Annotated in this window: 58 protein-coding genes; 16 read left to right on the top strand and 42 right to left on the bottom strand. The window is 65.1% G+C overall.

The window, feature by feature from the left end; translation table 11 throughout:
- Positions 1–127 precede the first annotated feature (127 nt).
- Positions 128–1,279 carry an RNA-guided endonuclease InsQ/TnpB family protein gene (locus RM2_RS08440; RefSeq protein ID WP_072688386.1) on the bottom strand — a complete coding sequence of 384 codons (1,152 nt, stop codon included), beginning with the start codon at positions 1,277–1,279 and terminating at the stop codon, positions 128–130.
- A 251-nt stretch (positions 1,280–1,530) separates the two neighbouring features.
- Here RM2_RS08440 and RM2_RS08435 point away from each other — a divergent pair, with 251 nt between their 5' ends.
- Positions 1,531–1,863, top strand: a complete 333-nt coding sequence (locus tag RM2_RS08435; protein WP_139277697.1) for a hypothetical protein — start codon at positions 1,531–1,533, stop codon at positions 1,861–1,863.
- A 269-nt stretch (positions 1,864–2,132) separates the two neighbouring features.
- Here the strand turns inward: RM2_RS08435 and RM2_RS08430 are convergent, their stop codons facing one another.
- Entirely contained in the window at positions 2,133–2,792 is a 660-nt protein-coding gene (locus tag RM2_RS08430) for a pyridoxamine 5'-phosphate oxidase family protein (RefSeq protein ID WP_072688384.1), read from the bottom strand.
- Between the two features lie 78 nt (positions 2,793–2,870).
- Between RM2_RS08430 and pdxR the strand changes: the two genes are divergently transcribed.
- From pdxR to RM2_RS08415, 3 genes are read left to right on the top strand one after another with little or no spacing between them, the layout of a single operon-like run.
- Positions 2,871–4,319: a MocR-like pyridoxine biosynthesis transcription factor PdxR gene (pdxR, locus tag RM2_RS08425; RefSeq protein WP_072688493.1), complete on the top strand. Its 1,449-nt coding sequence runs from the start codon at positions 2,871–2,873 to the stop codon at positions 4,317–4,319.
- Between the two features lie 39 nt (positions 4,320–4,358).
- A complete protein-coding gene (locus RM2_RS08420; RefSeq protein ID WP_072688383.1) occupies positions 4,359–5,804 on the top strand; it encodes an amidase in 1,446 nt (481 codons plus the stop codon).
- Positions 5,805–5,806: 2 nt separating this feature from the next.
- Positions 5,807–6,373 carry a TetR/AcrR family transcriptional regulator gene (locus RM2_RS08415; protein WP_072688492.1) on the top strand — a complete coding sequence of 189 codons (567 nt, stop codon included), beginning with the start codon at positions 5,807–5,809 and terminating at the stop codon, positions 6,371–6,373.
- 5 nt (positions 6,374–6,378) lie between these two features.
- On the opposite strand, the gene era is transcribed toward RM2_RS08415, so the two are convergent.
- The 9 genes from era to hrcA all read right to left on the bottom strand — a co-directional run bounded on the left by era (position 6,379) and on the right by hrcA (position 14,750).
- Entirely contained in the window at positions 6,379–7,296 is a 918-nt protein-coding gene (gene era / locus RM2_RS08410; protein ID WP_072688382.1) for a GTPase Era, read from the bottom strand.
- A 1-nt stretch (position 7,297) separates the two neighbouring features.
- Complete coding sequence (locus RM2_RS08405; RefSeq protein WP_072688381.1) at positions 7,298–7,621, bottom strand: cytidine deaminase-like protein; 324 nt, start codon at positions 7,619–7,621, stop codon at positions 7,298–7,300.
- Positions 7,614–8,927, bottom strand: coding sequence for a hemolysin family protein (locus tag RM2_RS08400; RefSeq protein WP_072688380.1), 1,314 nt, complete (start codon positions 8,925–8,927; stop codon positions 7,614–7,616). The genes RM2_RS08405 and RM2_RS08400 overlap by 8 nt, the downstream gene beginning before the upstream one ends.
- 20 nt (positions 8,928–8,947) lie before the next feature.
- Complete coding sequence (gene ybeY, locus RM2_RS08395) at positions 8,948–9,490, bottom strand: rRNA maturation RNase YbeY (protein ID WP_072688379.1); 543 nt, start codon at positions 9,488–9,490, stop codon at positions 8,948–8,950.
- Positions 9,491–9,526: 36 nt separating this feature from the next.
- Positions 9,527–10,600, bottom strand: a complete 1,074-nt coding sequence (locus RM2_RS08390; RefSeq protein WP_072688378.1) for a PhoH family protein — start codon at positions 10,598–10,600, stop codon at positions 9,527–9,529.
- A gap of 277 nt (positions 10,601–10,877) precedes the next feature.
- On the bottom strand, positions 10,878–11,639 hold the full coding sequence (locus RM2_RS08385; RefSeq protein WP_072688377.1) for an alpha/beta hydrolase family protein: 762 nt from the start codon (positions 11,637–11,639) through the stop codon (positions 10,878–10,880).
- 49 nt (positions 11,640–11,688) lie between these two features.
- Positions 11,689–12,450: a 16S rRNA (uracil(1498)-N(3))-methyltransferase gene (locus RM2_RS08380; protein WP_072688376.1), complete on the bottom strand. Its 762-nt coding sequence runs from the start codon at positions 12,448–12,450 to the stop codon at positions 11,689–11,691.
- Positions 12,451–12,452: 2 nt separating this feature from the next.
- Entirely contained in the window at positions 12,453–13,610 is a 1,158-nt protein-coding gene (gene dnaJ, locus RM2_RS08375) for a molecular chaperone DnaJ (protein ID WP_072688375.1), read from the bottom strand.
- Between the two features lie 96 nt (positions 13,611–13,706).
- A complete protein-coding gene (hrcA, locus tag RM2_RS08370) occupies positions 13,707–14,750 on the bottom strand; it encodes a heat-inducible transcriptional repressor HrcA (RefSeq protein ID WP_072688491.1) in 1,044 nt (347 codons plus the stop codon).
- Between the two features lie 207 nt (positions 14,751–14,957).
- Between hrcA and RM2_RS08365 the strand changes: the two genes are divergently transcribed.
- On the top strand, positions 14,958–15,275 hold the full coding sequence (locus RM2_RS08365) for a type II toxin-antitoxin system VapB family antitoxin (RefSeq protein ID WP_072688374.1): 318 nt from the start codon (positions 14,958–14,960) through the stop codon (positions 15,273–15,275).
- Positions 15,276–15,280: 5 nt separating this feature from the next.
- Here the strand turns inward: RM2_RS08365 and RM2_RS08360 are convergent, their stop codons facing one another.
- A complete protein-coding gene (locus RM2_RS08360; protein ID WP_218017216.1) occupies positions 15,281–16,558 on the bottom strand; it encodes a coproporphyrinogen-III oxidase family protein in 1,278 nt (425 codons plus the stop codon).
- Positions 16,559–16,955: 397 nt separating this feature from the next.
- Here RM2_RS08360 and RM2_RS08350 point away from each other — a divergent pair, with 397 nt between their 5' ends.
- Genes RM2_RS08350 through RM2_RS08330 form a run of 5 tightly spaced genes read left to right on the top strand, consistent with a single transcriptional unit; the run spans position 16,956 to position 22,418 of the window.
- Positions 16,956–18,677, top strand: a complete 1,722-nt coding sequence (locus tag RM2_RS08350) for a nitrite/sulfite reductase (protein WP_072688372.1) — start codon at positions 16,956–16,958, stop codon at positions 18,675–18,677.
- Positions 18,678–18,682: 5 nt separating this feature from the next.
- Positions 18,683–19,390 carry a phosphoadenylyl-sulfate reductase gene (locus RM2_RS08345; protein WP_072688489.1) on the top strand — a complete coding sequence of 236 codons (708 nt, stop codon included), beginning with the start codon at positions 18,683–18,685 and terminating at the stop codon, positions 19,388–19,390.
- Positions 19,387–20,334 carry a sulfate adenylyltransferase subunit CysD gene (gene cysD / locus RM2_RS08340; RefSeq protein WP_072688490.1) on the top strand — a complete coding sequence of 316 codons (948 nt, stop codon included), beginning with the start codon at positions 19,387–19,389 and terminating at the stop codon, positions 20,332–20,334. The genes RM2_RS08345 and cysD overlap by 4 nt, the downstream gene beginning before the upstream one ends.
- A 2-nt stretch (positions 20,335–20,336) precedes the next feature.
- Positions 20,337–21,656 carry a sulfate adenylyltransferase subunit 1 gene (locus RM2_RS08335; RefSeq protein ID WP_072688371.1) on the top strand — a complete coding sequence of 440 codons (1,320 nt, stop codon included), beginning with the start codon at positions 20,337–20,339 and terminating at the stop codon, positions 21,654–21,656.
- Between the two features lie 3 nt (positions 21,657–21,659).
- Complete coding sequence (locus RM2_RS08330) at positions 21,660–22,418, top strand: sirohydrochlorin chelatase (protein WP_072688370.1); 759 nt, start codon at positions 21,660–21,662, stop codon at positions 22,416–22,418.
- On the opposite strand, the gene RM2_RS08325 is transcribed toward RM2_RS08330, so the two are convergent.
- From RM2_RS08325 to RM2_RS08300, 6 genes are all read right to left on the bottom strand, one after another.
- Entirely contained in the window at positions 22,354–23,403 is a 1,050-nt protein-coding gene (locus RM2_RS08325) for an aminotransferase class I/II-fold pyridoxal phosphate-dependent enzyme (protein WP_072688369.1), read from the bottom strand. The genes RM2_RS08330 and RM2_RS08325 overlap by 65 nt on opposite strands.
- Position 23,404: 1 nt before the next feature.
- Positions 23,405–24,427: a 3-oxoacyl-ACP synthase III family protein gene (locus RM2_RS08320; protein ID WP_072688368.1), complete on the bottom strand. Its 1,023-nt coding sequence runs from the start codon at positions 24,425–24,427 to the stop codon at positions 23,405–23,407.
- Between the two features lie 4 nt (positions 24,428–24,431).
- Positions 24,432–25,085, bottom strand: a complete 654-nt coding sequence (locus RM2_RS08315) for an SRPBCC family protein (RefSeq protein ID WP_072688367.1) — start codon at positions 25,083–25,085, stop codon at positions 24,432–24,434.
- Entirely contained in the window at positions 25,082–26,800 is a 1,719-nt protein-coding gene (locus tag RM2_RS08310) for a thiamine pyrophosphate-binding protein (RefSeq protein ID WP_072688366.1), read from the bottom strand. The genes RM2_RS08315 and RM2_RS08310 overlap by 4 nt, the downstream gene beginning before the upstream one ends.
- Before the next feature lie 156 nt (positions 26,801–26,956).
- Positions 26,957–27,742, bottom strand: coding sequence for a zf-HC2 domain-containing protein (locus tag RM2_RS08305; protein ID WP_072688365.1), 786 nt, complete (start codon positions 27,740–27,742; stop codon positions 26,957–26,959).
- Positions 27,739–28,245, bottom strand: coding sequence for a sigma-70 family RNA polymerase sigma factor (locus RM2_RS08300; RefSeq protein ID WP_072688364.1), 507 nt, complete (start codon positions 28,243–28,245; stop codon positions 27,739–27,741). The genes RM2_RS08305 and RM2_RS08300 overlap by 4 nt, the downstream gene beginning before the upstream one ends.
- Positions 28,246–28,402: 157 nt before the next feature.
- Between RM2_RS08300 and RM2_RS08295 the strand changes: the two genes are divergently transcribed.
- Positions 28,403–29,278 carry a universal stress protein gene (locus RM2_RS08295; protein WP_072688488.1) on the top strand — a complete coding sequence of 292 codons (876 nt, stop codon included), beginning with the start codon at positions 28,403–28,405 and terminating at the stop codon, positions 29,276–29,278.
- Positions 29,279–29,321: 43 nt separating this feature from the next.
- Here RM2_RS08295 and RM2_RS08290 read toward each other — a convergent pair whose 3' ends face one another.
- The 6 genes from RM2_RS08290 to RM2_RS08265 all read right to left on the bottom strand — a co-directional run bounded on the left by RM2_RS08290 (position 29,322) and on the right by RM2_RS08265 (position 33,633).
- Positions 29,322–30,335: a sulfate/molybdate ABC transporter ATP-binding protein gene (locus RM2_RS08290; RefSeq protein WP_072688363.1), complete on the bottom strand. Its 1,014-nt coding sequence runs from the start codon at positions 30,333–30,335 to the stop codon at positions 29,322–29,324.
- The gene (locus tag RM2_RS08285) at positions 30,332–31,138 is read right to left on the bottom strand and encodes a sulfate ABC transporter permease (RefSeq protein WP_072688362.1); all 807 of its coding nucleotides are present in this window, start codon (positions 31,136–31,138) and stop codon (positions 30,332–30,334) included. Before RM2_RS08285 ends, RM2_RS08290 begins: the two co-directional genes overlap by 4 nt.
- A complete protein-coding gene (gene cysT / locus RM2_RS08280; RefSeq protein WP_084721699.1) occupies positions 31,135–32,016 on the bottom strand; it encodes a sulfate ABC transporter permease subunit CysT in 882 nt (293 codons plus the stop codon). Before cysT ends, RM2_RS08285 begins: the two co-directional genes overlap by 4 nt.
- Positions 32,017–32,023: 7 nt before the next feature.
- Positions 32,024–33,055 (bottom strand): sulfate ABC transporter substrate-binding protein, encoded by a 1,032-nt coding sequence (locus RM2_RS08275; RefSeq protein ID WP_072688361.1) that lies wholly within the window; start codon positions 33,053–33,055, stop codon positions 32,024–32,026.
- Positions 33,056–33,227: 172 nt separating this feature from the next.
- The gene (locus RM2_RS25850; protein ID WP_332309173.1) at positions 33,228–33,317 is read right to left on the bottom strand and encodes an Ms4533A family Cys-rich leader peptide; all 90 of its coding nucleotides are present in this window, start codon (positions 33,315–33,317) and stop codon (positions 33,228–33,230) included.
- Positions 33,318–33,441: 124 nt separating this feature from the next.
- A complete protein-coding gene (locus RM2_RS08265; RefSeq protein ID WP_072688359.1) occupies positions 33,442–33,633 on the bottom strand; it encodes a hypothetical protein in 192 nt (63 codons plus the stop codon).
- Between the two features lie 78 nt (positions 33,634–33,711).
- Between RM2_RS08265 and RM2_RS08260 the strand changes: the two genes are divergently transcribed.
- The gene (locus RM2_RS08260; protein WP_072688486.1) at positions 33,712–35,664 is read left to right on the top strand and encodes a glycoside hydrolase family 15 protein; all 1,953 of its coding nucleotides are present in this window, start codon (positions 33,712–33,714) and stop codon (positions 35,662–35,664) included.
- Positions 35,665–35,707: 43 nt separating this feature from the next.
- Here RM2_RS08260 and RM2_RS08255 read toward each other — a convergent pair whose 3' ends face one another.
- The 3 genes from RM2_RS08255 to RM2_RS08245 form a co-directional block, all read right to left on the bottom strand.
- Positions 35,708–36,646, bottom strand: coding sequence for an NAD(P)H-dependent flavin oxidoreductase (locus tag RM2_RS08255; protein WP_072688485.1), 939 nt, complete (start codon positions 36,644–36,646; stop codon positions 35,708–35,710).
- Positions 36,647–36,717: 71 nt separating this feature from the next.
- The gene (gene lepA / locus RM2_RS08250; RefSeq protein WP_072688358.1) at positions 36,718–38,559 is read right to left on the bottom strand and encodes a translation elongation factor 4; all 1,842 of its coding nucleotides are present in this window, start codon (positions 38,557–38,559) and stop codon (positions 36,718–36,720) included.
- Between the two features lie 98 nt (positions 38,560–38,657).
- Positions 38,658–39,503 carry an SGNH/GDSL hydrolase family protein gene (locus RM2_RS08245; RefSeq protein WP_245813782.1) on the bottom strand — a complete coding sequence of 282 codons (846 nt, stop codon included), beginning with the start codon at positions 39,501–39,503 and terminating at the stop codon, positions 38,658–38,660.
- A 130-nt stretch (positions 39,504–39,633) separates the two neighbouring features.
- Here RM2_RS08245 and RM2_RS08240 point away from each other — a divergent pair, with 130 nt between their 5' ends.
- Positions 39,634–40,212, top strand: a complete 579-nt coding sequence (locus RM2_RS08240) for a type II toxin-antitoxin system PemK/MazF family toxin (protein ID WP_072688357.1) — start codon at positions 39,634–39,636, stop codon at positions 40,210–40,212.
- Between the two features lie 36 nt (positions 40,213–40,248).
- Here the strand turns inward: RM2_RS08240 and RM2_RS08235 are convergent, their stop codons facing one another.
- Positions 40,249–41,010 (bottom strand): SGNH/GDSL hydrolase family protein, encoded by a 762-nt coding sequence (locus RM2_RS08235; protein WP_072688483.1) that lies wholly within the window; start codon positions 41,008–41,010, stop codon positions 40,249–40,251.
- A gap of 182 nt (positions 41,011–41,192) precedes the next feature.
- Complete coding sequence (locus RM2_RS08230) at positions 41,193–41,966, bottom strand: aquaporin (RefSeq protein ID WP_072688482.1); 774 nt, start codon at positions 41,964–41,966, stop codon at positions 41,193–41,195.
- A gap of 1,415 nt (positions 41,967–43,381) precedes the next feature.
- Here RM2_RS08230 and rpsT point away from each other — a divergent pair.
- On the top strand, positions 43,382–43,642 hold the full coding sequence (gene rpsT, locus RM2_RS08220; RefSeq protein ID WP_072688355.1) for a 30S ribosomal protein S20: 261 nt from the start codon (positions 43,382–43,384) through the stop codon (positions 43,640–43,642).
- Between the two features lie 70 nt (positions 43,643–43,712).
- Here rpsT and holA read toward each other — a convergent pair whose 3' ends face one another.
- The 13 genes from holA to RM2_RS08160 all read right to left on the bottom strand — a co-directional run bounded on the left by holA (position 43,713) and on the right by RM2_RS08160 (position 56,009).
- The gene (gene holA, locus RM2_RS08215) at positions 43,713–44,690 is read right to left on the bottom strand and encodes a DNA polymerase III subunit delta (RefSeq protein WP_072688354.1); all 978 of its coding nucleotides are present in this window, start codon (positions 44,688–44,690) and stop codon (positions 43,713–43,715) included.
- Positions 44,691–44,846: 156 nt separating this feature from the next.
- The gene (locus RM2_RS24420; RefSeq protein WP_169846690.1) at positions 44,847–45,020 is read right to left on the bottom strand and encodes a hypothetical protein; all 174 of its coding nucleotides are present in this window, start codon (positions 45,018–45,020) and stop codon (positions 44,847–44,849) included.
- Positions 45,021–45,245: 225 nt separating this feature from the next.
- The gene (locus RM2_RS08210) at positions 45,246–46,211 is read right to left on the bottom strand and encodes a TIGR03557 family F420-dependent LLM class oxidoreductase (RefSeq protein WP_072688481.1); all 966 of its coding nucleotides are present in this window, start codon (positions 46,209–46,211) and stop codon (positions 45,246–45,248) included.
- A gap of 52 nt (positions 46,212–46,263) precedes the next feature.
- Positions 46,264–47,769 (bottom strand): ComEC/Rec2 family competence protein, encoded by a 1,506-nt coding sequence (locus tag RM2_RS08205; protein WP_373863308.1) that lies wholly within the window; start codon positions 47,767–47,769, stop codon positions 46,264–46,266.
- Positions 47,770–47,822: 53 nt separating this feature from the next.
- Positions 47,823–48,746 carry a ComEA family DNA-binding protein gene (locus RM2_RS08200; RefSeq protein ID WP_072688352.1) on the bottom strand — a complete coding sequence of 308 codons (924 nt, stop codon included), beginning with the start codon at positions 48,744–48,746 and terminating at the stop codon, positions 47,823–47,825.
- A 69-nt stretch (positions 48,747–48,815) separates the two neighbouring features.
- Positions 48,816–49,682 carry a DegV family protein gene (locus RM2_RS08195; RefSeq protein ID WP_072688351.1) on the bottom strand — a complete coding sequence of 289 codons (867 nt, stop codon included), beginning with the start codon at positions 49,680–49,682 and terminating at the stop codon, positions 48,816–48,818.
- Positions 49,683–49,686: 4 nt separating this feature from the next.
- Positions 49,687–50,484 carry a diglucosylglycerate octanoyltransferase gene (gene octT / locus RM2_RS08190; RefSeq protein WP_072688350.1) on the bottom strand — a complete coding sequence of 266 codons (798 nt, stop codon included), beginning with the start codon at positions 50,482–50,484 and terminating at the stop codon, positions 49,687–49,689.
- Positions 50,471–51,130, bottom strand: a complete 660-nt coding sequence (locus tag RM2_RS08185) for a histidine phosphatase family protein (RefSeq protein ID WP_072688349.1) — start codon at positions 51,128–51,130, stop codon at positions 50,471–50,473. The genes octT and RM2_RS08185 overlap by 14 nt, the downstream gene beginning before the upstream one ends.
- Positions 51,127–51,543, bottom strand: coding sequence for a ribosome silencing factor (rsfS, locus tag RM2_RS08180; RefSeq protein ID WP_072688348.1), 417 nt, complete (start codon positions 51,541–51,543; stop codon positions 51,127–51,129). Before rsfS ends, RM2_RS08185 begins: the two co-directional genes overlap by 4 nt.
- Positions 51,544–51,577: 34 nt before the next feature.
- A complete protein-coding gene (gene nadD, locus RM2_RS08175; protein ID WP_072688347.1) occupies positions 51,578–52,273 on the bottom strand; it encodes a nicotinate-nucleotide adenylyltransferase in 696 nt (231 codons plus the stop codon).
- Between the two features lie 19 nt (positions 52,274–52,292).
- The gene (locus RM2_RS08170; RefSeq protein WP_072688346.1) at positions 52,293–53,750 is read right to left on the bottom strand and encodes a vWA domain-containing protein; all 1,458 of its coding nucleotides are present in this window, start codon (positions 53,748–53,750) and stop codon (positions 52,293–52,295) included.
- A gap of 11 nt (positions 53,751–53,761) precedes the next feature.
- Entirely contained in the window at positions 53,762–54,652 is an 891-nt protein-coding gene (locus RM2_RS08165; protein WP_072688345.1) for an AAA family ATPase, read from the bottom strand.
- Between the two features lie 76 nt (positions 54,653–54,728).
- Positions 54,729–56,009 carry a glutamate-5-semialdehyde dehydrogenase gene (locus RM2_RS08160; protein WP_072688480.1) on the bottom strand — a complete coding sequence of 427 codons (1,281 nt, stop codon included), beginning with the start codon at positions 56,007–56,009 and terminating at the stop codon, positions 54,729–54,731.
- Positions 56,010–56,131: 122 nt separating this feature from the next.
- On the opposite strand from RM2_RS08160, the gene RM2_RS08155 reads away from it, so the two are divergent.
- Together RM2_RS08155 and RM2_RS08150 are read left to right on the top strand one after the other, a co-directional pair.
- Positions 56,132–56,671: an LLM class oxidoreductase gene (locus RM2_RS08155; protein ID WP_072688344.1), complete on the top strand. Its 540-nt coding sequence runs from the start codon at positions 56,132–56,134 to the stop codon at positions 56,669–56,671.
- The coding region (locus tag RM2_RS08150; protein WP_169846689.1) for an LLM class flavin-dependent oxidoreductase at positions 56,668–57,671 on the top strand (1,004 nt) is incomplete at its 3' end. The genes RM2_RS08155 and RM2_RS08150, both read left to right, overlap by 4 nt.

Raw genomic sequence — 57,671 nt, 5'->3', positions numbered from 1 at the left:
GATACACAGAAAAGGTCCTGTCCTTCGGGTGAGACGGCGATACCGGTCACTGATGGATCGCACGAGTCACCATCCGACGCCGTTCCTTTAACGGTTCCCCACGGCATGGAGCCGGGGGATTTCCAACTCAGACCGCACATACACCCGACCCGGAGGAGGGATGCACATGTCTTACATCGTCAACGCTGGTGTGACCTCGTTCTGCCACAGCCAAGATCGTCTTGGCGGCGTTCCTGTCCCGACTGTCGGTGTATCCGCAGCAGTGGCACAGGAAGGTTCGTTCGTCGAGTTCGAGTTGCTGCTTGGCTCTCGCGAAGCAACTCGAACACGTCATCGTCGTGTACGCGGGCTTGACCAACACCACCTTCCGGCCAGCCCGCAGACCACGGTCGATCAGTTCTCGTTTCGCTGCACCGATCGCGGAATCAGCGGCTTTGCGTGCCATGGTGGACTTCGCCAGGAACTTCGGTTTGAAGTCTTCGACCGCGAGCAACTGGTGGCCATCGACCATCTGTTTCGCCCACACGCGGGAGTCGTGCTGGGTTTGGCGTGCGGCTTTTTTGTGCAGCCTCGCGGCGTCCCGTTTCGCCCGCTGATATCCGTTGGATTGGGGTCCGCGCTTGCCGCTGCGGCGTCGGGACATGCGGCGTTGCGCTTTGGCGAGTTCGGCGGCGCACCGTTGCCGGTGCCCCAAATAGGGCAGGTCGTGGGCTTCGTCGGTGGCGGTGGCGGTGGTGGTGACACCCCAGTCGACACCGACCACACCATCAGTGTCGGGGGCGGGTTCGGTGTCACGCTGCACCACGAACGAGGCGTACCAATGCCCGAGCAAATCTTGGAATACCCGGACGGAGGCTGGTTCGGATGGCAGGCTACGGGACCACACGACGGGGATGGTGACACCTTTCGGCAGCACCAACCGGCTGTCACGAATGGAGAAGCCTCGGGTGGTGTACTCGAGCGACGGCAACGTCTTCTTCCGGGCCTTGACCTTCGGTCGCCCGCGGCCTTTCACCTTGAAGGAGTGCGCGAGGGCTTGCATGTAGGTACGCAGCATCTGTTGCTGGACGTTCTGAGACCCGTTTCGCAACCATTGACTACTCCTGCGGGCCTCGGTGAGGAGCTTTCCCAGCTTCTTGAGGTCCGGGCGGCTCCCGGACTTCTGCTGGTGGACGGCCTCATTCCACAGGAACCGGCAGCGATGCCACTCGGTGAGCAGTGCGCGCCCGGCTTGCGCGCCGGGGCGCAGCCGGTAGTTGTAGCGCACTGTTTCAATCACTCAAAACGTATATACCACAACATGATTGAGGATTGCCGTTATATCGAGAACGAACGCAATGCCCCGCCGCCCTTTCCTCCCCACGGATAAATCCGGGGGTTTCTCGGGCGGTATTCGATGATCGAACCCAGTGAGCCCGGGAGGATCCAGCGAATGTGCACTTGAGGAACGTCCCGTCCTGAGCAGTCGCATGGTTGTTGACTGAGGGATCACAGTTCCCGTTGACCGCCGGCGCAGGTTCTGGGACCTCTGTGACTTCGGACTCGTCGAGGGTGGTGATCTCGTCAACGGTAGTGGTCGGTGCCGCGGTTGTTGGTGGGGGCGAGATGATGGTGGGCACGTCTGCCGGCATCGAAAAGTTCTTCGATGCCGTGGCAGTCCCGGAGACGGTGAACTCGGTGCTCGCTGAATACACGATCGCAGCGGTGGCGAGCGCTTCGACTATCCCGAGGACCAACCCAGCGATTGCGATGCCTCGGCCACCAGGGCGCGCGAACGCGAGGGCGGCGAACACGATCGCCACAGGAAACAGGCCCAGAAGGGCCGCGGCAAGCGAGATCACTGCGTACGGGTTGCTCGGATGAAGCGGTGGCCGTGTGACGTCTTTCGACAGGTCGGCTGTGGTCATCAGCTACCCCGCCCTCACCGTGAACAACACGACACCGACATCAACCACGTGATATGCCCCAGCATTGACAACCCGCTCTCCCTCGCGAAGCCAACGTCGCTGATCTTAGATCAGCACCTCATCAGGCCCTCCCTCCAAGCGAGAAGCGTTCGCACTCATTGCGTGAATCACACCCAGTTTCACGGCACGGTGCACGATATCCGGGATACCTTTGGCTGGAACAGCTTACGGGTCTGCGATTACCTTTGACGTTCGATGCGCGGTCTCCACCAGTCGTGACACGGACGTGGGCACCGGTGTGCCGCTCGCCACCCACGGTGCGGGGACGGGCGCACCGGCGACCGACCGCATGGGAACAACTCCGGCCCAGGCGTTGCCGGGTTCGGTGGGTTCGCCCGGTGGCGCGTCGCGCACCTTGACCGTCCACTGACCCGGCGAGATCGGAAGGGCGAGGGTCAGCGTCGCGGCGAGTTCCTTGCGCCTGTGCCCCCGGACCTCCACGCTGCGGCCGGGGATCAGAACGTCCGACAGCGCGCTCAACGCGTCGGCAGAGTCGTCCTCTTCCAGCGTGACGAGGTTACCCTGCACCACGGCGGATCGATAGTTGGCGGACGAGTCGAACAGGGTGTCCGCGACGACGATTCCGTCGAGCATCGCGACGCACAGCACCGCCGGCGCGCCCGCTGCCACCTGCCGCAGCGCACCGGCCCCGGTAGACCCGTGTAGCAGAATTCTGTCGCCGTCACGGGCGTAGAGCATAGGCACGGCCCACGGCATGCCGTCGACGACGGTGGCGAGAGTGCCCATCGGTGCGGCATCCAGGACTGCATCGAGCTGCGCTCGTTCGGTTCGGGCACGGTCCGGATATCTCATGATCTTGTCCACCAGATGATCCTCGCCCCAGTGTGGATCAGGTTCCAGATCCACAATCGCGATTATCTGCAGACCAGTATTGTCGGGTCCATGCCCCGGATCAGCCCTGAACTGCACCTGACATTGCGGCTGCCGGACACCGGCGCACCGCTTCGGCACCGCATCGCGGAGTCGATCGTCGACGAGATCCGCATGGGTCGCCTCCAGCCCGGCGATCCCCTTCCGTCCACGCGCGCACTGGCCGAACACCTGGCGGTCGCCCGTGCCTCGGTGGTCGACGCGTACGACGAACTGTGCTCATCCGGATACGCCAATGCCCGCGCCGGCTCCGGCACACGGATCGCACCGGGTGCTGACGTCGCAGCCCGTGCCCACGTCTCCTCGCACGCGATCACCCCGTCGTCGCAGCCGGCGTCACCTGCCGCCTCCGAGAAGCCTGATGCGTCGTGGGATCTCACCCCAGGCCACCCCGATCCCTCCCTTATCTCCACCACCGACTGGCGCAGGGCGTGGCGGCTCGCCGCCACCGCCGCCGTGACCTCCGACGTCCCCGGCCCCGACGCGCACCCGGAGTTGCGGCGTTCCCTCGCGGAGCATCTGCGCCGCACCCGGGGTATCTCGGCGCACGCCGACGAACTGGTGATCGTCCCCGGGGTCGACTCCGCGCTCCGCACCCTCGTCGCCGCGGCGGGATTCGGCGGCCGGGACGTCGCGTTCGAAGAACCCGGCTACAGCCGCGCGCGTAGGGTCCTCGAAGATTCGGGCGTGCGAGCTCGCTGCGTTTCCGTGGACGGGGACGGCTTCGATCGCGGACTGCTGTGCGCCACAGACGTCGCGGCCTACTGCACCCCGGCCCATCAGTATCCGATGGGTGCACGGATGCCGGTAAGCCGCAGAGCCCAACTCGTCGCCCACGCAACCACTTCCGGGACACTCCTCATCGAGGACGACTACGACGGCGAGTTCCGCTACGACGTGTCGGCGTTGCCGGCCCTGCGCAGCATCGACCGCGGGCGTGAATGCGTGGCATACGTCGGAACCGCGTCGAAGATCCTCACCCCCTCGATCCGGGTGGCGTGGGTGATCGCACCTCCCGCGCTCCACCCCCGCCTCGTCCAGGCTCTGCGCGCAACCGGTGAAGCCTGCTGCTCCGTCACCACCCTCGCGCTGTCGCACTTCATCGACTCGGGTGCGCTCTCACAGCACATCGCCCGCGCCTCCCGCACCTACTCTGCGCGTAGGACAGCCTTCGTCACCGCGCTGCAGCAGCAACTGCCCACGATCGACACGGACGTCATCGGGCTCGCCGGTATCGAGGCCGGTCTACACGTCGCCCTCACACTGCCCGGTTCGGTCGACGATGCCACTCTCGCTCTCGAACTGCAGGCACGCGGCGTGCGCGTCCCCAGCCTCGCCAATTACCGCACCACCGAGAAGGGGCCAAGAGGTCTGGTCTGCGGATACGCGCGGTTGCCCGAGTCTCGAGCTCGCGGCGCCGCAGAAGTGATCGGAAACACAGTCCAACGGCATCTGACCTGATACTGTTCGTTCGAACGAACAGTGACGCGGGAGGGCGAAATGAGCACGGAACAACTGGGTAGTGAACAGCAGCGCGGCGAAGGCCGGGAATTGGCGCCGGGACTCGCCGAGCAGGTGAAGGCGCTCGCATCCGGCGCCGCCACCTCCGTCGAGGCCACTCGCGCCGCCCTCGACCGCATCGAGGCGAGCCAGCCGACGCTCAACGCGTTCAAACTGGTCCGCCGGGGCAAGGCATTGGCCGAGGCCGCCGAGGCGGACCGTCGCCTCGCGGCCGGTGAACGTCTGCCGTTGCTCGGTGTACCTATCGCCGTGAAGGACGACGTCGACGTGGCGGGCGAACCGACCGCGTTCGGATGCCCCGGAGACTTCCCGCCCGCAGCGCGAGACGCCGAGGTCGTGCGCCGACTGCGCGCCGCCGGCGCCGTGATCGTGGGTAAGACCAACAGCCCCGAACTGGGGCAGTGGCCGTTCACCGGCGGAGCCGCCTTCGGCTGGACCCGCAACCCCTGGAACGGCGACCACACACCGGGGGGATCCTCCGGTGGCGCCGCAGCGGCCGTCTCCGCCGGTGTGGTGTCTGCTGCGATCGGATCCGACGGCGCCGGTTCCGTCCGGATTCCCGCCGCGTGGACCAACCTGGTCGGGATCAAACCCCAGCGGGGACGCATTTCCACCTGGCCCGCCGCCGAAGCCTTCCACGGCCTCACTGTCAACGGACCGCTTGCACGGACGGTCGCGGACGCGGCACTGCTTCTCGACGTCGCATCGGGACCACACCAGGGTGACCTGCACACACCCGCCCCGGTCTCCGTCAGCGACGCGGTGGGCCGCGACCCCGGCTCGCTGCGCATCGCACTGTCCCTGCGCAGTCCGTTCACCCCGGTTCCCACGAGCCTGCACCCGGAGGTTCGCCGAGGCGTCTACCGGATCGCCGACGCCCTGCGGGGGCTCGGGCACCGCGTCGTGGTGGACGACCCGGACTACGGAATCGCTTTCGGCCTGGGCTTCTTGCCGAGATCGCTGGCGGGCGTCGATGACTGGATGCGGAAACTCCCGGATCCTTCTCTCGTCGACTCCCGCACGAAGTCCAACGCGCGCACCGGTCGGAAGCTGCACGGGCTGCCCCTCCGCGGGGCTCGTGCGGCCGAGCGTCGGATGCATCGGCGCGTGGGCGCGATCTTCGACAAGTACGACGTGGTCCTGGCCCCGACGACCGCGACTCCCCCGCCTCGCGTCGATGCAATGGACGGCATCAGTGCGTGGGACACGGACAAGCTCATCACCGCGACCTGCCCCTACGCGTGGCCGTGGAACGTCCTGGGCTGGCCGAGCGTGAATGTGCCGGCCGGGTTCACGTCCGACAACCTTCCGATCGGCGCCCAGCTGATGGGCCACGAGGGCGCCGAACCACTGCTGGTTTCGGTCGCCGCACAACTCGAGTCGGTGCTCCGGTGGGATCAGGTACGCCCCGAGCAGTGGTGGTGACGGTGGCGTCGACAGACGTTCGTGACCGCGTCCTCGCAGCGGCGCTCCACATCGTCGGCACAGAGGGCATTCCAGGCGTCACCAATCGTCGGATCGCTGCGACGGCCGGGGTCTCACTCGGATCGATCACCTACCACTTCCCCACCCAGACGGACCTGCTTCGCGCCGCTCTGTCGGGGTTCGTGGTCGAAGAGACACAACGCCTCTCAGACCTGGCGGATGGGTACCGAGACAAGGGCCTGAGCCTCGAAGACGCCGCCGCGCTGACAGAGAAAGTTGCGAAGGATCTGACGTTCTCCGCCGAACGGATCGCGCCGTTCGAGCTGTATATCCAGGCCGGACGCGACCACGAACTGCGGGAGGCCGCGGCCGAGTGTTTCACCGCATACGACGAGCTGGCGGTGACAATACTCAACACCCTGGGTGTCCCCGATGCCGCCGCGATCGCTCCGACGATCGTCGCCACCATCACCGGCCTGCAACTGAGGAGACTCGCTACCGGAAGCGGCGGCGATCACGACATCTCGGCGTCGGTGCTACTACTGCTCAGTGCCTCCATCCGGGCGTGAACCCACTAAAAACCCAGGCGACCAAGCTGTTTCGGGTCTCGCTGCCAGTCCTTGGCAACCTTGACGTGTAGTTCGAGAAAGATCTTGGCGCCGAGCAGTTTCTCGATCTGCAGGCGTGCCTTCGTTCCGACCTCACGCAGGCGGGCACCACCCTTGCCGATCACGATGCCCTTCTGCGACGGGCGCTCGACATAGAGCAGGGCGTGGACGTCGAGCAGCTCGCCCTGCTTCTCGGTGCGGCCTTCGCGAGGGATGATCTCCTCTATGACCACCGCGAGGGAGTGCGGCAACTCGTCGCCGAGACCTTCGAGTGCGGCCTCACGAATGAGTTCGGCCATCAGCGTTTCCTCGGGTTCGTCGGTGAGTTCGCCGTCAGGGTAGAACGCCGGGCCCTCCTCCATCTTCGACGCGAGAACGTCGACCAGGACCTCCACCTGTTCACCCGACGTGGCGGACACCGGCACGACGTCGGCCTCGGGCCCGAGAAGCTGGGACACGGCCAGCAGTTGCTGCCCTACCGCGTCCTTGCTGACCTTGTCGATCTTCGTCACGATGCCGATGATCGTCGTTTTCGGCGCGATCTGACGCACCTGCCGCACGATCCACCGGTCGCCGGGGCCGATCTTCTCGTCCGCCGGAATGCACAGGCAGATCACGTCGACCTCGGAGTAGGTGTCTTGCACGAGGTCATTGAGTCGCTGCCCCAGGAGCGTTCGAGGGCGGTGCAGGCCAGGGGTGTCGACGAGGATCAGCTGCGCGTGGTCGCGGTGCACGATGCCGCGGATGGTGTGCCGCGTGGTCTGCGGACGCGAAGACGTGATCGCGATCTTGCTGCCCACCAGCGCATTGGTCAGCGTGGATTTGCCCGTGTTCGGCCGTCCGACGAAACAGACGAATCCTGAACGGAATTCGGATCTACTCATGTCACTCCTCGATCACGGATCCATCGGCTTGCGCGAAGACGACGACTGCCTGCGCACTGACTTCGTGTAATGCGGCGATACCCGGGTCGTCCGTGCTCGCTCCGATCACGACGGCCGCCTCGAAGCCCTCGGCACCACTCGAAACCGCCGCCGAAATGGTGGCCTGCAGTGCGGTCAGCGACAGCAACTTCAGCGCGACCGCGCCCGCGGAGTAGGTGCGCCCGTCGAGATCTCGGATGGCAGCCCCTTGACCACTTCCGGTGCGGCCGAATGCTCCTCGTGCAAGTACGACCAGCTTGGCATCCTCGGCGCTCAGTTCAGTCATCGTCACTCTCCCGAACGGCGTCGTCTTCGTCCTCGTCTACCGGGATGCGTTGCACGAAGACCGTGGTGACCCGAACTCGCCCGCGCACATCGGGTGAACCCTCGCCGCGCAGGATCAATCCCTGCGACACAACCTCGGATCCCGGGAGCGGAACCCTGCCGAGTTGGTATCCGATCAGCCCGCCGACGGTTTCGACTTCGTCGTTCAGGAGTTCGATGCCGAACAGTTCGCCGAGGTCCTCGATGGGCAGTCGCGCAGACACCCGGAACATGCCGTCTCCGAGGTCCTCGATCGGCGGTGTCTCGTCCTGGTCGTACTCGTCCGCTATCTCACCGACGATTTCCTCGATGACATCCTCGATCGTGACCAATCCGGCGACTCCGCCGTACTCGTCCACAAGAACGGCCATGTGGTTGCGGTCGCGTTGCATCTCGGCGAGCAAGCTGTCGAGGGGCTTGAAGTCCGGCACGAAGACGGCGGGGCGCATCACGTCGTGGACGCGGACACCGCGTCCCCCGTCGCGTGAATGATAGGTCTGCTGCACGAGGTCCTTGAGATACACGACCCCGAGGACGTCGTCGACATTCTCACCGATCACCGGAATCCGCGAGTGCCCGCTGCGGACGGCCAGCGACGTCGCCTGTCCGGCGCTCTTGTCGCTCTCGATCCACACCATCTCGGTGCGGGGCACCATCACCTCGCGGGCCGGCGTATCGCCCAGTTCGAACACCGACTGGATCATCCGTCGTTCCTCGGCGGCTACCACACCGCGCTCCTGCGCCATGTCGACGAGTTCGCGCAGTTCGATCTCGGATGCGAAGGGTCCGTTGCGAAATCCCTTACCCGGTGTGATCGCGTTACCGATCAGGATGAGGAGGCGACTGATCGGACCCAGCAGGGTCCCGATGAACTGGAGGGGAACCGACGCGATCAGCGAGATCGAGTAGGCGTGCTGACGTCCGAGTGTGCGGGGGCCGACCCCGATCACCACGTAGTCGACGAGCACCATGATGATCGCGGTGATCGTGAGCGCCCAGGCAGGTTCGAGGAGATCGATCAGTCCACCGACGAGCACCACCGTCGCCGTGATCTCACACAGGATGCGCAGCAGCACCATGAGATTCACGTAGCGGGGACGATCCGACAGGATACGGAGCACCCGGGTCGCGCCCGGTCGGTCTTCCTTCACCATCTCTTCGATGCGCGCGGACGAGATCGTGTTGAGAGCGGAATCGGCGGCGGCGAAGATACCGCCGAGAGGGACTAAGACGATCGCGAGAACGATCAGCGCGATGGCGCTACTCACAAAAAACCCTTCACGTGGAGTTACCGATCCGGTGAATCGAAGAATCCGGCCTTGCCGAGCAACTTCTGATCCCGGGCAGCAAGTTCGGCGTCGATCTCGGCTCTGCGTAAATCCTCGTACCAGTCGTCGAGCAACTGGTTCTGCAGCCCGAACATCTCCTTCTCCTCTGCCGGTTCGGCATGGTCGTAGCCGAGGAGATGGAGCACGCCGTGCACGGTGAGCAGAGCGAGTTCACGCGCCAGCGGGTGACCGGCCTGGTCGGCCTGATCCGACGCGAAGGACGGGCACAGCACGATGTCGCCCAGCATCAACGGTCCCGGCTCCGGCGAGTCCGGGCGACCGCCAGGCTCGAGTTCGTCCATCGGGAACGACATCACGTCAGTGGGGCCAGGTAGATCCATCCACCGCATATGGAGGTCAGCCATGGTGGCTGAGTCCACCAGGACCATCGACAACTCGGCCGCGGGGTGCAAGTCCATCCTCGCAATCACGAAGCGGGCAACGCTGATCAGCTCCTCTTCGGAGACGTCCATGCCCGATTCGTTCGAGACTTCGATGCTCATGTGTGTCGCTTCCTCCTGGTTCCGGCGGCACTCACCCTACCGTCGTGGAGAACGCGCGTGCGCAGCTCTACGTTGCGCGCGGTTTCCGAACTCGACCTTCTCATCCCGGTCCGCTTCGAAACGCTCGTACGCGTCGACGATGTCGGACACCAAGCGGTGCCGGATCACGTCGCTGCTGTTGAGTTCGGTGAAGTAGATGTCGTCGACGTCCCCGAGGATCTCGGTGGCAGCGCGGAGCCCCGACCGGGAGCCGCCGGGAAGGTCCACCTGGGTGACATCGCCGGTGACGACGACCTTCGACCCGAATCCCAGGCGGGTGAGGAACATCTTCATCTGCTCCGCGGTGGTGTTCTGCGCCTCGTCGAGGATGATGAACGCGTCGTTGAGCGTGCGACCACGCATGTAGGCAAGCGGCGCCACCTCGATGACTCCCGACTGCATCAGCTTCGGAATGGCCTCGGGGTCCATCATGTCGTGGAGCGCGTCGTGCAGCGGCCGCAGATACGGATCGATCTTCTCGTGCAGCGTGCCGGGCAGGAATCCGAGCCGCTCACCCGCCTCGACCGCCGGGCGGGTGAGGATGATCCGCGACACCTGTTTGGTCTGCAGCGCCTGCACCGCTTTCGCCATGGCCAAGTAGGTCTTGCCCGTGCCCGCGGGCCCGATGCCGAACACGATCGTGTGCGCGTCGATCGCGTCGACGTACCTCTTCTGGTTGAGAGTCTTCGGCCGGATCGTCTTGCCACGCCTCGACAGGATGTCGAGGGTCAAGATCTCGGCGGGCGATTCGCTCGAGCCCTGCGTGAGCATGCCTACCGTGCGACGGACAGCGTCGGAACCCAGCGGCTGACCGCGACCAACGATGGCGCCGAGTTCGGCGATGACACGCTCGGCGAGCGCCACGTCACCCGGTTTCCCCGTCAGCGTGACCGTGTTGCCTCGAACGTGGATGTCGGCGTCCAGGACCCGTTCCAAGGTGCGCAAATTCCCGTCGGAGGAACCCAGCAGAGGCGGGACGGTGTCGGGAGGAAGGTCGATACTCGAACGCACTGTGCGTTCCGCCGGGCGCGTTGCGCCGAACGCCTCGCCGGCCTGGTGTTGTTCGCTCACGTGTGGAATATGGCCTACTTTCCGGTTCCCGAGGATTCGCGACGGATGTCGTGATGTTCAAAGTCTAGCGCCGGGACACCCGTGGTCCCACCCGATTGGTCGCTGGCTTAAAACCCGGTCAACGGCCCGATGCGGCGGGAACCCCGGGCATCGCGAAACGCGGGAGCGCACACCCCCGACCCGAATCCCAGACCGCGCCGGCGCTTGTCTGATCGAGCAGCGTGAGCTTGCCCCACGCAGCGGCATCGCGCTGACTATCAATACCGTCGAGTATCGGTCAGAACTGGTCGGCGCCGGACAACAGCGCCGTCCGCGAGATCGTCCAGCACTCCGTGCCGGGATTGAGGAAGGCGTAGTGGTCCTCGCCCTCGACGATGTGCAGATCGACCGGGTCTCCGGCTTCGGCCGCAGCCTTGCTGTACCGGACACTGACCTTCGCCGGAACCTGGACATCCTCGGCGCCGTGTACACATACCACCGGAACTCCCACCGGTATCCGGTGGTGCGGCGACGCCGACCGGTACACGTCGGGATTCTCCTGGTAAGGCATGCCGAGGAGGTCCTCGATGTATCTGATCCGGCGGCCCCGCTCCGCCGCTGACGCGAGATCCAGCGCGCCGGCCTGAGACACCACCAGTTCTGGCCGGACCCGCAAGTCCGGCTCGCCCGCAAGCCACACCGCGAGCTGCCCGCCTGCCGAGTGGCCCACAACTCGGATCCGGTTGAGGTCGAACGGAATCGGGGACCGCTCGGCCACCGGTCCCGCGATCGCCTCGAGCGCGCTGACGACGTCCGCCGACATCTCCGGCCACGCCCCGCCCGCGCCGAGCCGGCGGTATTCGATGTTCCACACCGCGAGTCCGTGTCGCGCCAGATCGACCGCGAAGCTCGTGCCGAGGTTGAGGTGGTAGTCGCCGCTCCAGAACCCGCCGTGCACGACCATCACCACCGGTACCGGAGCAGACACCGGCTGGTCCGGCACGTAGAGGTGCCCGAACTGCTGCGGTTCGGGTCCGTAAGCGATTTGAATGCGGTCCACGAAGGACCAGGCTATCGGGGTAGATCAGCTCCGCGCAGCACCGGTGTGGTCAGGCGAGCGGCGCCGCGCCCCAACGGTCGGTAAGCACACCGAGCGCACCCAACGCCACCGCTGCTGCGGTGGATGTTCGCAGGACGTGCGGTCCGAGCAACACCGACACCGCGCCCGCCTCCGTCAATGAGTCGATCTCCTCGTCGGAGACGCCGCCTTCGGGGCCGACGACCAACACGATTTCAGCCGCCGAGCGTAACGAGAGTTCGGCCAGGCCCAGCGCCGCAGACTCGTGCAGCACAGCGACGACTCCGCCGCGGCCGATCACCTCACGCACGAGGGCCAACACCCCAGCGGTCCGCAGCGGTTCCGACACGTCGGGCACGATCGCACGCCTGGACTGCTTGGCGGCCGCCAGGGCGGCGCCACGCCACCGCGCGACCCCCTTGGCGACCTTCGGGCCGTCCCATCGCGCCACACACCGAGACGACTGCCACGGCACGATCGCGTCGGCACCCGCCTCGGTGGCCAGTTCGACTGCGAGTTCGGATCGGTCTGCCTTCGGAAGTGCTTGCACCACAGTAACGATCGGCGACGGCAGAGAGATCTGACGTCGTACGTGAACGGACAACTCCAACCGATCCTTCGCCGCAGCCGTCACCTCCGTGTCCGCGAGACCTCCGCGGCCGTCGGCCAGCACGATCCGCTCCCCGACACCGATCCGGCGCACGGTCGCCGCGTGCCTGCCCTCGGAACCGTCCAGGACGGCGGTGTGCCCGACTTCAGGTAACGGGTCCAGGAAGAAGACCGTCGCCGCCACGGTCAGCGACCGCTGAAGGCTTCACGCAGACGCGAAAACAGTCCACCGCTGTGCTGTGACTGGGTCGACACAACCTCAGCAAACTCGCGGTCACGCAGGTCCTTGAATTCGCTCAGGAGCTTCGTCTCCCGGTGGTCGAGCCGCGAAGGAACCACGACCTCCAGATGTGCGTGCACATCGCCGCGTATTCCGGTCCGCAACTTCGGCATGCCGTGCCCGCGCAAGATTGTGACCGCTCCCGGCTGAGTCCCGGGCTCGATGTTGATCTCCTTGGGGCCGTCGATGACCGTCTCGATCGTGACCGTAGTGCCGAGTGCGGCGTCGATCATCGGGACCCGGATCGTGCAGTGCAGGTCTTCGCCGTCGCGGACGAATACCTCATGCGCCTGCTCGATCACCTCGACGTACAGGTCTCCGGCGGGGCCGCCACCGGGACCCACCTCACCTTGCGCGGCAAGCCGGATCCGCATCCCACCAGCGACACCGGCGGGCACCTTCACTGTGATGTCCCGGCGGGCGCGCACCCGTCCGTCACCGTTGCATTTGTGGCACGGGTCCGGGATGGTCTCGCCCGCACCGCGGCAGGTCGGGCAGGGCCGCGAAGTCATGACCTGACCGAGGAACGACCGCTGCACCGACTGGACCTCGCCCGCGCCACCACACGTCTCACACCGCACCGGCTTCGAATCGTCGTTGGTACCCGAACCCGTGCAGGTGTCACACAGGATCGCGGTCTCGACAGTGACGTGCTTGCTCACTCCGGTCGCGCACTCCGCCAACGTCAGCTTGGTGCGAAGGAGCGCGTCGGCACCTGGCTGCACCCGGCCGCGCGGACCGCGCCCGGCACCGCCCCCGCCCCCGAAGAACGCCTCGAACACGTCGCCAAGGCCGCCGCCACCCCCGAAACCGGCACCGAAACCGCCCCCGCCGCCGCCGCCGCCCGAGGACAACGGGTCGCCGCCGAGGTCGACGACACGGCGCTTCTCGGGGTCCGACAGCACCTCGTAGGCCGTCGAGATTTCCCGGAACCGGGCCTGCGCCGCCTCATCCGGGTTCACGTCGGGATGCAGTTCCCGCGCAAGTTTGCGGTACGCCCGCTTGAGTTCCTGATCGGTCGCCTTCTTGTCGACGCCGAGCGTTGCGTAGTAATCCCGTGCCACGTTGAGTCTCTCGTCCTTCTCTACTTCGTTATCTCACCACTGGTCGTAATCTCACCACTGGTCGTCTGGCCGGCACGGCTTGTGCCGAGGCGGCCGTCAGCGCTCGGCGAGCACCTGGCCGATGTATCTCGCAACAGCAGCGACCGACGCGATTGTTCCCGGATAGTCCATACGCGTGGGTCCGAGCACACCCATTCCGCCGAGCACAGTGCCTGCCGCACCGTAGCCGGTGGAGATGACGGACGTACCACGCATCTGCTCTGCCTGCGTTTCCTCACCGATCCGCACTGTGACGGTGCTGGCGTCCTGGGTGGCAGCCAGCAGTTTGAGGACCACTACCTGCTCCTCGAGCGCCTCGAGCACCGCACGCAACGACCCCGGGAATCCGCTGATTCCCGTGAAGTCTGCGGCATTGCGGGTCAGGTTCGACGTGCCGCCGAGAACCAGCCTCTCCTCGGGGTGTTCGACGAGGGTCTCCACCAGGACGGTGGCTGACCGGATCACGGCGTCACGCAGACCGTCTGGGGCCTCGTTGGCCAATTCCGAGACCGCGATCGACGCCGCCGCCAACCGTTTACCATCCAACGCGCCACCGAGCAGGCCGCGCAGCCGCGACATGTCCTCGTCGTCGAGCACGTCACCGTGGTCGACGATGCGCTGATCCACCCGGCCCGAGTCGGTGATAAGCACCAGCAGCAGACGAGCGGGGGTCAGCGCCACCACCTCGAGGTGGCGCACGGAAGAGGCAGACAGTGTGGGATATTGCACAACCGCGACCTGGCGTGTGAGTTGCGCGAGGAGGCGAACACCACGCCTGAGAACGTCGTCCAGATCGACACCGGACTCCAGGAAATCGAGAATCGCGCGGCGCTCGGCGTTCGACAACGGCTTCACGTCGGCGATGCGGTCGACGAACTGCCGATAGCCCTTGTCGGTCGGGACACGGCCCGAACTCGTGTGCGGCTGGGCAATATAGCCCTCGCTCTCGAGGGCCGCCATATCGTTGCGCACGGTGGCACTGGAGACACCCAGGTTGTGCCGCTCCACCAGCGCTTTCGATCCCACCGGCTCCTGGGTGGAGACGTAGTCGGCGACGATCGCGCGGAGAATCTCGAATCGCCTGTCGTCCGTACTCGACATCGCCATTCACCTCCAGTTCTCGATCACTACGATCGGCCGTCTCACCGAACTCACATTCGAATCGACCGTCACATCCCCTGAGCTACGTGCGTGCGCACGCGCATCTCGTCTTGGTCCAGTCTAATCGGCGCACCCTCATTTCCCGCCCTACCCTTACTGTGGGGACCGGAAATGGGCAAGCGCGGCAACGACCCGGGATGACAGGCGATGATCTTCAAAGGTGTCATGGACGGCAAACCGTACCCGGACCACGGGCTGTCGCTACGCGACTGGTCCAAGATCCCCCCTCGGCAATTGCGCCTCGACGAGATCGTGACCACCACCAAGGTTCTCGAACTCGACCGACTGCTATCCGAAGACTCGACTTTCTACGGCGACCTGTTCCCGCACGCCGTGCAGTGGCACGGGGTCGTCTACCTCGAGGACGGGCTTCACAGGGCTGTGCGTTCGGCCCTGCGCAACCGCGTCGTGCTGCACGCGCGAGTCTTCGACTTCGACGAGATGCCCGGCATCATCACCGGCTGAGGCCACTACCTCAGCACGGTTCGGATCACGGCGTCGGCCAGGAGTCGTCCTCGGCCGGTCAGCACAAAGTGGTCGTGTTCGCGCACCAGCAGTCCGTCGGCCGCAACTTCCTCGGCCGCGCGCTGCTCTCCGGCATCCAGTTCCGCAACCGGCAGTCCCGTCCGCAGCCGGGCAGTCAGCATCACGCGCTCGACGTGGAGGTCCTCGACGGTCAGCTGCTCGCTTCCCCCGACCGGCAGTCGGCCGGCCGCCAACTGTTCCGCATAGCGCGCCGGATGCTTGACGTTCCACCAGCGCACCCCGCCGACGTGACTGTGCGCGCCAGGCCCGGCACCCCACCAGTTCCCACCGTCCCAGTACCCCAGGTTGTGCCTGCAACGAGACTCCCCCCTCGCTTCGCTCGCCCCGCGCCAATCCCCCGTCGCTTCGCTCGCCCCGCGCCAATCCCCCGTCGCTTCGCTCGCCCCGCGCCAATCCCCCGTCGCTTCGCTCGCCCCGGCACCATTGCTCCGCGCCCAGTTCGACACCTCGTACCAGGTCAGACCCGCCTCTGCCAGCCGTGCATCGATGCGCTCGTACCGCGAGGCGAGGACGTCGTCGTCGGGCGCGGGCAGTTCGCCTCGGCGCACCTTCCTGGCCAGCGCCGTGCCGTCCTCGACGATCAGCGCGTACGCGGAGACGTGGTCCACCCCGGCCGACAGCACCGCATCCAGCGACGCGTCCAAGTCCTCGTCCCGTTCGCCGGGTGTCCCGTAGATGAGATCGAGGTTGACGTGCTCGAATCCCGCCGCCCGCGCCTCCAGCGCCGCAGACACCGCGCGACCTGGCGTGTGGGTGCGGTCGAGCACTTTCAGGACGTGCTGCGCCGCCGATTGCATCCCCAGCGAGATCCGCGTGAATCCGCCGGTCCGCAGGCGATCGAAGAACTCCGGCGACGTGGACTCCGGGTTCGACTCCGTGGTCACCTCGGCGCCGCTCGCGACCCCGAAACTCGAACGGATCGCGCCGAGGACGTCTGCCAGTCCGTCGCCCCCGAGCAGGGATGGCGTCCCGCCTCCGACGAATACCGTGTCGACGGTCGGAGCACCCGTCATCTCCGCCGCCGCATCGAGTTCGCGGCGAAGCCCCTCCATCCACGACTGCGGCGATGCCGACGTGCCCAACTCGCCGGCCGTATAGGTGTTGAAATCGCAATACCCGCAACGCGTGGCACAGAAGGGCACGTGCACGTAGATCCCGAACGGCCGGTTCCGAACCCCCGCCAACGCCCGTTCGGGAAGCATGAACTCCGCCGACTCCTGCCGACTGTCATTGGTAGTGCTGGCTCCGCTCACCCGGCCAGTCTTCCAGGCGCCGGGAACGGCTTGTCCCACCCGAGCGTCGCAGTCGCATCCTTGCGATATTTCCCACAGAAATGCAGGACTTCGATGCCGAAATCTGCATCAGCGATTTGACGTGGCACAATGGACCGCATGATCGGACCCGGAGTGCGACTTGTGGCGCGGCGCCACGTCGATCTCAAGCGCGTCTGCGGCGGCAGCTGTCTGCCCTGTATCGGGCGATAGCCAGCCCGTCAGCCCGTTCATTCTTCTCGACTTCCGGCCGGATTCGAATGCGCTGAGCGAGGTCGACCCTCGTCCTCGGCTCGGCCGGTGCACGTGAGAATCAGGAGCGTTTTTTATGACGTCGACCTCCGACGCCTCCCCAGCTGCCGTCGAGGCAGCCCCCGTGCGCACGCGCACGGCGAAACCGGCCCGACGACGCGCCGAGGGCCAGTGGGCTCTCGGCTATCGCGAGCCGCTCAATGCCAACGAGCAGGCCAAGAAGGACGACAACCCGCTCAACGTCCGGGCCCGCATCGAGAACATCTACTCGAAGCAGGGCTTCGACAGCATCGACAAGGGTGACCTGCGCGGCCGCATGCGCTGGTGGGGCCTCTACACCCAGCGTGAGCAGGGCTACGACGGCACCTTCACCGGTGACGAGAATATCGACCTCCTCGAGGCCAGGTACTTCATGATGAGGGTGCGCTGCGATGCCGGCGCACTGAACGTCGAGCAGCTGCGCACGCTCGCCGGGATTTCAACCGAGTTCGCACGAGACACCGCCGACCTGTCGGACCGCGAGAACGTCCAATACCACTGGATCGAGGTCGAGAACGTCCCCGAGATCTGGAAGCGCCTCGAGGGCGTCGGCCTGAAGACCACCGAGGCGTGCGGCGACTGCCCCCGTGTCGTGCTCGGCTCGCCGCTGGCCGGCCAGTCGTTCGACGAAGTGCTCGACCCGACCCCCGCGATCGACGAGATCGTCCGCCGCTACATCGGCAGGCCCGAATACTCCAACCTGCCGCGCAAGTTCAAGACCGCAATCTCGGGCCAGCAGGACGTAGTGCACGAGATCAACGACATCGCGTTTGTGGGGGTCAACCACCCCGAGCACGGTCCCGGCCTTGATCTGTGGGTCGGCGGCGGCCTGTCCACCAACCCGATGTTGGCGCAGCGCGTCGGTGTCTGGGTTCCGCTCGACGAGGTGCCCGACGTATGGGAGGCCGTCGTCTCGATTTTCCGCGACTACGGCTACCGTCGGCTGCGTTCCAAGGCCCGGCTTAAATTCCTCATCAAGGACTGGGGCATCGAAAAGTTCCGTGAGGTACTCGAGACGGAATACCTGAAGCGCAGGCTTCTCGACGGCCCCGCCCCTGAGAAGCCCATCCGCCCGATCGACCACATCGGAGTACAGAAGACCCGAAACGGTCTCAATGCGGTCGGCGTCGCCCCCATCGCGGGCCGCGTGTCCGGGGCGATCTTGACGAAGGTCGCCGACGCCGCCGAGCGCGCGGGCAGCGACAAGATCCGGTTCACGCCGTACCAGAAGCTGATCATTCTCGACGTCGCCGACGACAAGCTCGAGCGACTGATCGCCGATCTCGACGAGATCGGCCTGCCCGCCCGCCCGTCGCACTGGCGCAAGAATCTGATGGCCTGCTCGGGCATCGAGTTCTGCAAGCTGTCGTTCGCCGAGACGAGGAAACGCTCACAGGCCCTGGTACCCGAGCTCGATCGGCGCCTCGACGACATCAATGCTCAGCTCGACGTGCCGGTGACTATCAACATCAACGGCTGCCCCAACTCGTGCGCGCGTTCGCAGATCGCCGACATCGGATTCAAAGGACAGCTCGTCGACGACGGTGAAGGCAACCAGGTGGAGGGCTTTCAGGTCCACCTCGGCGGCAGCCTCGGCCTCGACAGCGGTTTCGGCCGGAAGTTGCGCCAGCACAAGGTGACCACCGACGAGCTCGGCGACTACATCGACCGCGTGGTCCGGCAGTTCGTGAAGCAGCGCAACGAGAGTGAGCGCTTCGCGGAATGGGCTGTGCGCGCAGAAGAAGGAGACTTGCGATGACTGCGATGAAATTGACAACGGCTAGCCAGGACGATCTTCGGCAGCTCGCCGCGCAGGGTGCGGCAAACCTCGAAGGCGCCACCGCGCAGGAATTGCTGCAGTGGACCGAGGACACATTCGGAGACAGCTACATCGTGGCGTCGAACATGCAGGACGCCGTCCTCGTGCACCTGGCCACCCAGGTCCACCCCGGCGTGGACGTGTTGTTCCTCGAAACCGGGTACCACTTCGCCGAGACCATCGGGACCCGTGACGCGGTGGAACAGGTGTACGGCGTGAACATCATCAACGCGAAGGCCGAGGCGTCGGTCGCCGAGCAGGATGCCGCGGAGGGCAAGGACCTGTTCGCCCGCGACCCCAGCCGGTGCTGCGCGTTACGCAAGGTTGCCCCGTTGAAGAAGACGCTCGCCGGCTACCAGGCGTGGGTCACCGGTATCCGGCGTGTCGAGGCCCCGACCCGCGCCAATGCCCCCTTGATCTCGTTCGACGAGGCTTTCGGGCTGGTGAAGATCAACCCGATCGCCGCGTGGTCGGACGAAGACATGCAGGCCTACATCGACGAGCACTCGATTCTGGTGAATCCGCTCGTGGACGAGGGCTATCCGTCCATCGGGTGCGCTCCGTGCACCCGCAAGCCTGCCCCCGGCACCGACCCGCGCAGCGGTCGCTGGGCCGGTCTGGCCAAGACAGAATGCGGGTTGCACTCATCATGACAATCGACATCTCCCCTTCCCCGACCGTGGCACGACCGCAACTCGACGGATCCCAGTTCGATACCCTCGACGCCCTCGAGTCGGAAGCGATCCACATCTTCCGCGAGGTGGCGGGCGAGTTCGAGCGCCCCGTCATCCTGTTCTCCGGTGGCAAAGACTCGACGGTGCTGCTGCACCTGGCGATCAAGGCGTTCTGGCCGGCTCCGCTACCGTTCGCGTTGCTGCACGTCGACACAGGCCACAACCTGCCCGAGGTTCTGGACTTCCGCGACCACGTCGTATCGAGGTACAACCTGCGCCTGCACGTGGCAAAGGTCGAGGACTATCTGGCCGACGGCAGGCTCACCGAGCGTCCTGACGGCATCCGCAACCCCCTGCAGACCGTTCCACTGCTCGACGCGATCTCCGAGAACCGTTTCGACGCGGTCTTCGGCGGCGCTCGCCGTGACGAGGAGCGCGCCCGCGCGAAGGAGCGGATCTTCTCACTACGCAACTCGTTCGGCCAGTGGGACCCGAAGAAGCAGCGTCCCGAACTGTGGAACCTGTACAACGGCAAGCACTCTCCCGGTGAGCAGGTTCGGGTCTTCCCGCTCAGCAACTTTACCGAGCTCGACATCTGGCGCTACATCGCGCGTGACGACGTGGAGCTCGCGAGCATCTACTACGCGCACCAGCGTCCGGTGTACCAGCGCGATGGCATGTGGATGACGCCCGGAGTCTGGGGCGGACCGACCGAGAGTGAAGACCTGCAGACGCTGTCGGTGCGCTACCGCACTGTCGGCGACGGCTCCACCACTGGTGCGGTGCTGTCCGACGCCGCTGACAACGAGGCGATCCTCGCCGAGGTCGCGGCGTCCCGGCTGACCGAGCGCGGCGCCACCCGCGGCGACGACCGAGTTTCCGAAGCGGCCATGGAAGACCGCAAGCGAGAGGGCTACTTCTGACCATGAGCGACCTTCACGAGCGAAGCCTGCGTAGCGAGACGCAACTTCTGCGACTCGCTACCGCGGGCAGCGTCGACGACGGCAAGTCCACCCTCGTGGGCCGGCTGTTGTTCGACACCAAATCGGTTCTCGCCGATCAGATAGACGCAGTCACCCGTGCGTCGGTCGACAAGGGCCTGTCCACGCCCGACCTCTCGCTTCTCGTCGACGGACTGCGGGCCGAACGCGAGCAGGGCATCACGATCGACGTGGCCTACCGGTACTTCGCGACGCCGCGCCGCTCGTTCGTGCTCGCCGACACCCCCGGTCACGTGCAGTACACCCGAAATACGGTCTCCGGCGCGTCCACCGCACAGTTGGTGATCCTGTTGGTCGACGCCCGCAAGGGGGTCATCTCCCAGACCCGCAAGCACGCCGCCGTACTGGCACTGCTCGGCGTTCCCAGGCTGGTGCTCGCGGTCAACAAGATCGACCTGGTCGAGAACCCGGCCACGGTGTTCGCAGACATTTCGGCCGAGTTCAACTCCCTCACGCGTTCGCTGGGCTGGTCGTCGGGTGACGTCCTCGAGATCCCGGTGTCCGCACTGAACGGCGACAACGTGGCCGAGCGCTCGGAGAATACCCCGTACTACGACGGCCCGACGCTCATCGAGCACCTCGAGTCCGTGCCTGTGGACGGCGAACCGCACCGGGTGGGCTTGCGGTTCCCAGTGCAGTACGTGATCCGGCCGCGCACACCCGAGTTCCCCGACTACCGCGGCTACGCCGGGCAGGTCGCTGCCGGCGAGGTGCGTCCGGGCGACGAGATCGTGATTCTGCCGTCCGGCGTGCGGACCACGGTCGAGCGGATCGACACAGCCGACGGAGAACTGGATGTCGCGCGTGCGGGCCGCAGCGTGACCGTCGTACTCACCGACGACGTGGACGTGTCCCGCGGCGACACCATCGCGTCCGCGACCGACGCACCGGAGCCCCTCGGCGAGTTCGACGCCACCGTGTGCTGGCTGGCCGAGAAGCCTCTGCGCCCCGGTGCCCGACTGCTCCTCAAGCACGGCACGAAGACCACGCAGGCCATTGTCGCATCACTGGTGGAGCGCCTCGACGAGCAGGAGCTTGCCTCCGACCCGAACCCGGAGTCATTGGAGCTCAACGAAATCGGGAAGCTCTCGGTTCGGGTCGCCGAGCCGATCGCCGCCGACGACTATACCGTCAACCGGCACACCGGCAGCTTCCTGCTGATCGACCCGGCAAGCGGCAATACGCTCGCCGCAGGTTTGATCGGAGACGCCCTCTCCGCGGTGGAACTAGGCAACCGCGTCTAAGAAGTGACGCCCCCGCTGATCGCTGTCGCCCACGGCAGTCGTGACCCCCGCAGTGCGCGAGTGGTGGCGACTGCCGTGTCGGCGCTCCGTGCGCAGCGACCAGACCTCGACGTCCGGTTGTGTTTCCTCGACCTCAACGCACCATCCGTCGATCAGGTTCTCGACGCCGTCGCCGCCGAGGGACACCCCTCAGCGGTGGTGGTGCCGATGCTGCTGGGCAGCGCTTTTCATGCGCGCGTCGACCTTCCCGGATTGCTCGACGCCGTCCGCCTGCGCCACCCCCACCTGCACGTCCAACAGGCCGACGTGCTCGGGCAGGACACGCGCTTGATCGACGCCGTTCGCGATCGCATCGTCGAAGCCGGTGGCTCGACCGGGGACTCCGGTCTCGGTGTGATCCTCGCCGCCGTCGGCTCCTCGGACCTGGCCACCAATGCTCGTACCCGGGCACTGGCCGAGTCAGTCGTCGCGGGCACTTCCTGGTCGGGCGGTATCACCTGTTTCGCCACCTCCGCCGAACCCACCGTGCAGCAGGCGATCTCAACCGCAAGACACGTGGGTGCCGACCGCATCGTCATTGCGCCCTGGTTCCTGGCCCCGGGACTGCTCACGGACCGCCTCAGCCACGCTGCGGAAACCTGCGGGCCCGGCATCACCTATGCCGCCACCATCGGACCGCATCCCGGGTTGCTCGACGTCATGCTCGACCGCTACTGGCAAACACTTGCACTTCTTCAGGAATTCCACGCACTGTCGGCCTGAGGGCGGACAGCACCGCGCGGCCCGCGGCAGGATCGCCCACTGCGATCCGAGCCGCGCCACCCGGGTAAGTGCGCGCGCGAATGCCGGCGCGGGCCAGTGCGTCGCCGACACTCTCGCCCGGGATGTACAGGAAATTTGCGTGACTGCGGACGACCGGCACTCCCCAACCACGCAACGCCCTTCGCAATGCGTCCCGTTCCGAGACAATGGCGGACACCCGATCGAGGAGTTCGCCTTCCGCTGCGTACGACGCCGTGACGGCGGCGACGGCGGCGCTCCCCATCCCGAACGGTATTTGCAATGTTCGAATCTTCCGCGCCAAAACCGCACTCGCGAACCCGAATCCGATGCGCAATCCCGCCAGTCCGTACGCCTTGGAGAACGTTCTCAGGAAGACAACGTTCGGATGCTCGGCGATGATACGGTGCGCGTCCAGGACCAGGCCGCGGTCGACGAATTCCAAATAGGCCTCGTCGAGGACGACGACCACCCTCTTCGGGACACGACGGAGGAAGGTCTTCAGTTCGCCGGCATCGACAAGCGTCCCCGTTGGATTGTGCGGACGGCAAACTACGACGAGCCGAGTGCGGTCGTCGATCGCGTTCGCCATCGCAATCAGATCCTGCCCACCGTCCTGAAGGATCGGCACCGGGACCGCGCCGAGCGACGCCATTTCCGCCAGAATGGGGTAGCCGTCGAACGTGGGAGCGGTGTACACGATCCGCTCCCCCGGCCGCGCGACGGACTGCATGATCTGCATCGCGACACCGGTGGCGCCCGCACCCACCACTACTTGATCACTTTCGAGCCCTTCGTGATTCGCGATGACGTCGATCAGTCGGTGGGGTAGGAACTCCGGATACCGCTGCACCTGATGCATGACGTCGACGAGCGCCGAGGCCACCGAAGGCAACGGGGCGAAAGGGTTCTCGCTCAGCGCGAGATCGAATCCAGCGCTGGGTTGTACGATCGTCGGGCTCGCCATCTCACACCCCCACCGGCGCTGCACCCCATCGGACCGCTCCGGCGCCCGCGAAATCCCCCGCATGCGCGAAGGCAGACATCATCACCAACGATCCGTTGGGGATACGGCCAGCCCTGTTCTCTGTGTCGAGAGTCACGGGTATCGCTGCGCCGAACAGGTTCCCGCATTCGTCGAACGTGTCGGGGTGGCGTTCTACCGGGAGTTCGAGCGCGTCGCGCCAATTGCGGAGGAACAACCTATTGGGCTGGTTGGTCACCAGGGTGTCGATGGCGGACGGTGCGATGTCTATCTGCTTGCACACCGCCATCGCAACCTCCGGGACGAGACGGTTCCCCCTGGCGAACACTTTCGCGATCTTCGATTCGGTGAATGCGATACGAAATTGCCCCGTTCCCGCCTCCCAGTACTTGCGGGGCGGATCCACCACACCGGTCATGTCCCCGGCGAACTCCGGGTAGGCGCGGCACTCGAGCCCGAGCACGGGCGCGGCCTCCGATTTCGCCAGCAGACACACACCTGCGCCATCACCCGGAATTGCCGATTCCGGTCGTGCGCGCACGTCCGACTGTATGCAGAACTGTCCGGCGCTGTTCTGCACCGAAACGATCAATGCGGTCGATGCGTCGCTGGTCTGCATGATCTGGCGGGCCAGCTTGATCATGTACACGAACGACGCGCAGCCTCCGTTGTGCAGGTCCACCACCCAGTCTGGGGTCATCCCCATCCGGCGCGCGAGATCTCCACCGGTGCCGAGGACGGGAACATCGGGCAGTTGGGTGTGAGTGATGAGGATATCGACGTTCGATATGGTCTCGGAGCCGTGCCGTTCGATCAACGGGGCGACGGCGCGTTCGGCCATGTCGACGGCATTCTCGTCACTTGCGATGTGGTGGCGGTATTTCGGCGACCGGAACATGACATTGTGCGCCAAACGGTCGGAGGTGGCGAACTGGGCGAAATAGTCTGCGCTCACACGGCTCTCGGGCAAATAGCTGGCGATATCGATCAGGCTGATCGTGTCCATATCTTCACTCACTCATCCACGTCGGGGTCACGGGCAGGTTGTTGGCCCAGCGGTATTCGCATATCGCCTTGAGATTGCTCGCCTCGAGTTGGTGTCCGGGACCGAACATTTCCCAGAGGTCGCCCACCCACTCGGTTCGACCCGCCGGTACCGTCTCTGGATACGGATTCTCGTCATAGAACGGGTGATGACAATTCGTCCACAGCACGACGGATCCGTCGACGTCGAGCACCGTGCGCGCGTCGACCACCCGCATCAGGTACACCATCCACAGATGTTTTCCCTGGTCCCAGGCACAGTGATAGTCGACGGTCCTCGCATCGGCGTGTGCCACCGTGCGCAGGTAGGTTTCGCCGCCCAGACGGTCGGTCGAGAGCCACAGCCCAGCTTCGTCCGTCGGGGCGAATCCCCGCAGACTGTAGGTCCACTCCTCGAGGCTGAGTGTGTGGGAGAGATAGCGGAACACCTCGTCCGGCGGACAGTTGATGTATTCGTTGACAGTGCAGTACTTTCCGAAGACCTGGTCGTGGGGGTACACCGATCTCATCATGTCCATGACTATTGGCAGCATCGCTTCACGGTCGGAGGTCTCGATACGGACCAGTCCGGACAGGTCCGCCGGGAGGTCGGACAACGCTGCGCTTCCTTGATTGGTCATCGGCGTACTCCATCTCGGGACCTGGATGTCCCATTCGTGTGTCCGGTGGGCAGGAATGCCCGGAATGGCGGTAACTCGTCCGCGTCGCAAGCGACTTCGATGATGGCCGGCCCCGCCGAACCCATCGTGGCCTGCAACGCGTCCATCAGGGCTGAACTCGTCTCGACCGTGTGCGATGCAAGTCCCGGGAACAGCGCGCCGACGCCTGCGGCGATGTGTGCGGGACGGAACCGGCTGTAGGTATATGCGCCCCCGAATTGCACCTGCTCTCGGGTCAGGCACATCGCGTGGGCATTGTTGTTGAATACGACGAATGTCACCGGCACGTCATACTCGACCGCTGTGTGGATCTCGAGTCCGTGCGCGTAAAATGCGCCGTCTCCCGCGATCACGATGGTCCGCCGTCCGCGCGAGAGCGCAGAACCGATCGCCGCACCGAAGGTGTACCCCATCCCGCCCATGCCCAGTGCGACGACGAACCGGCCGTCGCTCGGCACCGGAAGATGATGCACCACGGCAGCACCCGTGTTCCCCGCGTCGGCAAACACGTCGACACCGGCGGGCAGCACCGTGGCGAGCGCCTTCACCGCGTCCGTGTAGTGCAGGCCCGAGGTTTCGGTGGCCGGTACGTCGAGCGGCGTCGGATCACACTGTTCGACGAGTACAGGCGACGCGGCCGGTCCGATCTCGCTGACGAGTCGGCGCAACGTCACACGCAGATCTCGCGTCTGCGTGTGGTGTGCCTCGGTGAACGGGGATGCCGAACCAACGCTGTACACCAATGTCTTCTCCAGGACGGCGTCGAGGCCGCCGCTGGCCATCACCGGCAGTCTGGTGCCGACGAGCAGGCAGACGCAGGTGTCCTGCAGCGCGTCGGCGACATCCGAGTTGCCCATCACCCCGGTGACGCCGAGTCGCCCCGGCGCAAGCGGATCGACCACGTCCTTGGCGTCAGGCGTGACGGCTACCCGCGCACCGAGTGCATGCACGAGTTCGGCGAGTTCGGTCCGTGCGCCTTCCCTCGCGACCTCGTCACCAGCCACGATGACGACTCGGCCGTATTCGTCGCGCAGAGCGTCGGCAAGGCGTTTCACGTCCGGCGCCGCACGGCGCGGCATCGTCGGGGCCTCTCCTGGAGGCTCTGGAAACAACCCCAATTCTTGCTGGATATCTTTCGGCAGCAGCAGAACTGCCGGCCCACCACGGTGCGCCGCGGACAGCGCTTCGGCGAGTTGACGCTCCACGTGGAGCGGCGACTCGACGCGCGCGCAGTAGACCGACACCTCACCGAACAAGCGAGAAGCATCGATCGTCCCCGCCAGCCCACTCGTATCCTGGAATGCGCCCGCTCCTTCGAGCGTCGTCGGCGGTTGGCCGACCAACGCGAGAATCGCGGTGTGTGAGGCAAAAGCCTCACCAAGCCCGGCAACGAGGTTGAGTGCTCCTCCGCCGGACGTCGCCACCACCACCCCCAGTCGGTTCGACGTCCTGGCATAGCCGTCGGCCATCGTCGTCGCCGAGAATTCGTGTTTGGCGACGACGCCTTCGACAGCGCCCGAATGGTGAATCGCGTCGTACAAGTCCTCGATGTTCGCGCCGCCGACACCGAAGATGTGGCCGACCCCCTCCGCTGCCAGTGCCTCAACGATGTAATCGACGACGCGCATACTCCGACAGCCGTCGGCATTCCTCGGCTCGTCATGCGTGGTGTTCATCGGCAGACTCCCGTGTCGTGGATCGATGGGGCAACGTATCGGTATCTAGCTAGGTATACACACAAATAGGTGGTGCAGCGGGTTCACCCACGGCGGAACCTTTTTCGAAAGTGTTCGCGCAACGACGGGAACAGGACGATCGACACCACATTCCGCTCACAACGCCGTCGTCAGCAGAACTTGATTGTCGGCGACAGACCGCACGTCGATGCTCGCTATCGATTCGACGGGCAGGCTGGTGGTGCCTGTGGGCCGTACCGTCTGTCCGGCGTCGCCGGTCCAGGTGGCCAACTTCGTGACGACCCCCGAGTGATCGGTGACCGTCAGCGCGTAGTCCTCGGCGCCGGCGTAACCAGTGTCGCCGAGCAACGCCTCCGCATAGGAGCACCGAACGAGGATGACCGTGCCCCAGGACATCGATGCGACGGACGCATTCGCAGTGATCTTGGTTGGAACCAGAGGTGTGAAGACCGCCTCGGTCGTGTTCGCCCCGTCCGGGAGGACGCCCGTCGCCCCGTCCGGGAGGACGCCCGTCGCACTGACCGACGTCCCCGGTGTCCTGGTCTGTGTTACCAGCACACCGACAGGAACGGCGACGGCCACCACAGCGGCCGCGGCCGCGAGTGCGGCGGCGGCGCGCTGGTAGCGCCGCCGCCGCACTACGGTGCCCACCAGTCGAGTAAGCACGTGCGGCGCGGGCGGTTCCTCATGTTCGTCCGCCTGGTTCTCGGACAGGGCGCCCAGCGCGACCTCAGGGGAGATCTGGGCCAGCAACCCGGGCATCCCCGCCAGCTCGGCGACGGCGAGGGAGCATCGTCTGCAGCGCGCGAGGTGGCCTTCATATTCGCGCCGGTCACCAGGCGACAGAGCGCCCAGCACGTACGCCGCATCCCAGCTCGCGTACGGGTCGTCTTCGTGCGATTCGAAGTCGTCGATCGTCATCGGGTCACCCCCATTTCCTGCAGAGCCAATCGGAGGGCCCGCAATCCGTAATGCATGCGAGATTTCACCGTTCCTTCAGGTATTCCGAGTTCGTCAGCAATCTGGTGGGTCGACATTCCCTGGTAGTAGCTGAGGACGAGTACGGCCCGGTGGTCTGGAGTCAGTCGGACGAGGGCGTCGCCCATCATCCAGGAGTCGAGTGCGCCATCCCATCGGTCCGGTGCCGCCAGATCTGGGGTCGAGTTCATCCCGATCTCGCGCCGGGATCGTGCGCTGCGGTACTCGTCGAACACGAGGTTGCGGCCAACGGTGAACAGCCAGGCCCGCGCCGACGATTCGGATTGGTCGAGCACGTTCGGATGCTTCCACGCGCGCAGCAGTACTTCCTGCACGACGTCCTCGGCGCGGGCGCGGTCACCGGTCAACCTGAGCGCATACCGCCACAGTGCAGGCGCATGCTCCTCGTACAGAGCGCGCATCAGTTCTGTCTGGACATCCGGCACAGGTCACCACCTCTTGGCCATACACACGGTACAAGCACCCAATCGGTTCACCGCGGCACGAGACTGCTGCAAACCGCAGGTGGGAGCGCACAAGATTTACCTCTAGCGCACCACCACCCTCCTGGACCAGACTGATATGGAGGCGGTGAGAATTGCGATGACGACAACACGAATCAGACACGGGATCGTGGCAGGTATCGACGGATCGGAAGGTGCACTCGAGGCTGCGGCCTGGGCCGCATCCGCCGCGAGGCACCTCGATGAACCGCTACGCCTCGTCCACGTTCTGCCAAAGTACTTGAAATCCGACGACCAGATCGACGCAGGCAGTCACCCCGCCGGCGAGAAGTTACTCGACATCGCCGAACAGGTAGTACTCGATGGACAGCGGGACCTTCCCGTCGAGCGGAATGTCGAACCCGGCCCGCCCGCACACGCTCTGGTAGAACTCTCCAAGACGGCCCGCATGATGGTGCTCGGACCGGCCGCTACCAGTGAGATGAGGTCGGTGTATGTCGGTTCCGATGTCGTCCGGGTGTCGAATCGCGCCGAGTGCCCTGTCGTTGTCTGGCGCGGAATACAGGGGCACGAAGTCGGTACTGACCGGCCCGTCGTGGTGGGTGTGGACGGTAGCGAGCTGAGCGACATGGCCGTCGCCCACGCCTTCGAGTTCGCCGCATTCTTCGGCGCACCGCTCGTCGCCGTGCACACCTGGTCCGAGCACTCAACCCTCGGCGCGTGGTACTCGGAGGAAAGGCGTTTCACCGACTGGCAACCGCACGCACAACAAGAAACCGCCTTGCTGGCCGAGAGCCTGGCCGGGTGGAGCGAGAAGTACCCCGATGTCGCGGTCACCCGCTGTGTCGAGCGGGGCAAGCCGGCCAGAGTTCTCCTCGAGCACTCTGTCGACGCACAACTGATGGCCGTCGGCAGTCACGGGCGCACTCCGTTCACGGCCTCCATCGTGGGCTCGACGAGCCAGAGCCTCATCCACCACGCCCGGTGCCCGGTGCTCATCTGCCGGAAGGGTTGACACAGGCGGCCGGATCCCCTCCGGGCGTTCGTCCCGCCCAGAGCTACGGGGAGACGCGGACCTCGGCCTCCGGGAGGTCGGGCACCCGCGTTGCACGTGCGTACACGGTCTGCCCCTCTTCCAACCCGAGAGCCGCGCTGTCACCCCGCGTCACCTGGGCACAGAACGGTTCACCCGTCGCCTCGTTCCGAAGGTCGACCCGGACCTCGAAGCCGAGGTGCACCACGCGCTCGACTGTGGCCCGCGTAACGCCTAGCGATTCGGCAGTTCCCGAATTCTGGGCGAGCGCCATGCCCGGGTCCCGTCCGAGTCGGATGTCGTGCGGGCGAACCAGTTGGCCGTTGAGCTTGGCGACCGAGCCGAGGAAGGACATGACGAAGTCGTTGGCCGGACGGTCGTAGAGATCCTCTGGTTCACCGATCTGCTCGATCCGACCATTGTTGAGAACCGCGATCCGGTCGGCGACATCGAGTGCCTCCTCCTGATCGTGTGTGACGAGCACGGTGGTCACATTCACCTCGTCGTGTAGTCGACGCAGCCAGGTGCGCAGGTCCGTACGCACCTTCGCGTCGAGGGCACCGAACGGCTCGTCGAGCAACAGCACCTTCGGGTCGACGGCGAGTGCGCGCGCCAGCGCCATGCGCTGACGCTGACCACCGGACAGTTGCGCTGGATAGCGGTGCTGAAATCCGTCGAGGCCCACTATCGCGAGGAGTTCGTTGACCTTCTTACTGATCTCCGACTTCGGTCGCTTGCGGATTTTCAAGCCGAACGCGACGTTGTCGCGCACCGTCATGTGCTTGAAGGCTGCGTAGTGCTGGAACACGAAGCCGATGTCCCGCTTCTGAGGGGAGACGTTCGTGACATCGTTGCCGCCGATGACGACCGTGCCGGTGTCGAGTGTTTCGAGCCCGGCGATGGATCGGAGCAAAGTCGACTTGCCCGAACCACTCGGTCCCAGCAGCGCGGTGAGCGAACCCGAGGGAATGTCGAGGGTGACGTCGTCGAGAGCAGCAAAGGTCCCGTAGTTCTTGCGGGCGGCGGTCACGGTAATCACGTGGTACTCCTCTTACGGTCGAGCAGAGTCATCAGAAACAGGGTGATCAGCGCAATGCCCATCAGCAGAGTGGCCGCGGCGTACGCACCGAAGGTGTTGTGGTCGTCGATGTAGCGGGAGTGCACCAGCAGCGTCAGTGTCTGTGACACGCCCGGGAATCCCGAGGACACCATGATCACCGCACCGAACTCCCCGAGCGCTCGCGCGACGGTGAGGATCACGCCGTACGTCAGACCCCACCGAATTGCGGGCAGGGTGATCAACCGAAAGGTCTGCCACCGGTTGGCGCCGAGTGTCGCGGCGGCCTGTTCCTGATCCTCGCCGATCTCGCGCAGGACGGGTTCGACCTCCCGCACGACGAACGGCAAAGTCACGAACAAGGTGGCGATCACCATGCCGGGAAGCCCGAATATCACCTTGAATCCCAGCGAGTCCAGGCCACCGAACCAGCCGTTGACACCCCAGAGCAAGATCAGCGAGACACCGACCACGATGGGCGAGACCGCGAACGGAAGATCGACGACGGCCTGGACCAGCCCACGGCCGGGGAAGCGCCCGCGAACGAGCGCCAGAGCCGTAACGATCCCGAAGACGACGTTGACCGGGACGACGATCGCCACTATCAGCAGCGACAGATTGAGCGCGGAAATCGCGGCCGGCGTGCTGATCGATTCCACGAACGCGACGATGCCGTGCTGGAACGTTCGGAACAAGATGATGGCGATCGGCACCACCAGCAATCCGAACAGATAGAGCAGGGCGATCGTGCGCAGAGTGATCCGTGTGGGCGCCGACAGCTTCATTCCGCCTGCTCCTCACGACGCTGTCCCCGGTTCGAGAAAAGCCGGAGCGCGAACAACGTCACAAATGCAATGGCCAGGAGGACCACCGACACGGCCGCGGCAGCCGCGGGCCGATCGATTTCGATCTGCTGTTGAATGTATTGGGAAGCGACCTGAGTCTCTCGCGGAATGTTGCCGCCGATCAGAACGACGGATCCGTATTCGCCGATCGCGCGGGCGAACGCGAGCCCCGCACCGCCGATGATCGCCGGGGTCAGGGTCGGCAGAACCACCTTGCGGAAGATCGTCATGTTGTCCGCACCGAGCGAGGCCGCGGCCTCCTCCACTTCTTTGTCCACCTCGATCAGTACCGGCTGTACCGAGCGAACGACGAACGGCAACGTCACGAACGCGAGGGCCACGATCAGTCCCGGCTGCGTGGCGTTCAGCTGAATACCGATCGGGCTCTCCGGGCCGTAGAGGGACAGCAGCACGATGCTGGCCACGATGGTCGGCAGCGCAAAGGGCAAGTCGATCAGCGCGTTGACGATCCGTTTGCCGGGGAACTCGTCTCGCACGAGTACCCACGCGATCAGAGTGCCCATGATCACGTTGATCACGGCCACCACCACAGACACGAACACGGTCACGCGCAGCGAAGCCAGCGCAGCCGGGCTGGTGATCGCGTCCCAGAAACCGCCGAGGCCGTCGCCGAAGGATGCGGCGGTGAGCGCAGCGAGGGGCAGAACCACCATGATGCTCAGCCACAGCGTCGCGATGCCGATACCGAGAGGTCCCACCGTTCCGGTGACCCGGGCGACCTTCCGCCGGATGGGTGGAACCGGCGGAGCCTGCGCCGTGATGGCGCCTCCGCTCATCGTTGTCTGTGTGTCGCTCACGTCGGTCTTACCTGGTTGCATTGTCGTAAATCATGGCGATGGACCCGGAGTCATCGGCGAACAATTCGGAATCGACCGCGGACCAGCCGCCGAGATCGGCGATGGTCCACAGCATGGTCGGTTCCGGAAACTTGTCGGTGAACTCCAACTTCACGGCGGGATCGACCGGGCGGAACCCCGCCTGTGCCCACAGCCTCTGCGCCTCGGTCGTGTACAGGAAGTCCTTGAACGCGACGGCCTTCCCGAGGTTCTTGCTGTTCGCCATTACAGCGACGGGATTCTCGATCTTGAAGGTGGTCGGGGGTGTCACATGCTCGACGGGATCGCCGTGCTCCTCGATGAACAGGGCCTCGTTCTCGTAGCTGAGCAGGACGTCACCCGTGCCCTGCAGGAACGCCTCGGACGCCTCACGCCCCGACTTCGGCTGGATCTTCACATGATCGTTCACGAGCGAGGTGATGTAGGCGAGGCCGGCCGCCGGGTCCTGGCCGCCGTTACTCTTGGCCGCATAGGGGGCGAGCAGATCCCATTTCGCAGATCCGGAACTGAACGGGTTGGGGGCCACCACCTCCACGCCCGGACGAAGCAGGTCGTCCCAGTCACGGATGTTCTTCGGGTTTCCGTCCCGCACGACCAGTGTGACGACCGAACCGAACGGAATTCCGTTGTAGGCGTCCTGGTTCCAACCTCTGTCGACGAGCCCGACATCGACGAGACGGGTGATGTCGGGTTCGACGGAGAAATTGACGACGTCGGCGTCGGCACCGTCCTTCACTTTGCGGGACTGGTCGCCGGAGGCACCGTAGGACGGCTGAATCTTCACGCCCTCACCCGCCTCGGTTGCGTCGAACGCGGGAAACATCTTGTCGAAGCCAGGCTTCGGAACTGCGTAGGCGTACAGATTGATCGTGCCTGCGCTGCCGTCCCCGCCTACCGTATCGCCGCCGACAGTATCGCTCGTGCCACCACTGCACGCGGTCAGCGCCACTACTCCGAGCGTCATGATGGCCGGGAGGAAACGACGAGAACAGCGCCGCATGGGGACACCTTCCTGAAATGAGGAGTGGTACGAAAGAACAGCGAGACAAATTCCGGGTGGGGATGCAGGCATCGTCGGCCCGGATTCCGGGGGCACGTGTCGGCTCGGTGGAACGAGCGCGCACGGGGGTTCTCAGCACCACCTGGGGCCGCAAGCGACGTGCGAGGACAGATCAGCAACAGTCGATATCGGCGACTGCAAGCATGCCGACCGCGATCAACGCCAATTCATGGCGGATCTGGTGTACGGCGGCTTCAGACACGCCGTGAACTTTATCAGAGGCCGGACCAACCACTCGAATCGAACAGGCTACCTGGTGAGCAGCCAGGCAACGACCACGAGAACGATGAGCGCGAGCAGTGCGAGAGTGACGCGTGAGCGTGGCATCAGGGTTCCTCCACCTTCGAGACGTCACGCTTGAGCAGGACGAAGACTGTGACCAGACCACGATCGAGCAGCCATGCCAATATTCGGCACACCGGCACCATCACCAGCAGCACGAGAGCAACCTGTGGAACGAACGGGAGTCCGGTGATCCATAGCTCGAAGCTGTCCCACCAACTCGCTATCCGGTCCACGGGCCTTACCTTATCCTTCGCCGACACGCCTGGGCCGCACAGGTGGACGCCGCGGCGGAAGCGGTCGATGATATGCAGATGGTGTCCACCGATGCACACTCCTCAGGCCGGCCCCACGCGACCCCGCACCATCGCCATTCTTTTCCGCCGATCGACGACTACGCCTTCCTTTCGGACTGCGAGTCCACCTGCCTGATCGCCCGCAACGGGTCCGTCGAGTGGATGTGCATTCCGCGACCGGACTCGCCCAGCGTCTTCGGTGCCGTCCTCGACCGCAGTGCGGGACATTTCCGTATCGGACCATACGGGCAGAACGTGCCCGCTGCCCGCCGCTATCTTCCCGGTGGACTGATCGTCGAGACCACGTGGCAGACCGAGACGGGGTGGCTCATCGTGCGCGACGCCCTGGTGCTCGGTCCGTGGCACAACATCGAGGAGCGCTCCCGCTCCCACCGCCGCACCCCCACCGACTGGGATGCCGAGCACATCCTGCTCCGCACGGTGAAGTGCGTCAACGGAACGGTCGAAATCGAAATGAGCTGTGAACCAGCCTTCGACTATCACCGCGGTACTGCGCAATGGGAGTACACCGGCAAGGTCTACGAGGAGGCCACGGCCATCTGCAAGTCGAGCCTTCCGGGCGATCACCCCACACTGAAACTGACCACGAACATGAAGATCGGGCTGGAGGGCCGCGAGGCCCGCTCCCGCACGCGGATGGTCGAAGGTGACAATGTGTTCGTGGCGCTGTCGTGGTCCCACATGCCCGCACCACAGACCTTCGACGAGGCCGCCGACAAGATGTGGCAGACGGCGAAGTGCTGGCGGGAGTGGATCACCATCGGCCGATTCCCCGACCACCAGTGGCGCGGTTACCTCCAGCGCAGCGCCCTGACGCTCAAGGGCTTGACCTACACCCCGACGGGCGCGCTGCTCGCTGCGTCGACGACCTCCCTGCCGGAAGCACCCGGCGGCGAACGGAACTGGGACTACCGCTATGCGTGGGTTCGCGATTCGACGTTTGCGCTGTGGGGGCTCTACAGCCTCGGGCTCGACCGAGAGGCCAACGATTTCTTCTCTTTCCTCTATGACGTGTCGAGCGCCGATGACGGCCACCTCCATCCGCTTCAGGTGATGTACGGCGTGGGTGGCGAGCACACGCTCGAGGAATCGGAGTTGCCTCATCTTTCCGGCTACGACGGAGCCCGGCCGGTCCGGATCGGCAACGGCGCCTACGATCAAGTCCAGCACGATATCTGGGGAACGATCCTCGATTCGGTGTACCTGCACGTGAGATCTCGGGAACGGGTCCCCGAGACACTGTGGCCGATGCTCAAACGCCAGGTCGAGGAGGCGGTCAAGCATTGGCGACTGCCTGACCGTGGGATCTGGGAGGTGCGCGGCGAGCCGCAGCACTTCACGTCGTCGAAGATCATGTGCTGGGTGGCCCTAGACCGGGGCGCGAAACTTGCCGAACTGCAGGGCGAGACGAGCTACGCGCAGCAGTGGTCCAAATTGGCCGACGAGATCAAGGAAGACATCCTCGAACACGGTGTCGATGCGCGCGGGGTACTCACCCAGCGGTACGGCAGCGACGACCTCGACGCCTCTCTACTTCTCGCCCCTCTGCTCCGGTTCCTTCCCGCCGACGACCCTCGCATCCGTGCCACTGTGCTCGCCATCGCCGACGAGCTGACCGAAAACGGGCTGGTGCTGCGCTACCGGGTGGAGACCACCGACGACGGCCTGTCGGGAAAGGAGGGCACATTCACGATCTGCTCGTTCTGGCTCGTATCGGCCCTCGTCGAGATCGGGGAACTCAACCGCGCCAAGTGTCTCTGTGATCGGCTCCTCGGATTCGCGAGCCCCCTCGAGTTGTACGCCGAGGAGATCGACTCCGATTCCGGTCGGCACCTCGGGAATTTCCCTCAGGCGTTCACCCACCTGGCGCTGATCAATGCCGTATTGCACGTCATCCGCGCCGAGGAGTCCGCGGCGGGCATGTTCCAGCCTGCTCACAGCACCATCTGAGCAGCTCGAGGCCAACGCCACCCACCGGCGGATTCCGTGCGGGCTACTTGTCGAAGCGGTGCAGCAACCGTTCGGCATCGGCCGCGATCTGCCGTACGACCGCACCGGCGGGCCGCTCCGACGTGACGAGGCCGGCAGCCTCGCCGGCGTACACGACACCGAGATCGGGGTTGTTGGGATCGTACGCGGAGGCGAGTTCCTCTCCGGGAGCGTCGCTGCCGTGCCACCGCGAGGTGAACTCGTTTCTCAGCGCCCTCCCACCCCATCGCTCGGGCCAGGGTTGACTGCGCGCCTGATCGAACACCGAGGTGTACACGGTGTCGGTGCTTCGCGCGGCGATGATCCTATTCCGGGCATACTCGGGTCCGATGGTCTCGGGGCTGGCCAGAAGCGCCGTCCCGATCATCGCACCCTCTGCGCCCGCGGCGAGGACTGCGGCGAGACCGCGGCCCGTCGCGATACCGCCTGCCGCCAACACCGGCAGCTCGGTGGCGTCGAGGATCTCCTGCAGTAGTGGCAACGTCCCGATCCGGCCTGTGTGCCCGCCCGCCTCACCTCCCTGAACGATGACGAAGTCGACACCTGCGGCCTCCACGACACGTAGATCGTCGATCGTGTTCACCTGAGACACCACCAACGCGCCCGCGGCACGAACCCGCTCCACGTAGGGTGCGGGGTCACCGAAGGAGAGCGACACGATCCGCGGATTCTCGGCGAGCGCGGCATCTAGCATGGCATCGCTCTCGTCGAGCGACCACGTCATCAACCCGATCCCGAAGGCGTCGCCGCCGATCCTCCGCGCGACCGCCGCCTCCCTCGCGACCCACTCCGGGGTGTCATAGCGCGCGGCGCCGAGAAGCCCGAGCCCACCCGCCTTCGACACCTCACCGACGAGGATCCCACCAGCTCGACCACCCATCGGAGCACCGAGGATCGGCACCTCGATTCCCAGTGTCCGCGTGAGCCACGTTTCAAGAGCCACGTTCTGCACCTACTTTCGATCACACCCCGTCAGAGAACAACAGGAATACAGGGCACTAATTCTTGGGGGCACTACTTCTTGGGCTTGTCCCCGACTGCCTCGGAGGACAGGGCGGCCACGAAGGCCTCCTGCGGAACCTCCACCCGGCCAATGGTCTTCATGCGCTTCTTACCCTCCTTCTGCTTCTCGAGCAGTTTGCGCTTACGACTGATGTCGCCGCCGTAGCACTTGGCGAGTACGTCCTTGCGGATCGCGCGGATGTTTTCACGCGAGATGATCTTCGACCCGATCGCAGCCTGGATCGGCACCTCGAATTGCTGACGGGGGATGAGCTCGCGCAGCTTCGACGTCATCCGGCCGCCATACGCGCCGGCCGCGGAGCGGTGCACGATCGACGAAAACGCGTCGACGGCCTCACCCTGCAGCAGGATGTCCACCTTCACCAGATCCGCCTGCTGCTCACCCGACTCCTCGTAGTCGAGGCTGGCGTAACCCTTGGTTCGAGACTTCAGAGCGTCGAAGAAATCGAACATGATCTCGCCCATAGGCATCTCATATCGCAATTCGACGCGCGTCTCGGACAGGTAGTCCATGCCCCCGAGTTCGCCGCGTCGGTTCTGACACAGTTCCATGATCGCGCCGATGAATTCGCTCGGCGCGATGACGGTGCACTTGGCCATCGGCTCGTAGACCTCGCGCAGTTTGCCCTCGGGCCAGTACGACGGGTTGGTGACGATGTGCTCGGTGTCGTCCTCCATCACCACCCGATACACCACGTTCGGTGAGGTGGAGATCAGTTCGAGCCCGAATTCGCGTTCGAGCCGGTCCCGGGTGATTTCCATGTGCAGCAGTCCCAGGAACCCGCAGCGGAACCCGAATCCGAGCGCCACCGACGTCTCCGGTTCGTAGGCGAGCGCGGCGTCGTTGAGCCGCAACTTGTCGAGCGCGTCGCGCAATACCGGGTAGTCGGACCCGTCGAGCGGGTAGAGACCCGAGTAGACCATCGGCTTGGGGTCGCGGTAGCCCACGAGGGGCTCCGTCGCTCCGCCACGCGCCGATGTGACGGTGTCACCGACCCGCGACTGCCGCACGTCCTTCACGCCGGTAATGAGGTAGCCGACCTCGCCGACACCGAGGCCGATACTGGCCTTCGGCTCGGGCGAGATGATGCCGACCTCGATCAATTCGTGGGTGGTTCCCGACGACATCATCGTGATCTTCTCGCGGGGCGAGATCCGGCCGTCCACCACACGCACGTAGGTGACCACGCCGCGGTAGGCGTCGTACACCGAGTCGAAGATCATGGCCCGCGCCGGGCCGTCGGCGTCACCGACAGGCGCGGGAACCTGCCGCACGACCTCGTCGAGCAGTTCCTTCACACCCATGCCCGTCTTGCCGGACACGCGCAGCACGTCACCCGGTTCGCACCCGGTGATGTGGGCAATCTCCTCGGCGTACCGATCGGGATCGGCGGCAGGCAGGTCGATCTTGTTGAGCACCGGGATGATGGTGAGGTCCTTCTCCATCGCCAGGTACAGGTTGGCAAGAGTCTGCGCTTCGATGCCCTGCGCGGCATCGACCAGCAGAACAGCCCCTTCACATGCCTCCAGTGCCCGCGACACCTCGTAGGTGAAGTCGACGTGCCCGGGGGTGTCGATGAGGTGGATGACGAATTCTTCGTCACCCACCATCCACGGGAGCCGGACGTTCTGCGCCTTGATCGTGATGCCGCGCTCGCGCTCGATATCCATGCGGTCGAGGTACTGGGCACGCATCTGCCGTTCCTCGACCACACCGGTGAGCTGAAGCATCCGGTCTGCCAGCGTCGACTTGCCGTGATCGATGTGCGCGATGATGCAGAAATTCCGGATCCGAGCGGGATCCGTGAACGTCTTGTCGGCGAAGCTGCTGATGGGGGACCCCTAACCTGGACCGGCACCGGCCCGGTTCCGGGCCGCTGTCACCGCTCAGGATATCCAATTGGCAACTCCGCTCCCGCCCAGGACCCGGCTCAGTACCCCAGCTCGTCTGCAATCATGTCTGCGACAGCCTGCATACCCCGCTCGTTGAAGTGGCCGGGCTGGGCATCAGAGGTCGGGGTCAGGCCCTCGAACCACTTGTCCTCGGGTGCGGCGCACGGATCGTGCCCGCCGTCGATAATGGCCTTGCCGATGTCGATGTAATGCGCGCCATACTTTCGCGCCGCATCGACATACACCTGGTTGAACCGCTCGAAGTATGTGACCATCCACTGTGCATCGGCATCCGAGTACGGAATCGACGGCCAGCAACCGCGATTGCCCACTGCCCCGCCGTGTCCGACGATCACGATCTCGGCGTTCGGTGCCTTCTCCGCAATCGCACCGATTGCACGATCCACCATGGAAGCGACCTTCGCGGTGCCTTCGACCGCCTTCTCCTCGACGTCAGGGTTGTTTCGGCAGTTTCGATCGCCATCCGGGATCGGAATCGCACAGCTCTCGCGGGTGATGACTACGTGGTTCGAGTCCACCCCGTCGATGCTGATCGTGACGGGATCTGTGCCCGGACCCAGAGCCTCCAACTGCGCAGGCGCGACCGTCGTACCGATCTGCTGCGGAGTGTCGACAACATGCTCGACCTGCGCTGCGATGCACGATACGTCCGTGAAGCTCGCGACGTCGGCGATCCGGGCCAGCTTCGAAGCGAAATTCTGGTCCGAGCGCATGCATAAGTCGCGATGCGAAAGCGTATTGATGAAGGGCCCGGCCGCACGTGAATCACCCAGGGCGACATAGTCGAGGCCCTCGGTGCGGTTGTCCGCGGCCGCACCGCCCGTAGCCGCCACCGTCGATGCGACCAGAGAACAGACGACCACAGCTCCCCGCACCCGCCATGAACTCGACTTCCCTGCGCCCACCCTCTTCAATGAACTGCTCCCCCTTTGACGAACTGCGCCACGGCGATGGCGCATCGGTATTCCGTTTCGCGCCTACTAAACTCACTGCATGGCGAGCGCGTGGAGCGGCATCGGAAAATCTGGTATCGGAAAAGCAATGGGCCGAATCGTACGGGACAAGGGTCCCGAGCTGTTACAGCGGTTGCAGAAGTCGGGTGCGTTGGACCGCGCTGCCGGTGTCCTCACCAGGTCGACGGCCACCGGGCAGGAGACCGCACCCGGCCGGCCGGTCAGCGCGAATGCCGCGCCGACAGCCCATCGGGCCCGAAAGGTCGAGTACTCCCCCGACCTCGACGGTCGCGCCGATCCCGGTGAAATCGTCTGGACCTGGACGACATACGAGGAGGATCCGAGTCAGGGCAAAGACCGTCCCGTCCTCGTCGTCGGACGCGACGGCGACACACTGCTCGGACTGATGCTGTCGTCGCAGAGCAGGCACGAGGGCGACCGGGACTGGATCGCGATCGGCTCGGGCTCATGGGACTCGAAAGGCCGTCCGAGCTGGATCCGTCTCGACCGGGTGCTCGACGTCCCGGAGGCTGGGATCCGTCGTGAGGGCGCGATCATGGACCCGGACAGGTTCGAGGCTGTCGCGAAACGCCTGCGGGCGGACTTCAGTTGGCGGTGATGCCCCAGTCCCCGAGATTCCCAGTAACTGAGATCCTCAGTACCCGAGATCCTCGGCGACCATGTCGGCGATCTCTGCCATCGCGATCGCGTTGGGATGGGCCGGCTCTGCCGGGGACTGTGGGAGCAGTCCCTCGAACCATCGCTGTCCGGTAGGTGCGCACGCGTCGTGTCCGCCGTCGACGGCCGCCTTCCCGATATCGATGTAGTGGACCCCGTACTTTGCCGCCGCATCGACATAGATCTGGTTGAACCGCTCGAAATACCCGTTCAACCAGATCGCGTCAGCATCGGATACCGGCATGTTCGGCCAGCATCCGCGCACACCGACGGAACCGCCGTGCCCGATCACGTAGACCTCGGCCTTCGGCGCCTTCGCGACGATGGCAGCGACCACGGCATCGACCTGGGGTGCCATCCGCTCAATGCCCTCGACCGCGAGTTGCTCCGCCTGTGGATTGTCGCGACAGCGAGCATCCGCCCCGGGGGCGATCGCACCGCAGCGCACCGACACCGGCAGGTGGTTGGAGTCGCCTCCACCGATGCTCAACGTCACAAGGTCGGTGTCCGCTCCGAGGAACTCGATCTGCGGCGGGGCGAAGCCTGTCCCGACGAACTGCGGGGTGTCGATCACGTGGCCCGGCTTTGCCGCCGAGCAGGTGACGTCGGTGAAACTCGCAGCGCCGATTCGCGCCGCCAGTTCGGCTGGGTAGTTCACGTCCGGCGAGCGAAGACACAGATCCCGGTGCGAAGAGGGGGCAATGAGTGGCCCCGAGGCCCGGGAATCGCCCAATGCCACATAGTTCAGTCTCGCCCGCGGGGCATCCTCGGCGGCGGTGGCGGTCACGGGGGCCACCACTGTGAGCGCGAGAACCACGCTCGTCAGAGTTCCGGCCCGCAGGCCCTTGCTCGTCGACACCCGTGTCCCCCGCTCGTTCCGTGCCGGACCTACCAGCGCGGAATGCTACTACCAAGCAATGCTCAACTCTGCAGTCGGTCATCGCGGCCGAACAGCGACCGGTATGTCAGCGCACCCACCGCACCACCGATCAGCGGAAACACGATGAACACCCACACCTGGGACAGCGCACCGTCTTGATAGGGCGCAACGGCGAGGCTGCGGACCGGATTGACGGAAGTGTTGTCGATCGGGATCGACGCGAGGTTGATCACGGCGAGGGTGAATCCGATCGAGATCCCGGCCAGCGGAACGTTCGAGATCCGGTCGGTCGACGCGAGGATTACAAATACCAGTAGCGCGGTGAAGAGGACTTCGACGGTCATCGCCGCACCGATGCCGTATCCGTTCTGGACGATCCCGCCGAGCGGTCCTTCAGTGGCCGATGGGCTGTGCGCACCCCAGCCGTTGGCGGCCAAGCCGTCGTCGGCCCGGTTGTAGGACGGAAGGCTTTGGGCGATCAGATAAATCACGGCACCAGCGACGAGACCACCGATGACCTGCGCGGCAATGTACACCCCCGCCTTCGCGACGGATAACCGACCGAGCACCAACTGCCCGACGGTGACGGCCGGGTTGACGTGGCAGCCAGAAATGGAGCCGATGGCGTAAATGAGGAAGAGAAGTGTCAGACCGAATGCCAGTGCTATACCGAGGTTCCCGACCTTCGCTCCGGCAAAGACGGCCGTACCCACCGCACAGAAGACCAGAATGAACGTACCGATCGCCTCGGCGCCGAATATTCTGAGATCCGAGACCGGTTCGACTTCTGCGTATTCCTTCGAGGTTGGAGACACTGAACCCACCTTCTTGGAAATGGATCGTTCGTCCTGCTGCCCACGAATATGGCTCAGACTCTACGGCAATTGCGATCGCCGCGAATTCGGAATCTGCCACTCTGCGAGCGGAGTAAAGCCTTCTCAACAGCGGGTGTCCGTATCCCTCCACCCGGCAACCGAACTCTTCACGGCCCGGCGATCGCCCAGATGTTCCTCGGATTCGACTACGAACGCCGATGGACCCGTCTTGGACGCCAACCTGACGCCACGACTACCAAGATGCAGATGGCGAGGACGTAGGGCACGCCGATCTGATCTCGTGGAAGCAGGCAGAACGCTAGAAGTCCTCGGGCGCCGTCGCAGACCGGTGTCTGTCCTATCCCGAGCAGGTAGGAAAAGACACGGTCAGGATTCAATGCGACCATAGTCAGTAGCGCACCGACCGCAAGGAGCGTCCTCGCGAGCCCTACGGTGTTTGTCCAATCGCCCGATTACTGCAGGAATGGGCTCATCACATATGGCACGTATCAGCCGAGCGTGTGGGGCTGCGGCGTTGACGGCAATACTGTCGGTCGTTGTTTCCTGCACATCATACGAGTATCCAGGGGATGCACTCGAAACCCTGCCCGCGGGCGCGGTTGGGGCAGTTTCCGTCGGGGTAATGGGCCTCGAATCAGTTCACGATCACGATCGGACGACGATGTACTCGTTCAATTCGAACGGGGACGTGGTTGGTCGAGTGACGGGCGAAGCGATCTACGCCGACGTAGTACTGGCGTCGAAACGCAATATCGTCACCGCCTCCGCACGGGCGGTTACACGCTCACCGATTCGTCGCGAACCGATTTTCCCATCGACGAGAGCATCGTTCAGTCCGCGGTCAACGACCCCGATACCGGCGACGCCACCATATGGTTCAACACAGGAATGATCGAGGGTCAGTACGTGAACAGATTCGTCTCGGTTGACGCCGACAACGAGACTCGATCCGAATCTTTCAGCGGCGCAGCAGGACCAGCGCCAGGGAACCGGGGATCGAACGGCAGGAAGTGTGCCGGGGAAACCCATGACTCACCTACTCGAGACTTCACAACGTCGCCCACCCGGACCGCGTTCGCCACGCCGGCTACCGTGCCGGGCCGGAGCAGCCGCTCAGGCGATAGTCATCGATTCATCCAAAGGCGCCAACGGACCAGACTCCGTCGGACCCCGACCCGCCGGGGCGGCCGATGCGTGTGCCCGATGCCGTCCTCGAACCGCGCCCACACTGGGCGGTGAAGGTTCTCCCCGCCGCGCGGGCGCAAGAATGACTGGCGCTCGGGCGGCTGGTTTGGGATCGGACGCCGATCACTGGTAATCTCACCTGTCGGTGCATATATGTGCGCCCAGAGCCTTCTCGACCATAACCAGCTCAAGACGACAGGATTTTACGCGTGGCCAATATCAAGTCCCAGGTGAAGCGGATCCGTACCAACGAGGCAGCCCGACTCCGTAACCAGTCGGTGAAGTCCTCGCTGCGCACGGCGATCCGCTCGTTCCGCGAGGCTGCGGCGGCCGGTGACAAGGACAAGGCCAACGAGCTCCTCGTCGCCACCAGCCGCAAGCTCGACAAGGCAGCCAGCAAGGGCGTCATTCACGCCAACCAGGCTGCAAACAAGAAGTCTGCTCTCTCGCAGGTTGCCAACAAGATCTGACGGTTTCTTCCGTCGTAAGCTCTCCAAAAGCCGCTCGATCCTCGATCGAGCGGCTTTTGGCGTATCCCGATCAGACCTGGCGCAACCGCGCGACCCGCCCCACCGCCCTCTCGACGGCGAAATCGGCATCGGCAGCGCCCCCTTTGACGTCAGCGTTCAACGTGGCGACGATCCGCAGGGCCTCACCGACAGACGCGGGTGTCCACCCGCTCACCACCGCCTGCGCCTTCTTGATCTTCCACGGCGGCATACCCAGTTCCGACGATATCCGGAAGGGATCGGCCCGTCCGATCGGGGCGACCCGCGCGATCGCGTGCACTGCATCGGCGAGAGCGTCCGCCAGCAACACATGCGGGACGCCCTTCAGCATCGCCCAACGTAGCGCCTCGATCGCGCCCGCACTGTCGCCGGAGACAGCCAAGTCCGCGACGTCGAACCCGCTGACCTCGGCCTTGCCCGAGTAATACCGCTGGACGGCCGCGACGTCGATCTTCCCACCGGTGTCGGCCGTGAGCTGTGAGCACGCCGCCGCCAACTCACGTAGATTCGAGCCGACACCCTCAAATACGCTGCGCACCGCGTCCGGCGATACCCGGACGCCGAGGGCGCGGAACTCTTCGCGGATGAAGCCGATGATGTCGCCCGACTTCGGTTTGGCGCACTGGTGTACCACTGCGCCAAACTTCTCGAGCGCCCCAACCATCGCCTTCGCCCGTCCGCCACCCGAATGCAGGACGACCAGGACAACGCCGGGAGGCAGATCACCGGCTGCGTCGAGGACCGACGCCACCGCGTCCTTGCCCGCCTCGGCAGCCGCCTCCAGTACCACGACACGGTCTTCGGCGAATAGGGATGGGCTGAGCAGTTCGGCGAGTTCGGCCGTCCCTGCGTCTCCCGCCCTCAACCGGTTGACGGGAAGTTCCGCACCCTCTGCTACATATGCCGTGGCACGTACCTGGTTGACGACCCGTGCCACCGCGCGATCGACGAGGAACTCCTCATCGCCAAGGACCAAATGGAGCTGTTCAAGCTGGGTTGGAGTGCTCACGCGACGATCGTGCCACGTGCAGGGGACACATTCGTCGATACCCCGGTCCTGAATCGGACGGGCTTCCCTTCCCGTGGGCTCACCAGAACGACGCGAGGAGCACAGGTTGACCACAACGGCACACAGTGACCCCAACTGGAGGGTGCCCGCTCGCCGTCAGACCGCGTTCGACGCATCGGGGTTCTCGGCTATTCCCAGCATGGACAGGAGCATGCGACAGTCGTTGGCGTCCAGCGATTGGGCGGCCACGACGCGCTGCGCTCTTCGCACCTGCCCAGCGTCGAGTTCGTCGTCGTCCACATCGATATCTGCCCGCTCCGATTCCGGCATAGCGCTCGCCCTCCCATGCGGGTGCGTTCCAGGATCGTTCACCTCAACATCTGCCACAGGATGCTAGTCCGAAACGCGGCACTACATGCGCACATCAGGAATTGACGTCGAAACGATACAAAGGGCGCCACTCAGAAACGCCGCCACGGTCCTGTCCGAACGCTCACATCCTCCAAACCTCTTTGCGCAGTGGCTCTTCACCACGCCTTCCACACAGGGTCCGGGTCAAGTCCGTGCCAGAGCCCGCAGCGGTTCACTCAATTCGTTGGAGAAGAACTCGAAGAACCCGTCCACGTCCGGCCCGGAGTTGGCCAATGCCAGATGATCGAATCCGGCGTCCACGTATCGGCCTGCCACTTCGAGATGTCGCTGGACATCCGGCCCGCAGGCCACTAGCCCTCGGACGTCCTCGGTACTGATCGAGGACGACGCCGCCTCGAAATCGATCGGGTTCTTCAGTTCCGTCATGACCTTCCATCCTGTCAGGCCGAATCGGACTATCCGGTGCGCCGATTCGGCGGCGGTGTCCTCGTCGCGTGCCCAAGCCAGAGGCACCTCTGCGTACTTCGGCCCCGATCCACCGGCTTTCGCGTACGCCTTCACCAGTTCGGGGTCCGGTGCGGTCGTGAAGAGACCGTCCCCGAGTTCGGCGGCGAGAGCGACAGAGGCCGGGCCACCCGCCGCCACCGCGATCGTCGGAGACACATCGGGAAGGTCGAAGACACATGCATCGTCGAGAGTGAGGTGTTTCCCCTCGTACGAGTGGTAGCCGCCCGACCACAGCAGGCGGATGATGTCGATCGATTCGCGCAACATCTGGTGCCGGACGCGCACCGGCGGCCAGTCTCCACCGACCACGTGCTCGTTGAGCCACTCGCCCGACCCGAGTCCGAGCGTGAACCGGCCCTCGCTGAGGATGGCCGTGGTCGCCGCGGCCTGCGCGATGATCGCGGGGTGGAATCTGCCGAAAGGACAGGTGACTCCCGTGGCCAATCCGATCGTGCCGGTACTCGCGGCCGCGGCGGCCAGCATCGACCACGCGAACCCCGAGTGACCGTGGCTGTACAGCCACGGATGGTAGTGGTCGCTCACCTCCACGAAGTCGAAGCCTGCGCGCTCTGCCTCCACCGTCTGCCGCACGATCTCCTTCGGATCGAAGGTCTCTGCCATCAATTTGAAGCCCACCTGCACGTTTCCGTTCCTCTCGTCACGTTCTTCCGAGCATTCCCCGAGTCGATCGTTCTCACACCTCATGAACGAGAGACGTCGGCCAGATCGGCGCCCATAGCACCAGCACTCCAATCACTGCCCCCACAATCACCAGCCGGGACCAGTACCAGCGCAAAGCCACGCCGAGGGTCAGGGCACCACCGACGACGACCGCAGCACCAGCAAGACCGGACGGCACCACCACCGACGCTCCGGGAATACGCGCTCCGCGTTCCGCCACCGTCACGAGCCACCACAGCGGCCACTGGGTCAGGCGCACTACAATTTCCGCAACTGGCATGCTGACTGCTGCGACCAGTGCGGTGACAGCCCCGACGACCGTGATCACGCCGACCACAGGGGCAACCAGTATGTTCGCGACAACGGATACCACGCTGACGGTTCCGGCCATTCCGGCGACGATCGGAGCGGTCACGGCGAAGGCTGCGACGGACACGGCCAGCGCCTCGGCAACCGCACGCGGCCACCCGCGGCCCACGAGCAGGTCGACCCAGATCGGGGCGATCACTATCAGCCCTGTGGTGGCCGTGACCGACAAGGCGAAGCCGAAGTCCACCGCCAACTCCGGCGACCAGGCCAGCAGGGCGATGACACCCGCAGCCAGCGCAGGCAATGCCTGCTTCCGCCGTCCGGAAACGAACGCCAGGAGCGCGACCGATCCCATCGCGGCGGCGCGCAGCACACTCGGCGACGGTCGCGCGACCACCACGAACGCGATCAACGCCACGGCGGCGAGCACGGCGCCCGCGACTGGGCCGAGCCCTACCCCTCGCACCACGAGCAACACCGCCCCCAGCAGGATGCTGACGTTTGCCCCAGACACCGCCGTGAGGTGGGTCAGTCCGGTCACGGTGAAGTGGACCTTCACTTCGCGAGACAGCGCCGAGGTGTCCCCCACCACCAACCCGGGTAGCAGACCCGCTTCCGCGGCCGGCAGGACCGCGGCCGCGGCAGCCAACCGTGCACGCAAGGCGCCCGCCCACCGCTGATGCAAGGGTGCCGGCCCGACCTCCGACGGCGGGCCCGACGCTTGGACAGTCGCGAGGCCAAGGCCTCTGCGCAGCGGCACGCTCAGTTGTCCACGCAGGACCACCCGCTGCCCCGGCAGGATCTGTTTCCACCCCTCGGAAGGGGCGAGGACGACCACGGCCCCACCCGAGATGACGGTCTCGGTGGCCTTGCGGATCTCGAGTAGGTTCGCCTTCACGACGACCTGCCGGCCGAAACCGGCGATCTCACGAGGGTCGTCGACCGGGGTCACGACGAGCGTCACCCACGACTCGCTGTGGGCCAGTGCGGTCAGTGGGTGCTGCTCGACGGCCTGCACTCGCCACGCCGCACCCGCAGCGCAGCAAGATCCGAACACCAGAAGCGCCAGCATTGCCGACGTCCACCGCTCCCTCCCTCGCAGCGCCCACGAAGCGGTGAGGACGACGGCGGTCGCGGACAGCGAGCCCACCAGCATCCAAGCAGCACCCGGCCCCCACAGGATACCGATCAGCGTTGCTGCCCAGCACATCCCAGCGAACGGTACGAGCCGGAGATCGAGCGGGCTGGGTTCACTCTCGACCATCAGAGAGTGATCTGCGGACGTAGCTTCGCCAGGCGTACCGGTCCGATTCCGTCGACCTCTCCCAATTGTTCGATGTCGGTGAACTTCCCGTTGGTGGATCGCCACGCGGTGATGGCCGCAGCGGTGACAGGGCCGACCCCGGACAGCGCGTCGAGTTCCGTTTCTGTCGCCGTGTTCACATTGATTCGACCATCGATTGCCGCCGAGGTCGCGGCGTCCAGAGTCCCCGAACCCGGTCCGGTGGCCCTGCCACTGACGGCGCTCGGTGGCGCCTCACCGATCGCCGCACCCACCACCACCTGATCGCCGTCCGAAAGTCTTTGGGCCAGATTCAGTCCGAGGGTGTCTCCACCGTCACGCACTCCCCCTGCGGCGGCGAGCGCGTCTGCTACGCGCGAACCCGCAGGCAGGCCGACGAGCCCGGACGACGCCACCAGCCCGACGACACTCACGACGATCTTCTCGGCGGGTGGCGGCAGACGCGGCGCAGGAGGCGGCGCCGGAACCTGCAGCACCGTGCCGGGAACATTCGGATCGGTCGCGGACTGCAGTGGCTGCGAGTGCGCGGCAGGCAGCGACGGGACCGCTTGGGTCTCCGCACGGCCGCTGCGAACACTGACCACGGCGACCGTCACGACGACGATACCCACCACGATCAATGCGATCGCGCCGGAGCGCCCTGGATCGATCCTTGCGCCCCGCCAACGGCCGGGTAGTGACAACGGACCCCAGCGACGTTGGACCGACCACGACGCGCCTCCGTCGATGTCGGCGCTAGGGTTGGTGTCGCCGGGGTTGGTGTCGCGACTGTCGGATAGCCATGCCGGAGCCGCGGGCGTGCCGGTAATCAGCGCATCCTGCTCCCTCGACGTGAGGAACGCGAGACGGGTTCGGCCTCTCGAACGTTCTTCCCTTGTGCCCATGGAGGCGAGGTTAGAGTGCCCCGCCGACCCGACCCGCGCGCTGACCAGGCCGGGAAACCCGCCTGTGAATCAATGGGGGGTTGTGGATGAATCGCGATCTTCGCCGTGCGCCACCGGCTCCGGGCACAGCACAATGCCTACGGCGCCGGTCCCGACATGAGCTCCGATCACCGCACTGAACTCGGTGACGACGAGATCGCTGATCTGCGGAATCCGATCCTTCAACTGCTCGGCTACCGCTTCCGCGCGGTGCCGGGCATGCATGTGATGCACGGCGACTGCGGTCCTGTCCAGGCCCGCATACTCCACCGCCGCGTCGATCATCTTGGCCATGGCCTTGGTCGCGGTCCGCGTCTTTTCCTTGAGAACAAGTCGTCCGTCCACGAGATGGAGGACCGGTTTCATCGCCAGCGCGGTACCAAGTAGGGCGGCCGCCGTTCCGATCCGGCCACCGCGCCGCAACTGGTCGAGTCGATCCACGATGATCATGCAGTGACCGCCGCTCGCGACGTCCACTGCCCGCCGGTACACGGTCTCGAGGTTCGCGCCGTCCTTGGCTGCCCGCGCAGCCTCGAGGACCGGATAGCCCAATCCCATTCCTGTGGATTGCGAGTCGATGATCCGCACGCGGCCATCGAAGGTCTGTGCCGCCTGACGGCCGGCCTCCCACGTGCCGGACAGTTGCCGCGAGATGTGCACCGCGAGGACTCCCGCGCCGTCGCTCGAGTCGAGCGCCTCCGAGTATGCCTCGGTCAGTTCGTTCAGCGATGCACCCGACGTAGTGACGCCGCCAAGATCCGTGGGGACCTGGTCGATACCCTCCCTGAGGTCCTCGTCCCCGGACAGGACGTGCAGTGGGACCACGCGAATCCCGTACTGCTCGACGAACTCGGGCTGGAAGGATGCCGACGAATCGGTGACTACGACGACAGGCATCGGACTACTCGGCCCCGTTCGATACCGTGTCGGCAGGAATCTGGTCTCGTGGGCTATTCTGGGTAACTCCGGCGGCGCGGAGCGCGGTCAGCATCGCGTCGGCCACCTCAGTGTGCGCGTCCCAGCCCCAATGGATACCGTCCGGGTTGGCCTGATCGCTGAAAATATTGGCTCGGACCGCCTCCGCGAGGTCGACCAGTGGAACGTTTTCCTGTTCCGCCCACGCACTGATGGCCGCAACGGCGGCTGGGCGACCCGAATGGGCCTTGCCGTATGCCTCACTGCGGTGCACCGACGGCAGGGTTCCGATGACAGGCAATGAGGGGCGCACATAGGCGAGTGCAGCGCGTGAATTTTCGAGGTACTCGACGCTCAACCGCGGGGGCAACGCCACGGGCCACCCCAACGGGGAGAGACGCGGCTGAATCCACTGGTAACCGGATCGCACCAGGCGGCGCAATGCCGGCGGACGGATGTAACGCAACTGCTCCCGGAACGCCGTCGGAAGCGGGGACGGGAGGGAGTCCATGCCTCCCACCGCGAACACCACTGCGCCGGCGCGGGGAATAGCGGACCACACGCGCGGATCCTGGGTCAGCGCCCACCAAACGTCGCGGCTGGTCCAGCCGATCCGCGCCACTAACTCGACGTCCCAGCCCAGTTCTCGCGCAACAAGATTGGGCCAGATATCGGGGTGGTCGGATGGCAACCCTCCCTTGGGGCCGTAGTACGACAACGAATCCGCGAGTACGAGCAGGACGGGGCGTTCCCAAGAACCTGAACCTGAATCAGAGGACGTCACTGGCCACACTCGCAGAAGCGTTCCATACGTCGAGTCGCCAGTCGAGCGAATCGGAATTTCCGTAGGTACTCAATTGCACCCAACTTGTGTTGCCCAGCCCACCGAGCACCGGCCACCGGTCGACCGGAAGGTCGAGCAATGCCGCGGTCAGCGCCGCGATCAAACCGCCGTGAGCTACCAGAACCACCGGCTGGCACCTCCAGTTCTCGTACTTCTCCATCAGCTCCGCAACCACCGGCTTGCTGCGCCGCGCGACGTCGATACGGCTCTCCCCGCCCGGCGGTGCCCACGTCGCGTCGTTGCGCCACATGGCCCGCGCGCCGGGTGAACGCGTGTCGACGTCGAGATGGGTGAGGCCTTGCCACTCACCGAGATGCGTCTCGCGCAAGCGAGCGTCGATCTGCACCGGCAGACCGGCATTGTCGCCGACCTCGACAGCGGTGTCGTAGGCCCGGCGCAAGTCCGAAGACACGATGGAGATCGGCTCCCGGCCGACAAGCACCGATGCCGCGGTGCGGGCCTGCGCTCGTCCCAGATCCGACAGGTCGGTGTCGAGTTGACCCTGCATTCGGCTTTCTGCGTTGTACACCGTCTGCCCGTGGCGAAGAAGTATCAGGCGCCGGGCGCCACTCGAAGCGTCCGTCACAGTTCGGATTCCCCGATGTCGGCGGAGGCCACGCCGTCGGCCGAGTCTCCCTGTCCGATGCCTTCGACCGGCACGACAGGGCAGTCCTTCCAGAGTCGGTCGAGAGCGTAGAAGTTACGCTCCTCGTTGTGCTGGACGTGGATCACGACATCCACGAAATCGAGCAGCGCCCAACGGCCTTCGCGAGTGCCTTCGCGGCGCACCGGCTTGTGACCTGCCTCGAGAAGACGTTCCTCGATGTTCTCGGCGACCGCGTTCACCTGCCGCTCATTCGGAGCCGAGGCGATGACGAAACAGTCGGTAATGACCAAATGCTCGGAAACATCGAGCACCACCACATCGGAGGCCAGCTTCTCGTCGGCAGCGACTGCCGCGATGCGTGCCATCTCGATGGCTTCGGTCGTTGCGCTCACGCGATGTTCTCCCACTTCGTTTGAAAAATGTTAGCTAACTATTGGTCTTGTCCGGGGCGGGTTCGGACACGGTCGTGGCGCCGTCGAGGCGCTCCGAGTCCATCGGCCGATACAGATTCCGCTTGGAGATGTACTGGACCACACCGTCAGGCACGAGATACCACACAGGCCGGTGTCGACTGGCACGCCGCCGACATTCCGTCGAGGAGATCGCCAGGGCCGGGATCTCGATCAACGTGACCGCATCCTCCGGCAACGCGTCCAGATGACCGGCCAGATGTTCGGTGTTGAGATCGAATCCTGGGCGCGATACCCCGACGAACTTCGCCAGCGAGAACAGTTCCTCCCAGTCCTGCCAGGACAGGATACTCGCCAGGGCGTCCGCACCGGTAATGAAGTACAGCTCGGCGTCGGGGTGGTAGTTCCGCAGATCGCGCAGGGTGTCGACCGTGTAGGTGACCTTGTCGCGGTCGACATCGACTCGGCTGACGGAGAAACGCGGATTCGAGGCGGTGGCGATGACTGTCATCAGATACCGGTCCTCGGCGCGGCTGACGTCCCTGCCCTCCTTCTGCCACGGTCTGCCTGTCGGCACGAAAATCACCTCATCGAGCCCAAATCGGTCGGCGACTTCACTGGCCGCTACCAGGTGGCCGTGGTGAATGGGGTCGAAGGTGCCGCCCATGACCCCCAGGCGCCGCCGACGTGTGCCCTGCGTTCGCTGTTCCACGAGTGTCAAGCTTACTTGCTCACACCGGAAGTAACCCGGCGACCACCGACGCGAGCTGCTGGGCGGATCGGCACTCGTGCATGCTGATGACCTCGTCATACACCTTGGCCGCGGAGTCTCCCGACCCCCACTGCCCTCTGGGTTCGGGGTTGAGCCAGTGCGCGTGCTTCGCGACGGACACCAGTCCTGCCAGTGCCCCGAGGTTCGGATCCCGGTAGTTGTTGCGCCCGTCTCCGAGAACCAGGAGCGACGTGCGTGACGTGATGCATCCGGCGAACCTTTCGGCGAGCACACCGAATGCGTTGCCGTAGTCGGAATGTCCGTCGTAGCCGATGAGATCGGCCTCCCGGATCATTCTCGACATGGCGCTACCGAGGTCGGCGCCGGAGTCGAAGAAGTGTGTGACCTCGTCTGTGGTGTCGATGAACGCGAACACACGAACCCGGGAAAACTGTTCTCTCAGAGCGTGAACGAGCAGGAGTGTGAAATGGCTGAAGCCGGCCACAGAACCCGACACGTCGCACATCACCACGAGTTCGGGGCGGGTACGCCGGGGCTTTCGCTGGACGAGGTCGATCGGCACTCCCCCGGTGGACATCGACTTGCGCAGAGTCCGCCTCAGATCGATGGACCCGGCACGGTTGCGCTTGCGCCGGACCGCGAGCCGGCTCGCCAGCAACCTCGCCAGCGGGGTGACGTTGCGTTTCAGCGCCGTCAACTCGGAATCGGACGCGCGCAGGAAGTCGACTTCTTCGGCCAGTCGGGGCACGCCGTACGAGGCCACCCGCACCTTACCCAGGTTTTCGGCCGACCGCCGCCGCGTCTCACGCTCGACCATCTTCTTGAAATCGGCGATACGCTGCGCCGCTATTCGCTTGGCCACCTCCGATTCGTAACTCTGCGCCGCCGCGACGTGGCCGCTTCCCTGATTGCCCAGAAGTCCGTCGAGGATCTTCTTCAGCAGGGTTTCCGGAGCCACGTCTCGCAGCGCCTGGTACGCGGAGAACGACGGACCGTTGGCCGACTGATACTGCCCGAGTTCCTCCACCATCTGCGCGGTCAGGCGTTCGGTGAGCTCGATGGCCTCGGGCGACCCGTCCGTGAGTAGTTCGACAATCAACTCACGCACAGCGTCGTAGTCGATCTCGCCCTTGACATTCCGCGGCAGACTCGCATCGATCGCCCCGTCCGAGCGGCTTCCGACCGCCGCCGGGAACCACAGTTCGAACAGCACGTCGAACGTGGGCCGGTGGGTCGGCCTGCGCAGCAGCGCACACGCGAGGCCTTCCCTCAGCGATTCGCGGTCGAGCAGGTCGAGGACCGACATCACCTGTCCCGCGTCGACGGTCTCGGAGGGGCCGACCATGATCCCGCGTCGTCGCAGCGCCTCGACGAAGTCGACGAGATGCCCCGGCAGTCCGTACGGCGCGGCAAAACCGACCGGCTTCGACGGAGAGGGAGGACCAGCAACAGCCATCGGAATGTCCCTCAGTTCAGTCGCAACTCGGCAGCAGCGCGCAGCTGGTCGGATTGATGTTTGAGAACCACACCCATCGTGGTGCGCACGGCGGCGTCGTCGAGGGTGTCGAGTCCCAGCGCCAGAAGTGTGCGGCCCCAGTCGATGGTCTCGGCCACCGACGGCAGTTTCTTCAGCTGCATGCCTCGCAGCACGCGGACCGTCTTGACCAATTGTTCGGCGACGGCCTGCGGAAGCTCCGGCACCCGGCTGGCGAGGATCTTGCGCTCGAGTTCCGCATCGGGGAAATCGAGATGCAGGAAGAGGCAGCGACGCTTGAGCGCCTCGGACAACTCCCGGGTGGCATTCGAGGTCAGAATGACGAACGGCTTCCTCGTAGCCGTTATGGTGCCCAACTCGGGGACAGTGACCGCGAAATCGCTGAGCACCTCGAGGAGTAGCCCCTCGATCTCGACGTCGGCCTTGTCGGTTTCGTCGATGAGCAGCACCGTCGGACCCTCGCGCCGGATGGCCGTCAGCAACGGTCGTGGCAGCAGGAACTCCTCGGAGAAGACGTCTGCCTTGGTGGCGTCCCAGCCCCCCGACGCTTCGTTTGCTCCGGCCTGGATGCGCAGGATCTGCTTCGCGTGGTTCCACTCGTACAGCGCCCGGGCCTCGTCGACTCCCTCATAGCACTGCAACCTCACCAACTCGGCACCCGTGGTCTCGGCTACGGCACGCGCGAGTTCGGTCTTGCCGACTCCGGCAGGACCCTCGATGAGCAGGGGCTTCCCGAGCCTGTCGGCGAGAAACACCGCGGTCGCGGTGCCCTTGTCAGCCAGATAACCGGTCTCGGCGAGACGATCGGCGACATCGTCGACGTTCGCGAACAACGGTGTCACGGTGGGGAGGGTGCGATCCACGCTCGCTCCTTTCAGGAGGGTTGTGCAGAGGGATTGGGCGCAAAGGGCGCCGTTCGGGGGTGCCGGCGACGCAGTTCTAGACCGGACGAGTGTGCCCGTCTCCCCACACGATCCATTTGGTGGAGGTCAACTCTGTGAGCCCCATAGGACCACGTGCGTGCAACTTCTGCGTGGAGATCCCGATCTCCGCACCGAACCCGAACTGCTCACCGTCGGTGAACGCGGTGGAAGCGTTCACCATGACAGCGGCGGCATCGACCCGGGCGGTGAACTCGCGTGCCGCGGCGAGGTCCGACGTCACGATGGCCTCGGTGTGCCCGGTGCCGTATCGGTCGATGTGCTCGACCGCACCGCCCAAATCGTCGACCACCTTGAGCGCCACATCGAGTGTGAGGTACTCCTCCGACCAGTCCGATTCGGTCGCCGGCACCAGACCCGGCAGATCTCCGTGAACAATCACGCTATGCATTTGTAGGGCCTGCAGCAGTCTCGGAACCGCCGTCTCGGCGATGGCGGCGTCGATCAGGACCGTCTCTGCGGTGTTGCAGACGCTCGGTCGCCGGGTCTTGGAATTGAGCAGAATTCGTTCGGCCATCTCCAGGTCCGCGGCAGCATGGATGTAAACGTGGCAGTTTCCGACGCCCGTCTCGATGGTCGGGACGGTGGCATCGCGCACGACGGCGCTGATCAGTCCGGCGCCACCGCGCGGGATGACGACATCCACCAGACCACGGGCCTGGATCAGGTGAGTGACGCTGGAACGGTCGTCGCTCGGGAGCAACTGCACCGCGTCCTCCGGAAGCTGCTGCGCCGCCAGTGATGCCCGCACGGCCATGACCAGGGCCGCATTCGACTGGGCGGCGGACGACGATCCCCGTAGCAGGGCGGCATTGCCAGATTTGAATGCCAGACCGAACGCGTCGACGGTGACGTTCGGGCGCGCCTCGTACACCATGCCCACCACGCCGAGAGGGACCCGTAGTTGACGGAGCTCGAGAGCGTTGGGAAGCGTAGACCCACGCACCACCTCGCCGATCGGATCGGGGAGACCGGCAACCTGGCGGAGCCCAGACGCCATCCCCTCGATCCGTTCCGGGGTCAACCGGAGACGGTCGAGGAGCGAGTCCTCGGTGCCCGACGTACGAGCCGATTCGATGTCGGCCGCGTTGGCGGCGAGGATGTCCTCTGCGGCGGCGAGCACGGCATCGGCCGCCGCGTGGAGCGCCGCATCCTTCTGCGCTGTCGTGAGGAGCGCGAGGATCCGCGACGCAGTGCGGGCACGACGGGCCGCCGCGTGGACGGCTTCGCGGGTATCGACCGCTGCGTCCGATGACGGGGTGGAAGTCACTGCAGTCATGAACACAGCCTATCGACCCGCTCCGGGAACGACGCCGTCCCCCGAGCGGGTCGGCCTTCGGCACCGAGGTCGCGGAGATCGACACTGCGCTCCTGCCTGAAGCGACAACGCCGCAGCTGTGGTTGACCGGCGCCAGCGCCGGAAGCGCCGCACTAGCGGCACGACTCGGCCTGCCCTACTCATTCGCACACTTCATCCACGAGACGAATCACCCCGATGTTGCGGAGCGATACCGCCAGGAATTCACCCCAGGCCCACTGAATACGTCACCGTGTCTGAGCCTCTGTATTCGCGTTGTGTGCGCCGACTCGGCGGACGACGTCGCCGCACTCCAAGGACTGACCCACTGGCTCCACGATCCACACGCCACCGCGAACGCAATCGGCGGCATCCTGCCGTCCTGGACGCAACTCCAGCAGTACGTACCGCCCGCCCATTCCACGCCACCCGGTCTGCCGATCTTGGTAGGGACACCGACCCAACTTGTCGACAAGATTGACGACGTAGTGGCTGCTCATCGACCCGATGAGGTGATAGTGACCACCGCATGCCCGGACTTCGGCTTGCGCGCTCGAACCTACGAGCTGATCGCGGACATGCTCGCGGAGATAAGCACACTTGAGCCGGCGCGGTCGGCACCTGAGGCTGAGGCATGCACATGACACTGGCGCCGGACAGCCCGAATGATGTAACCCCTGTACGCCTGGGTTTGCTCGACTTCTACGACCTGGCGCCCGGCCGCTCTGTGCGTCAGAAGCACAAGCTAGCCCTCGAATCTGCCGAAGCAGCGGACGCTGTCGGCTACACCAGGTTCTGGATTCCGGAGCACCACGGCAAGGGCTCCCCGAGCGCGAGCCCACTAGTCTTGGCCGCTGGCGTGGGTGCACGCACGTCGCGGATCAGGGTCGGAACAGCGGTCACTCTCCTACGAGTTCGCGATCCCTACCTCACCGCAGTAGACATCGCCCACGCTGCCGCATGCTGCGACGGGCGACTCGATATTGGATTCGGTCGCGGCGACGTCGGCGGCCCCGGCTCGGACATCGTCGCCTCGCTCCGTAAAGACGACGCCGGATATGAGCGCGCCCTCGACCTCGTGACAACACTGCTCGACCGAGGTCACGATCTCCTCGATCCACTGTCCATCCCACATGAACGCTGGATGCATGGAAAGGCCAGCAGATCCGCTGAACTCGCTGCCGCCCGCTCCTTCAACTACTGCCACGCTCTCTTCCTGAGCCCAGACCTTGAGACTTGCACGGCTGCGATCGCCAGCTACCGCCAGAACACTCGAAACGCCTCAGGCCGGACCGCCGTCGCGATCACACTCGTCGTCAACGACGACACCGACAGAGCGCGACTTGACGGCCAACGGCAGCCCTACCGGGTGAACTTCACTGGAGCTCTCATCGAAGCTGTCGACATGATCCAGTGGGTAGCTGCGACCACAGGTGCTGACGAGGTCATTCTCGCTGAACTGTCCGAGGACCCAGAGTGTCATCTCGAGTCGATCCAGGAAATTGGTCGGGCACTGCTGCCACCTCAGCCGCAAATATCGCCAGAAGTACCCGCGGAGCCCAACCCCCAGGGGCCTATTGCCAATGAAGGACGAGTCCGATCTTTCGGACCTGGTTCTGAGCATCGGCACCAACAGAAACACAG

The organism is Rhodococcus marinonascens NBRC 14363, from assembly GCF_001894885.1.
Lineage (GTDB): Bacteria > Actinomycetota > Actinomycetes > Mycobacteriales > Mycobacteriaceae > Rhodococcus_F > Rhodococcus_F marinonascens.
The sequence above is the reverse complement of the archived record's forward strand: the minus strand, read 5'-3'. Positions and strand labels throughout refer to the sequence as shown.

Excerpts from the sequence above, each read along its gene's own strand:
- pdxR (WP_072688493.1), top strand. The coding sequence starts at position 2,871 with ATGCCCCGGATCAGCCCTGAACTGCACCTGACATTGCGGCTGCCGGAC.
- RM2_RS08420 (WP_072688383.1), top strand. The coding sequence starts at position 4,359 with ATGAGCACGGAACAACTGGGTAGTGAACAGCAGCGCGGCGAAGGCCGG.
- era (WP_072688382.1), bottom strand. The coding sequence starts at position 7,296 with ATGAGTAGATCCGAATTCCGTTCAGGATTCGTCTGTTTCGTCGGACGG.
- RM2_RS08405 (WP_072688381.1), bottom strand. The coding sequence starts at position 7,621 with ATGACTGAACTGAGCGCCGAGGATGCCAAGCTGGTCGTACTTGCACGA.
- ybeY (WP_072688379.1), bottom strand. The coding sequence starts at position 9,490 with ATGAGCATCGAAGTCTCGAACGAATCGGGCATGGACGTCTCCGAAGAG.
- hrcA (WP_072688491.1), bottom strand. The coding sequence starts at position 14,750 with ATGTCGAGTACGGACGACAGGCGATTCGAGATTCTCCGCGCGATCGTC.
- RM2_RS08365 (WP_072688374.1), top strand. The coding sequence starts at position 14,958 with ATGATCTTCAAAGGTGTCATGGACGGCAAACCGTACCCGGACCACGGG.
- RM2_RS08360 (WP_218017216.1), bottom strand. The coding sequence starts at position 16,558 with ATGCTTCCCGAACGGGCGTTGGCGGGGGTTCGGAACCGGCCGTTCGGG.
- RM2_RS08350 (WP_072688372.1), top strand. The coding sequence starts at position 16,956 with ATGACGTCGACCTCCGACGCCTCCCCAGCTGCCGTCGAGGCAGCCCCC.
- RM2_RS08345 (WP_072688489.1), top strand. The coding sequence starts at position 18,683 with ATGAAATTGACAACGGCTAGCCAGGACGATCTTCGGCAGCTCGCCGCG.
- cysD (WP_072688490.1), top strand. The coding sequence starts at position 19,387 with ATGACAATCGACATCTCCCCTTCCCCGACCGTGGCACGACCGCAACTC.
- RM2_RS08335 (WP_072688371.1), top strand. The coding sequence starts at position 20,337 with ATGAGCGACCTTCACGAGCGAAGCCTGCGTAGCGAGACGCAACTTCTG.
- RM2_RS08325 (WP_072688369.1), bottom strand. The coding sequence starts at position 23,403 with ATGGCGAGCCCGACGATCGTACAACCCAGCGCTGGATTCGATCTCGCG.
- RM2_RS08320 (WP_072688368.1), bottom strand. The coding sequence starts at position 24,427 with ATGGACACGATCAGCCTGATCGATATCGCCAGCTATTTGCCCGAGAGC.
- RM2_RS08315 (WP_072688367.1), bottom strand. The coding sequence starts at position 25,085 with ATGACCAATCAAGGAAGCGCAGCGTTGTCCGACCTCCCGGCGGACCTG.
- RM2_RS08310 (WP_072688366.1), bottom strand. The coding sequence starts at position 26,800 with ATGAACACCACGCATGACGAGCCGAGGAATGCCGACGGCTGTCGGAGT.
- RM2_RS08305 (WP_072688365.1), bottom strand. The coding sequence starts at position 27,742 with ATGACGATCGACGACTTCGAATCGCACGAAGACGACCCGTACGCGAGC.
- RM2_RS08295 (WP_072688488.1), top strand. The coding sequence starts at position 28,403 with ATGACGACAACACGAATCAGACACGGGATCGTGGCAGGTATCGACGGA.
- RM2_RS08285 (WP_072688362.1), bottom strand. The coding sequence starts at position 31,138 with ATGAAGCTGTCGGCGCCCACACGGATCACTCTGCGCACGATCGCCCTG.
- RM2_RS08275 (WP_072688361.1), bottom strand. The coding sequence starts at position 33,055 with ATGCGGCGCTGTTCTCGTCGTTTCCTCCCGGCCATCATGACGCTCGGA.
- RM2_RS08260 (WP_072688486.1), top strand. The coding sequence starts at position 33,712 with ATGGTGTCCACCGATGCACACTCCTCAGGCCGGCCCCACGCGACCCCG.
- RM2_RS08240 (WP_072688357.1), top strand. The coding sequence starts at position 39,634 with ATGGCGAGCGCGTGGAGCGGCATCGGAAAATCTGGTATCGGAAAAGCA.
- RM2_RS24420 (WP_169846690.1), bottom strand. The coding sequence starts at position 45,020 with ATGCCGGAATCGGAGCGGGCAGATATCGATGTGGACGACGACGAACTC.
- RM2_RS08205 (WP_373863308.1), bottom strand. The coding sequence starts at position 47,769 with ATGTGCTGGGCAGCAACGCTGATCGGTATCCTGTGGGGGCCGGGTGCT.
- RM2_RS08200 (WP_072688352.1), bottom strand. The coding sequence starts at position 48,746 with ATGGGCACAAGGGAAGAACGTTCGAGAGGCCGAACCCGTCTCGCGTTC.
- RM2_RS08195 (WP_072688351.1), bottom strand. The coding sequence starts at position 49,682 with ATGCCTGTCGTCGTAGTCACCGATTCGTCGGCATCCTTCCAGCCCGAG.
- RM2_RS08170 (WP_072688346.1), bottom strand. The coding sequence starts at position 53,750 with ATGGCTGTTGCTGGTCCTCCCTCTCCGTCGAAGCCGGTCGGTTTTGCC.
- RM2_RS08160 (WP_072688480.1), bottom strand. The coding sequence starts at position 56,009 with ATGACTGCAGTGACTTCCACCCCGTCATCGGACGCAGCGGTCGATACC.